Genomic DNA, 50,910 nt, shown 5'->3' with positions numbered 1-50,910 from the left:
GTATAGACGAGGTTCTCGACATTGGCACTGAGCGCATAACTCGCAATCGCTATCTCGACTGTGTCCGTTCCTCCATTCAGGTTCTCGATCACAATGTCGGTCGCGATATCGACCACATAGAGATCATCCCCCACCCCGCCCGACATCGTGTCTGACCCGGCGCCTCCAATCAGCGTGTCGTCGCCCGCACCGCCGTCAAGCGCGTCATTTCCGGCGTTACCCCAAAGGGTATTGCTCACCTCGTTGCCCACAATCGTGTCGTGGCCGGAGCCTGCTTGAACATTCTCGACCAGCGACGCTAGGTTGTTGTGATAAAGCAACGCGTTGAAAATGTTACCGCGGGCATAACCATTGTTCAGGCTACCGCCCAGATCGGCCAACTGGGCTTGGGAAAAGAAAGAGTAGCCGCCGGCTCTCAGGTCGATTCTAAGGCGGGTGGTATAGGCGCTCAGGTCATAGGTATCGACACCGCCGCCGTCCCAGATCGTTGCGAATATCCTGTTAGCATCGGGCGTGATGGCCGCGACGCCATTGACATAGGTAACGCCTTCATTCGGATTCCACTTGTAGGTGGTATCGTCACCGTTGGTCGTGTAGTCGGCGCCATACATTTCCTGCAAAGCGGCGATGTCGAGCATCATGAAGCTCTGTGGCGCACTATTCTGCTCGTATTCGTAGCCGTTCGGAACGTCTCCGATATACGTGCGATAGGTCATGATCGTATATTCGAGAGAATCGTAATTGCTCGGTACGATTGCCGGATTGTTATCCGGTTCATGAGCATGTTTCAGGCCAAGAGCGTGACCCAGTTCATGCGCCAACGTATGTCCCGCATAGTTGCCGAACTCCGGAAACCGATAGTCATCTACGGTGCCAGCATATTCCGTCCCGAACCAGATATCGCCGCCGACGCTGTCGGTATCAGGATAATAGGCCCATGCCGTCGAAAGATCCGGGTGGGATGACTGAGCAAATCGCACCGTTGCAGTGTTTACGTCTCCGGCCACAAACTCGGCGTTGGTAAATCCCTCTACGGAAAAACCGTCATTCGCCGTGTTTCCGTAGGATTGTTCCATGAGGATCAAGGCCGCAGCCTGCTGCTGCGAGGAAATCGAGGAGAATCCGAAATTTTTCTCGTCATTATACGAGTACGAGGTCGAACTGGTGGGAAACGCATAGGTTATCGTGCCATCCCACGCGTAGCCGCTGATAAGCCCGTCGACTCTCTTATCTCCGGTCAAGTGCACGTTCTTTGTGGAAGTGATAATGCCCGTCATGAAACCCCTGCCTGCTCTTTCGTGGCAAAGTGTGTTCTCAGATCGAAATTCCGGTCCGGTACCGACGGAGCTAGAGACGCACGCGGTTCATCGTTCATGCATCGCCTCCTCCGCGACCTCGACCAAAGGCGAAAACACATACTCGAGTATCCGGCGCTCTCCCGTCCGAACCTCCGCAGTCGCCGACATGCCCGAACTGAGCTTGACGTCACGTCCATCCGCCGAAACCCGGTCGACGTCCAGACTCAACGTCACCGGAAACACTAGGTTCTGCATTCTTTCGGCGCCGCCGAAGACGTTCCCCGCCTGCCTTGCTGCGGCATCCCCTTCGCGGCGCGCGGCGTCGGGTTCCGGAATGGCATCCGACGCAATCTTCGTGACATGGGCCGGGATCGTGCCATAGCGGGTAAACGGAAAGGCTTCGAGCTTGACGACCGCCTCCTGGCCAAGCTTGATGAAGCCGATGTCCTTGTTCAAGACGTAGACCTCGAGTTCCAGCGCACTGCCCTCGGGCACGACGCGCATGACGTCCTGACCGACGCTCACCACTTGCCCTACACTGGTGATCGAGGATGCCTGTACCGTGCCGGCGATCGGGCTGCGCAACGTCATCTGCTCCCGCGAATTTCTTGCCTTCGTCAGGCGCTGCTCAAGCTCTTCGACCCGACGCTCCGCGTCGCCGAGGCGCGCGAGGTGGTCGCTCAGAAACACCCGCGTTACCCTGTCCTTCTCCCTCGCAAAGACCTCGATGCTTGCCACAGCGTCGGCAAGCCGGCCCTCCTGCATTGCAAGCTGCGTCGCCTGCTCCTTCAGCGTTTCCGTCGCGTCGATGACGCTTGCCATCGTCCCCGCATCCTTTGACGCGAGTGCGCTGCGCATCGTCACGCGCTCGTTCAGCGTTTCGACCAGAGAGTTCTGAGCCGCAAGCGTCACGGTTAGGCGATCGCGTTCCACTTCCTTCTGGTACTTCTGAGCCGCAAGCGAGGCGACTGCGGCCTGGTGTTGTTCAAGATCGCCCCGGAGAATGCCATCCTCCCTTCGGCGCAGCTCATCGGGTACATCCGCGTCCCATGCAATCGTTGGTAACGGCGCATTCGGCACGCGCGAATGGACATGATCCACGATCGCTTTGCGGCGCCGGACCTCGGCACGCATGGATGCCAGGCCCTTTGCCGCATCCGTCTCATCGGCAAGGGCATCGGTCGGATCGAGTACAAGGAGGATATCGCCTTTTTCGACATGGGTCCCGTTTGGCGGCGGAAGCGCCGCCACCTTGCCGGTCAGCAGCGGCTGGACGACCTTGACGCGCCCGGTCGGCTGGAGTTTGCCCTGGGCGGCAGCGATAATGTCGATGCGGCCGACATAGGACCAGATCAAGGCGGTTGCGGTGAAGGCGCAAATGATCAGGATCAGCGCCATGCGCACCGGCGAGGGTGGTGTCTCCAGGACTTCCAGAGCGGGCGCCAGGAACTCGTGATCGGAGCGCTTTGCCGGCCTCGGCGGAAGGCCGGTATATCGGGCGGCCTTGGCGGGCGCGCTCCTCATGCCGCGCCCCTGTCGTTCTGCAGGGCCCAAAGCCGCGCATAGAGCCCGTCCGGACGCTTGAGCAGTTCCTCATGACTGCCCATTTCTTCGATCCGCCCATCCGCCATGCCGATGATTCTGCTGCACGGCCTGACAGCGGCAAGCCGGTGCGCAATGATGATGACCGTCCTGCCCCGGGCGATCTGGTGCATGTTCGTCTGGACGACCCGTTCGCTCTCGTAATCGAGGGCACTGGTCGCCTCGTCGAAGATCAGGATCGTCGGGTTCGTCGCAAGCGCACGGGCAATCGCGATGCGTTGCCTCTGGCCGCCGGAAAGGTTGGCGCCGCGTTCCTCGATCATCGTGTCATAGCCCTGCGGCAGCCGCGCGATGAATTCGTCTGCGCCTGCGAGCTTGGCAACGGCGATCACCTGGGCACGGTGCATCGCAGGATTTGAGAAGGCGATATTGTCGTGAATCGTCCGATTGAAGAGAAGGTTCTCCTGCAGGACGACGCCGATGTGGCTGCGCAGCCAGGCCGGGTCGAGCTGCGACAGGTCGGCGCCGTCGAGCAGCACCTGTCCCTCTTCCGGAATATAGAGGCGCTGGACGAGCTTGGTGAGCGTCGATTTGCCGGAACCGGAGGCGCCCACAATGCCGATGACCTCGCCGGAATGAATGTCGAGAGAGATGTTCTTTAAAACCTCGGGCAAGCCCGGCCGGTAGCGGAACGTGACATTTCGAAGCTGGATCACCCCCTTGGGCGGCGGAAGCGCCACGCGGGCGCCGGGGTGCCGTTCCATCGGCGTGTTCAGGATGTCGCCAAGGCGGTCGACTGAGATCTGCACCTGCTGAAAATCCTGCCAGAGCTGCGACAACCTCAAAACCGGCTGCGTCACCTGCCCGGCGATCATATTGAAGGCGACAAGCGAGCCGACCGAAAGTTCACCGTCGATGACCGCCTTGGCCCCGAAAAGCAGCAGGGCCGCGGTCGAAAGCTTGCTCACATACTGGATGGCGTTCTGGCCGCCGGCGCTGAGCAGCGTGGTGTCGAAAGCCGTCCGCACATAGGCCGCAAGCTTTTCTTCCCATTGCGCCTGCATGATCGGCTCTACCGCCGAAGCCTTGACGGTGTGGACGCCGACGATCGCTTCGACGAGGAACTGCTGGCTGGCGGCGCCGCGATTGAACTTCTCCTTGACCAACTCCCGCAAAGGCGGACGCACGACCATGCCGATCAGGATATAGATCGGGATCGCGGCAACCACGATTAGCGTCAACTTCCAGGAATAGGCGAAAAGCACCGCGATGAAGACAAAGGTGAAAAGAAGGTCGATCGCCGAAAACAGCCCCTGCCCGGTCAGGAAAGCGCGGATGGTCTCGAGCTCGCGGACACGTGCCACCGTCTGGCCGGCAGAACGGGTCTCGAAATAACCAAGCGGCAGCCGCAATAGATGGTGGAACAGCCGCTGACCGAGCTCGACGTCAATCCTGTTGGTCGTATGGGCCAGCGCGTAAGTCCGCAGATATTGAAGCACGACATCGAAGAGGCCGATGATGGCGATGCCGGCCACCAGCACGAACAAGGTCGAGTAGCCCTTGTGCGTCAGGACCTTGTCGACGACGATCTGGAAAAACAGCGGGGTCACCAATGCGAATATCTGCACGAAAAGCGAGGCGAGCAGAACATGCGCCAGCGGCTTTCGATAGCGCCAGATGGACGGCACAAACCATTTGAGACCGAACTCCCGCGGATCCGAGCCCTCGCCGCCCAAGCGTCGCCCGACGAGTAGGACACTCCCTCCGATCTCCGATGCGATGTCCTCTGGCTCGATTTCCCGATCGACCCGCGTAACGGGATCGATCAGCCGGTACTTTCCGGAGGGATTGAGGCCGCCAAGCACCTGGAAGGCACCGCCTTTCACCCGCACGATTGCCGGCACCGGAATTGTGCGCAGGCGACGTTCGCTAACCTTTTCGATCGGGCGGGCTTTGAGGCCAATCAGCCTGGCGGCGCGCTGCAGATCAAGCGCCTGCGAGGGCCGGCCCTTCAGGGCGAGATCATGTTGCAGTTGCTGAGGGTCGGCTGCGATCCGATAGAAAGCCGCAATGCCGCACAGCGCACGGAGACCCGAGTCGAGCTGCTGCGAAACGACGCCATCCATGCCGCGAAACAATCCCCTGAGCGTTTTCGTTGCTGGTGCCAGGCACCCTTCCCCGCAGCCGTTGCCGACGGTTTGCGCCTGCAGATGTAGGCGGATTCACGTCTACAATCTATGGGAATATTGCACTCCCGAGATTTCGGGATGGCGTGTGACCTATTACCCACGAGTCACAACCATGGCACGACGCTTGCTGCTCCATGATTACCGATGCCGACACCCTGCGCCCTTTTCTCATTGTCTCGATAAACTGGTATAGTCGGGGCCTTCGACCACCCGCAGCCATATCGGGATGGCGCCCGCTTTTCAGTCGTTCAGCCTTAACTTGGCAGCCCCGATAGCGGCCGTCCACTTTAACCCAATTTGGGTATTTACCTCAGCGCCAATCAGGTAACCGGTCGCCTCGCCATAGTTCATGACCCAGGTGGCATTTTCGTGGATGTCCATCTTGTGTTCGATCGCACCGCAAACTACTGGATCTGCTGCTTGCCCCGGAGGATATCGTCGTCCTGGAATTCCGGTCACCGATCGCCGTGGAAACCGAAGAGGTGGCGGAGCGCAACGAACGGCACCGCGTCGCGAGCCTCTATCCGATCTTCCGCTACAGCACCGCCTTCCACGCGGCGATCACCGCGGCCGGCTACAACACGTTCCACGAAAACGTCATCGGCGGTGTGCCGACGCTGTTCGTTCCGAACGAGGCGGACGAAATGGACCTGCAGCTGAACCGGGCGCGCTGGGCCGAACTCAGTGGCTCGGCCTCACCCTGCGGCGCGATTTCGACCTGCCGATTGCGGGAGAGCTGGTCGAGCGGCTGCTCGACACCGGCGAGAACGAGGCGATGCGGCGCCGCTCGCAGGCGCTCCGCTGGATCGACGGCGCAGACCAGATCGCCCGTTATGTGGAGGACCACGCGCGGCAGATCCGGTCGGACTTCCATCCTGCGCTGCCGCCGCGCTGAAGGCGATCAGCGATATTTGGCGGCGGTGATGAACTGGCCGAAGGATTCGCACCAGACGACCACCGTGTTGAACTTGCCGACATCGGTGCCCTGCGGAATGTCGATGATGAAATTCTCGAAGGTCTTGATGTCGCCGATCCTCGTCATCTGCGATTTCAGCCGCTTGAAATCCGTCTCGGTCTCGACGAATTCCGGTGACAGATAGAGCTTGTAGTCCGGTCCGGGCGACAGCTTGCCCATCAGGCTGATATTGGACGGGTTGACCGAGACCTTGCCCTCGCCCCAGTGCAGGAAGTCGCTGTCCTTCAGGTCACGGCGGAATTCGCCGGTGAACTGCGCCGTAACGGCAGCGGTCGTCACCTCCGCCACGGTGGGCGCCGGTGGCGCAGTCAGGATCGGCAGGGCGTAGATACCGCCGGCAAAGCCGAGAGCCGCAAATACAAGATGTGTGACGGTCAGCATCAAGAATTTCCGCATACCATCCTCGCCCCTATCATCTCCTGAAAGCAGAAGTTACTGGCAATATGGAATAGTTCAAATACCGGCTCGATCCTAAGATGATATACCCTTGCCAGCCGCGGGGCCGGTGGCCCGCCCTGGGCCGCCTATTCTGGTTTTTCCAGTTTCGCGACCGCCTTTTCGAGCCGCGCGCCGCGGATTTCCGGGGTCATAGCCTTGAGGAGCGGCAGGACGACCGCATACTGGCCGGTCTTGTCGAGCTTATCGAAGGCAGCGCCGGCGGCGGTATTTTTAGCGAGCGCCGCCATCAGGTCGTCCGGCAGGCCGGCCTCGCGCTGTGGCGCATAGGCGACCGCCCAGCGTCCGTCGGCCTTGGCCACCTCGACCGCCGCCAGCCCCGCCGGCTGCATCCGCCCGGCTTGCGTGAGCGCTGCCACCCGATCGACATTGAGCTTCGACCACGGGCTTTTGGCGCGGCGCGGGGATTAACGCTGCAGATAGGAGGTGGCGTCGAAGCCCTTGCGCTGGCTGTCGATCCACCCATGGCAGAGCGCCACATCCAGCGCCTCGTCGATGGTGATCAGGGTTCGCTTCGGGTTCTTCTTGCCGATCTTCAGCCAGACGCCGGACGAGGTGGCATGGTGGGCGGAAAGCCAGGAGGCCCAATCCGCGGGAACGGTGAAGGCGAGGGCTTCGGCGGCAAGGTCCATGGGCGGCTCCCGGTTGGCGGCTGCCGATCCAGATGGCAGCTCTTGCTCGTTGCGTTGCCAGCGATCTGCGGGGTGGCGGCCGGATGACAAGCGCCGGCGCCTGGCGCGATCAGTGGTAGCCGAGCGACTTCAAGGTCATGTCCATCCAGAAGAAACCCGTGACCGCAGCCACGGCGATGATCGCAAACAAGTTCCACCCCGCCGTCGTCAAGGTGCTGCGCTCGACATCGCGATAGGGATAGCGGTTGCCGGTGAAGAGCAAATAGAGGCCGAAAACCGCGCACACCGCCAGCAGAACGACGATGCGCGGCATCCACGTGACGGTGTCTGCGCCCAAATCCGCCTGCTGAAGCGGCTGCCATATGGCCGACCAGCCCACGGCCGCGCCGATAACCAGGACCAGCACGCCACCCAATCGATATTTTACCGCTCCCAACATGCCCCTCCGGCAACCTGAGCTTGATGGCACGGAAGATAGAAGGAAAAACGGGGTTGGGGAAGCAGGGGGCGGGGAGCTGAAATGCCGGAACTTGTCTTGGCCAAGCCGCCGCCGGAACGTGGCAGCCTGAACAGGCCTTTTCGATGGCGGGACTGCCTTCATAGCGCAGATGCAGGAGTTCCTTCCTGCTTTGCTTCCTCCTGCCTTGAATCCAGCGTATATTATGGCAATATACATCGATGATCGATTGGGAACGGATTGTCGGATTCGAGTGGGACGAAGGAAATGCCCGTAAGAGTGCCGACAAACACGACGTCAGCCAGAGCGAAGCTGAGCAGGTGTTTTTTAACGAACCGCTGCTGATGGTGCCCGATCTGAGGCATAGTTTTTCAGAGCAGCGCATTCATGCGCTTGGTCGCACCGATGACGGAAGGTTGCTCCATATTACCTTCACGCTTCGAGCAAACGAAACGACAATCCGGGTGATTTCCGCCCGGGATATGAGCCGGAAGGAGCGGAGCTATTATGAGCAGGAGGCCTGATCCCGTGCCGCACTTCAGTACGGAAGCCGAAGAGCGGACCTATTGGGAACACCATGATTCCGCCGATCATGTCGACTGGAGCAAGGCAGCCAAAGTGCGATTGCCGAACCTGAAGCCGTCGTCCACGTCAATTTCGTTACGTCTGCCCAACTCGCTTCTGGAACAGATCAAGGTCGCCGCTGGCAAACGTGATGTCCCATACCAGTCGCTGATCAAGATCTGGCTTGCCGAGAAAATCGATACATCTGGAGCAAAGCGATAATCTTTCCTCAACCGGCGTGGAGCACGGCAATGAGGGATCCCGGTCGGCCAGGACATGGCCGCCGGAAGCCTCTACCGTGAGTACGATTCTGCCTCCTGTCGGTACGAAAGGCGCACGGGTCGCTCTTCGCCCAAAAGTACGCCTGATATATCCGCGCAGCCGTCAACGACGACGAGCATTGGGGGCGTGGTTCCTCAGAACTGCCGCCGCCTTACGCCGCCTCCCCCACCTTCGCATAGGGGTCAAACCGCCCGTAAAACGTCTCGCTCTTCGCCGCCATGTCCTTCAGGAGCGGCGTCGGCTTGAAATGCGGGCCGTAGCTTGCGGCCAGTTTTTCGCAGAGCGCGACAAAGTTCTTCACGCCCATGCCGTCGATGTAGGAGAGCGTGCCGCCGGTATAGGGGGCGAAGCCGAAGCCGAGGATGGAGCCGACATCGGCTTCGCGCGGATCGGTGACGATGCCTTCCTCGACGGTGCGGGCGGCTTCGAGCGCGATCGTCACCAGCAGGCGCTGTTTCAGGACGGTGACATCCACCTCGTCGGCCCGTTTCTGCGGATAGAGGGTCTTCAGCTCGGGCCAGAGGAACTTCTTGGCGGGCTTGGCCGGATATTCGTAGAAGCCTTTCAAATTCTTGCGGCCGCGGCGGTCGAACACGTCGACCAGCTGGTCGACCAGCGCCATGTGCTCCGCCTTGACGGCATTGGGGCCGAGGTCGGCGATCGACGCCTTCATGATCTTCTGGGACAGATCGACGGCGACCTCGTCGTTGAGCGACAGCGGGCCGACCGGCATGCCGGCCATCTTGGCGGCATTTTCGATCATCGCCGCCGGCACGCCTTCGATCAGCATGTCATAGGCTTCGTTGATATAACGGAAGACGCAGCGGTTGACATAAAAGCCGCGGGTGTCGTTGACGACGATCGGGGTCTTCTTGATCGCGGCGACGAAATCGAGCGCCACGGCCAGCGCCTTGTCACCCGATTTTTCGCCGAGGATGACCTCGGTCAGCATCATCTTTTCGACCGGCGAGAAGAAATGCACGCCGATGAACTGATCGGCGCGCTTGGAATTCTCCGCAAGGCCGGTGATCGGCAGGGTCGAGGTGTTGGACGCGAAGATGGTGGTTTCCGGGATGACCGCTTCGACGGCCTCGATGACCGTCTTCTTGACGGCGCGATCCTCGAACACCGCCTCGACAACCAGGCTTGCATCGGACAGCGCCTGGTAATCCGGGGTGGGGGTGATCAGCGAGAGCAGCTTTTCGCCCTCTTCCTTGGTCATCCGGCCCTTGCCGACCTGATCGGCCACCAGCTTTTCGGAATGGGCCTTGCCCTTATTCGCGGCTTCCTGGTCGCGGTCGATGAGGGTGACGGGAATTCCGGCGGCGGCCGTCACATAGGCGATCGAGGCGCCCATGAAGCCGGCACCGACCACGCCGATCTTGGAGAATTCCGTCTTCGGGATACCGGCCGGGCGGCGGGCGCCCTTGCCGAGTTCCTGCATCGAGACGAACAGCGAGCGGATCATCGAAAACGCTTCGGTGGTGCGCAGGATTTCGGTGAAATACCGCTGCTCGACCTTGAGGCCGGTATCGAAGGGAAGCTGCAGGCCTTCATAGACGCATTTCAGGATGGCGAGCGCGCCCGGATAATTGCCGGCGCTTTCGCGGCGCAGGATGGCGGGGGCGGCCGGCCAGAGCTGGGCGGCAGCCGGCGTCCAGATGCCGCCGCCGGGGACCTTGAAACCCTTCTCGTCCCAGGGGGCGACGGGCTTGAGGCCGTCCTTGATCATCTGCTTGGCGGCGTTGATCAGCTCGGCGGGCTCGACGACCTGGTGCACGAGGCCCATGGCCTTGGCGCGCTGGGCGGTCAGGGACGAGCCGGTCGTCATCATCTGCAGGGCATCCTGGGCGTTGGCCAGACGCGGCACGCGCTGGGTGCCGCCGGCGCCCGGGAAGATGCCGACCTTGACTTCCGGCAGGGCGATCTTGACCGACTTGGAATTGGCGGCGACGCGGCCGTGGCAGGCGAGCGACAGTTCGAACGCACCGCCCATGCAGGTGCCGTTGATCGCCGAGACCCAGGGTTTGCCGTTGGTCTCGACCTTGCGCCACAGCCACGACATGCGCCCGGCGGCATCGAACAGTTTTTGAGCGGCCGTGGCCGGGTCCTTGGCCTGTTCCTCGGCGAGCATCGAGAACATCGACTTGATCATGGTGAGATCGGCGCCGCCCGAGAAGGACGACTTGCCGGAGGTGAAGACGACGCCCCTGACGGCACTGTCCGCGACAGTCGCGTCGACGATAGCCTCGATCTCGTCCATCACCTCCATGGTGAAGACGTTCATCGACTTGTCGGGCATGTCCCAGGTGACGAGAGCAATGCCGTCCGCGTCGGTTTCGACGGTGAAGTTCTTGTAGGTGCTCATGATGGGATTCCTCTTCCCTTGAATTCTTTGTGCCGCTTGTCTGGCCTTCTTGCCTCTCCGTCATCCTCGGGCTTGACCCGAGGATCCTTTCCCCGGGGCCGTGGATGGTCGAGGCAAGCCCGACCATGACGGAAGAGAGGGCATCAGACCCGTTCGATGATCGTCGCGGTGCCCATGCCGGCACCAATGCAGAGCGTGACCAGCGCGGTGTTGAGATCGCGGCGTTCCAACTCGTCGAGCACGGTGCCCAGGATCATTGCGCCGGTGGCGCCGAGCGGGTGGCCCATGGCGATGGCGCCGCCGTTGACGTTGATCTTGTCGTGGGAAATGTCGAAAGCCTGCATGTAGCGCAGAACCACGGCGGCGAAGGCTTCGTTGAGCTCGAAGAGGTCGATGTCGGAAATCTTCATGCCGGAGCGGGCGAGCAGCTTTTCGGTGACGTCGACGGGGCCGGTCAGCATCAGCGCCGGGTCGGAGCCGATATTGGCAAAGTGGCGGATGCGGGCGCGGGGTTTCAGGTTCATGGCTTCACCGCCAGCCCTGGAGCCGATCAGCACGGCGGCGGCGCCATCGACGATGCCCGACGAATTGCCGGCGTGGTGGACGTAGTTGATACGCTCGATTTCCGGATGGGCCTGGATGCCGACGGCTTCGAAACCGCCCATCTCGCCCGGCATCTGGAAGGACGGGTTGAGGGACGCGAGCGACTGCATGTCGGTGGTCGGGCGCATGTGTTCGTCGCGGTCGAGGATGGTAAGGCCGTTCTGGTCCTTGACCGGGATGACGGAGTTCTTGAAGTAGCCGGCCTCCCAGGCCTTGCCCGCGCGCCTCTGGCTCTCGACGGCATAGGCGTCGACGTCGTCGCGGGAAAAACCGTACTTGGTGGCGATCAGGTCGGCCGAGACGCCCTGTGGCATGAAATAGGCCGGGAAGTTGACGGACGGGTCCATGTACCAGGAGCCGCCGGACATGCCCATGCCGACACGCGACATCGATTCGACGCCGCCGGCAATCACGATGTCGTCGGAACCGGCCGCAACCTTGCCGGCCGCGAAGTTGACCGCATCGAGGCCCGAGGCGCAGAAGCGGGAGATCTGCATGCCGGGGGCCTTGGTGGAATAACCGGCCTCGAAGGCGGCAGCCTTGGGGATGACGGCGCCGGCATCCATGACCGGATCGACGCAGCCCATGATGATGTCGTCGACCCTGGACGTGTCGAGGCCGTTGCGGTCGCGGATCGCCTCCAGCGTCTTGGCGGCGAGGCGCACGGACGGCACTTCGTGCAGCGCCCCATCCTTCTTGCCGCGGCCGCGCGGCGTGCGGACGTGGTCGTAAATGAAGACTTCGGTCATGGTGTCATCTCCCTGGGTGGCAATTTATATTGCCTCAAATCTCGGTGCGGGAGAGAAGACCCCTCCCCAGCCCTCCCCGCAAGGGGGAGGGAGCGTCGGCGCAAAATCAGAACGCGTCAGCGGCCAGTTCCATCACGCTGTCGGCGCCGGCTTCGATGCGGACCTTCCGCATCGCGGTTTCCGGCATGATCTTTTCCATGAAGAATTTCGCCGTGACCAGCTTGTTCTTCAGGTAGTCGGCGCGGGCGTCGCCGGCGGCAAGCCGGTCTTGCGCTGCCTTGGCGATCTTGGCCCACATGTAGCCGAGCGTCACCAGGCCGAAGAGGTGCATGTAGTCGCTCGAGCCGGCGCCGGCATTGTCGGGTTTCGCCATGGCGTTCTGCATGAACCACATGGTGGAGGCCTGCAGATCGTTCAAGCCCTTCTTGAGGCCCTTGGTGAAGGGCGCCATATTCTCGTCGGCGCGGTTCTCCTCGCAGAAATCGCCGATCTCCTTGAACATGGCCATGACCGCGCGGCCGCCATTCAGCGCCAGCTTGCGGCCGACGAGGTCGAGCGCCTGGATGCCGTTGGCGCCTTCGTAGATCATGGTGATGCGGGCATCGCGGACATACTGGCTCATGCCGTGTTCCTCGATATAGCCGTGGCCGCCGAACACCTGCTGGGCCATCACCGCATGTTCGAAACCCTTGTCGGTCATGACGCCCTTGAGGATCGGCGTCGCGAGCCCGAGAAGGTCGTCGGCGTTCTGGCGCTCGGCCGCATCCGGGGAGCGATGGGCGATGTCGGATTTCAGCGCGGTCCACAGCAGGAAGGCGCGGCCGGCCTCGTTGAAGGCGCGGATGGTCATCAGCGAGCGGCGGATGTCCGGATGGACGATGATCGGATCGGCCTTTTTGTCCGGCGCCTTGGGGCCGGAGAGCGAACGGCCCTGGATGCGCTCGCGGGCATACATGACAGCGTTCTGGTAGGCCGTCTCGGCGATCGACAGGCCCTGCAGGCCAACGCCGAGGCGGGCCTCGTTCATCATCACGAACATGGCCGCGAGGCCCTTGTTCTCAGGCCCGATCAGGTAACCGGTCGCCTCGTCATAGTTCATGACGCAGGTGGAATTGCCGTGAATGCCCATCTTGTGTTCGATCGCGCCGCAGGTCACGCCGTTGCGCTTGCCGAGAGAGCCATCGGCATTGACCATGAACTTCGGCACGATGAAGAGCGAGATGCCCTTGGTGCCCTCCGGCGCGCCTTCGATGCGGGCGAGCACCAGGTGGACGATGTTGTCGGTCATGCCGTGTTCGCCGGCGGAGATGAAGATCTTCTGGCCGGAAATCTTGTAGGAGCCGTCCGCCTGCGGGGCGGCCTTTGAACGCAGGAGGCCGAGATCGGTGCCGCAATGGGGTTCGGTGAGGTTCATGGTGCCCGACCAGGTGCCGGCGACCATGTTCGGCAGGTAGGTCTTCTTCTGCTCGTCGGACCCGTGCACGAGGATTGCGGCGATCGCGCCCTGGGTGAGGCCCGGATACATCATCAGCGACATGTTGGCAGACGACATGTATTCGCCGACGGCGGCATGCAGCGTATAGGGCAGGCCCTGGCCGCCGAATTCCTCCGGCACGGCAAGACCAATCCAGCCGGCCTGGCAATACTGGTCATAGGCCTGCTTGAACCCCTTCGGGACCGAGACCGTGCCATCGTCGTGACGGGTGCAGCCTTCCTGATCCCCGGAAAGGTTCAGCGGAAAGAGCACGTCCTCGGCCACCTTGGCGGCCTCGCCGATGATCGCTTCCAGCATGTCCGGAGTGGCATCGGCAAAGCCCGGCAGATTGCCGTAGCGCTCAAGGCTGAGCACATCGTTGAGAATGAAAAGCGTGTCGTTTACCGGGGCCTTGTACACTGGCATGTCGAGCTTCCTCCAAATCCTCGTCGGTAGATCACCCCGGTGCCTTCGGCTCTCGGAAAGATCCGCATTCTTTCTCCCACAATTAATTGACGTTCGCGTAAACGTCAATTGCATGCAACGGGAACTTTACCGATCTTTACCACCGTCGCCCCCGTCGCGCAGGTTTTAACGGGCCGGGCAGTTGCGAGGCTGGATGGAAAGGCGTGAAGACAGAGCCGGCAGGGGAGAACGTCATCACCGCAAAGCACCCCGAGCGTGCCGAAAAGGTTAAAATTTTCGTCACGGTTAACGACTTGTTTACTACGTTTAAGGAAATAGTGGGCTCTATGGCGACGCAGTACATTTACCTCAAGACGTACCGCATCCGCTGAAATGGCAATTCCTGCGTAAGGCATCTCTAATCTATGGCCGATTGGTGGGAGTTCGCTATCCCTGAACAAGGCCGTTGACGAGAGCCCGCAGGGACAACGTCGAAACGAGCGAGCACATGAACGGATCACGATCGACCCCTTCCCGTCCCGGCGACCGCTCTTCCCTGGATGCGTTGAACCGCACCATCGAAGGGCTCGAGGCGCGTATCGAGGGGTTGATGTCGGGCACGGCGCGGGATGCCCGCACGCCGAAGGCGACCGATCCGCGCGAGCAGCGCCGGCCGGCTCCGGCTGCCGCCTATCGCGAACCGCAAGTCGCCAGCGATCCGCTTGCCGAGATCCGCGAGCGCCAGCGCATGCTCGACGCCAGCCGTGACCGTGGCGCCAGGCCCGAGCGTCCGCGGGCTCCCGAGCTGCGCCGCGAAGAACCCCGCTATGCCGAACCCCGCCGTAGCGAGCTGCGCCCGCCGGAAGCCTATCGCCCGCCGGTGCGCCAGGCTCCCGTCCGGGCGGAAACGCCCCGCTACGCCGAACAGCGCCCGATCGCGCCCGCACCGCGCCGCGACGAACCCCGCCGCCCGGCCGTACAGCCGCGCATGCCGGCACAGCAGCCGCAACAGCCAGCCGACAACGGCATGCGGGACATCGCCCAGGCGCTGGTCAGCCTGCGCCAGGAGCTGAAACAGGATATTTCCGAAAGCGTCGGCCGCGAGATGACCGCGCTGCGCTCCGAAATCCGCTCGATCAGATCCATTGCCGAAGACCAGAATTTTACCGAGGACCTGCGCGGCGACCTTGCCCGGCTCGCCGAAGGCATCAACCAGCTCGGTCACCAGGCAATGCCGGAGGCCGTCGGCCTGCGCAGCGAATTCGAGGAACTGCGGGCCGTCATGGGCGGCCTTGCCCGCGAAGATTCCGTGCGTCGGATGGAAACCCGCTGGCAGGGTCTCGAAGATCGCATCCACGGTCTCGACTCCGAAGCGCTGCGCGAAGAGCTCGTCTCGCTCGCCTACCGCATCGACGACATCAAGAGCCAGCTCGGCGAAATGAGCGACAGCCCGGTGATCCGCGCGCTCGAACAGAAGCTGATCACGGTGGCGAGCGCCATGGAACAGCTCGGCTCGCGCATGCAGCCGAACGATTCGGTCATCGCCGAACAGTTCGCGACATTGGACGAGCGGCTGGACGAGATCAGCCGTGCGATTGCCGCCGGCAGCCGCGCCTCGGCCTCGGCCTCGATCGACCAATCCTTCCTGCAGCGGCTGGACGCCCGGATCAGCGCGCTCGCCGACCAGATCGATGCGATAGGCCAGGCGACCCATGCCCAGTCCGATCCGACCGAAGCGCTGTCTGCCCGCATCGAGGCCTTGACCGGCCGCATCGAGGAACTCACCGACGAACAGGCCGCGATGCGCCTGGAGGAACGGCTCGAACAGCTTTCGCTGATCCTGGAACAGGCCCAGAAACCTTCCCAGGACCCGGAGCTTTCCGCCTATCTCGCCGATATTTCCCGCAAGATCGACGGCCTGGAACAGGGTAGCGTCAGTGACGTGCTCGCCGAACGGCTCGACCATCTGGCCCGCCGGATCGAGGAAATCGCCTATCAGCCGCAGGCCCAGTCGGCGATGGACGAAAACGCCTTCGGGCGGATCGAAGACCGGCTCACCGACATTGCCGCCCGGCTTGACGAGGCAACGGCGTCGCCGCGCGGCGACGATGGCGCGCTTCGCAGTCTCGAAGACCAGATCGCCCATCTTTCGGTGCTGATCAGCCAGCCGCAGCAAGGTGCCGGCGCCCCTCCTGCCGAATTCGAAAACCGCATGACGGCGCTCGAAAGCTATATGGCGACCAATGACGAATACATCATCGAGGCCGCCCGCCAGGCGGCCGAGACGGTGGTGGAAGCCTATTCGCGCAACGGCATGGCGGGCACACCGGGCGCCGCCGCCGACATGGCGGCACTTTCGGCGCTTGCCGAGGACCTCCGTCACCTCGAAGACCTGACGCGTCATTCGGACGACCGCACCCACCAGACCTTCGAAGCGCTGCACGGCACGCTGGTGCAGATCGCCGACCGCCTGGACGGCATGGAAGAACGGCTGGTCGCCTCCGCTCACGCGGAGCGGGATCGCCATCATGAGGAACCGGCGCGTTACGAAACCCGCCCTGCCCCGGCCATGCCGGCGGCCGCGCAGCTTTCCGTCGCGACAGCCGAAGAGCTGATGCGCTACGAGCTGGCGGAGGCCGAGGCGGACGAACAGCCGGCCGCGATCTTCGGTCACCGTGCAAAGGCCCCGGAAGAAACGCCCTCCGACGAAACGGTCCTTCGCGCCGACTACGCCGACACGAAAACCGCCACGAAGGACAACTCCACCAGGGACAAGGCAGCCAGGACCAGCCTGCTGACCGAGCTTTCCCGCCGCTTCCTGCCCGGCGGCAAGGCCGAGGCGCCGAAGGGTGGCCGCACCGTCATCGAGCCGACGCCGCCACTTGACCCCTCCGACGTGCTGCCGGCGGATCGCGAAAACGACCTTCTTGAGCCCGGCTCGGGCGCACCCGACGTCAAGAAGATCCTCGAGCGGGTTCGCGCCAGCCAGGTCGCCGGTGAATTCGATACAGACCGGACGAGCGCCGCAGAACGCGCCGACTATATCGCGGCCGCCCGCCGCGCCGCCAAGGCCGCTGCCCAGGAAACCGATCCTTCGCAGGGCGGCTCGCCCTCCAAGGACCTGCGCAAAGCCGCCAAGGCTTCCGCCAACAAGGGTTTCGGCGCCATGCTTTCGCAGCATCGCCGTCCGATCCTGATGGCCGTCGGCGCCGTGCTTCTGGTGCTGATGGCGATGCCGCTCGCCAAGACGCTGACAAGCGGCACGAAGGCTCCCGCAGCACCGGCACCGACGATCGAGGCTCCGGTGCGGCCGGCCGCACCGGCCAATATGAGCGGCAGCAACGGGATCCCGACCGTCGAGGACCAGGCTGCGACCGACGGCGCCGAAAGCGACGCGGATATCGCAGCCGCGCCGACGCGACCCGTCGAACAGGCGCCGGCCCCGGCAGTGGCGAACCATCTGACCGATCCGCGCCCGACGACGGGCCAGCCCTCCGTGATGGAGCCGGCCGGCAACCCGCTTCCGGCCCAGAATAGCTTCGCGGCCGCTCCCAAGGCCGCGGTCCCGGCTGCGATCGTGGTGCCCGTCGGCATCGAGCCGAAGTCGCTTGCCGACGCGGCCGCTGCCGGCGACCCGAACGCGCTTTTCGAGATCGGCGCCCGCTTCACCGACGGAAAGGGCGTCAAGAGCGATCTCTCGGAGGCCGCCAACTGGTATAAACTTGCCGCCGACCGCGGACTGGCGCCGGCGCAATACCGGCTCGCCAACCTCTTCGAAAAGGGCACGGGCGTTTCCCGCGACCTTTCGAAGGCGATGACCTATTACAAGCAGGCCGCCGACGCCGGCAATGCCAGCGCCATGCACAATCTGGCCGTGCTCTATGCTTCGGGCGCCGCCGGCCAGCCGGACTATGCGGCCGCCGTCTCCTGGTTTTCCAAGGCCGCCGACTTCGGCGTCGCCGACAGCCAGTTCAACCTCGCCATCCTGCTTGCCCGCGGCAACGGCGTGAAGCAGGATCTCGAGGAATCCTACAAGTGGTTCGCGGTCGCGGCCAAGGAAGGCGACAAGGACGCCGCCCAGAAGCGCGACGAAGTGGGCAACGCCATGCGCAAGGAACAGCTCGAAAGCGCCCGCGCCAAGGTCGACCAGTGGAAGGTGAAGCCGCTCGATCCGAAGGCCAATTCCGTCAACCTGCCGGACGAATGGGCTTCCGGCAAGCCGCTCACCACCGCTTCGGTGGACATGGAAAAGGCGATCCGCAACATCCAGGCGATCCTCAACAAGAGCGGTTTCGACGCCGGCACGGCGGACGGCAAGATGGGCGCCAAGACCGTGACCGCGATCAAGGCCTTCCAGACTTCGGTCGGCCAGGAGCCGAACGGCAAGATCACCGACGCGCTGGTCAAGGAACTGCTGGCCAAAAACAAGTAAGTCGACTTACCCGACCGGGATCAGGGAGTTGCGGGATATTAATCACGCCCGCACAAAAACGGTAAAATTGCCGCATTATCCGGCACTTGCGAATTGACTTGGCGGCATTCCCGGGCGCATGACGGACGGGGTCCTTCATGCCCTGTTCACATGGCATGTGAGATCACGTTTCCTTCGCCGCACCGGGCGGACAACCACATCGCGAACCGCCCGCGAGGGCGTCGCTTTTTGCCGTGTCGAGGTTCTGCCGTGACTGTCTACCTGCCGATCGCAGAGCTGTCGGTGAACATCTTCATCATTCTGGGCATGGGCGCGGCCGTGGGCTTTCTCTCGGGCATGTTCGGCGTGGGCGGCGGCTTCCTGATCACGCCGCTCCTGATCTTCTACAACATCCCGCCCGTCGTGGCGGTCGCGACCGGCGCCAACCAGGTCGTCGCCTCGTCGATTTCGGGTGCGATCACCCATTTCAGGCGCGGCACGCTCGACATGAAGCTCGGTTCGGTGCTGCTGGTGGGCGGTCTTGCGGGGGCGACGGCGGGTGTCTGGGTCTTCTCCTGGCTGCGACGTATCGGACAGCTCGATCTGTTCATCTCGTTGCTCTACGTCGTGCTGCTGAGCTCGATCGGCGCGCTGATGCTGCAGGAAAGCGTGCGGGCGATGCGCCGGGCGAAGAACAACAATCCATTGCCGATCAAGCGCCCCGGCCAGCACAACTGGGTGCACCGGCTGCCGCTGAAGATGCGGTTCAAGAAATCGAAGATCTACCTTTCCGCCATTCCGATCGTCGGGCTTGGCTTCGGCATCGGCGTGCTGACCTCGATCATGGGTGTGGGCGGCGGCTTCATCATGGTGCCGGCGATGATCTATCTGTTGCGCATCCCGACCAATGTGGTCGTCGGCACCTCGCTGTTCCAGATCATTTTCGTGACCGCCTACACGACCATGGTACAGGCGGCGACCAACTATTCGGTCGACATCGTGCTGGCGACGATCCTGATGGTGGCGGGCGTGATCGGCGCCCAATACGGGGTTCGCGTCGGCCAGAAGCTGCGCGGCGAACAGCTGCGCGCGCTCCTGGCGCTGCTTGTGCTTGCCGTCGGCATCCGCCTGGCGGTCGGACTGATCGTCACGCCGAACGACGTCTATTCGGTCGCGGTCGGAGGGATGTCCTACTGATGCGCCGGTTTCTCCGCACCGCCCTCCTCCTGCCGCTTATGGCGCTCGCCTTCCCGGTCGAAGCGCAGGTGCCGTTCGGCCAGGCATCGGGCGTCAAGGAGGGGCTGGAGATCGGCAGTTCGACCAGCGAAATCGCCATCGCTTCGGATTTCCGCGGCGCCGACCTGACGATCTTCGGGGCGCTCACCAATGCCGACGAACTGTTCCTGGCAATCGGCCAGTACGACGTGGTGGTGACGCTCGAAGGTCCGAAGGACTATGCGACGGTGCGCAAGAAGGAGCGCGTCTTCGGGATCTGGATGAACACCGAGGGGATGACCTTCGAACAGGTGCCGGAAAGCTACTCGCTCGCCAGCACCCGGATGATCGACAGCATCGACGAGGCGCCGAGCCTCAACAATATCGGGGTCGGCATCGACCACCTGGCGCTGAACCCGGTCGGCTACATCCCCGATTCCGGCATCATCGGCGAGTTCCGCGACGCCTATCGGCGCCTGAAGCTGTCGAACGGACTTTATCAGCGCGACACCAGCGGCGTGCGCTTCGTCTCGTCGAGCCTGTTCCGCGCCTCGCTGAAACTGCCGGCCAACATTCCGGACGGGATGCACATGGTGCGCGCCTACCTGTTCAAGAGCGGCCAGCTGATCAACCAGCGGGAAATGCCGCTGCGGGTCGTCAAGACCGGCATCGAGCAGGCGATCACCGACGCCGCCCACGACCGCCCGCTCGCCTACGGTTTTCTCTGCGTGCTGATCGCCATCATCACCGGCTGGGGCGCCAGTATCGTCTTCCGCAAGGACTGATCATTCCGCGGCATCGGGCGCCGCCGCGTTGCGGGCGACGACTTCGAGATAGGCGGCGCGCAGGCGGTCGAAGACGGAAGGCTTGCCCGGATCGCGCGGCGCATGCAGATGCAGGACGCGCAGCTCGGCCATGAAATCCTCCCAGAGGGGCCGGCCGCCTTCCTCCAGCAGCTGCGCGCGGATCGAGAGCTCTTCGGACACCGGCATGAAACGGCGGCCCCAGGCGCCCATTTCCGCAAAGATCGGCACCAGGCGGATCGACATTTCCGTGAGGCTGTAGATCCCCTTCTGCTTGTGGCTCGGGTCGTCCTCGCGGGAAAGCAGGCCTCGCTCGACCAGCCGCTTCAGCCGGTCAGCGAGGATGTTGGAAGCGATGCCCTCCTCGGAATTCTGCAGCAGTTCGCGGAAGTGGCGGCGATTGCCGAACATGATGTCGCGGATGACGATCAGGCTCCAGCGGTCTCCGAGAACCTCCAGCGTCAGATTGATCGGGCAACCCGACCGATAGGCTTCGTTCATTTTTTTCTCCAATACCGCTTGCATTCTAAAATCAGTTTGGCTAGCTTTCAACTGCTTGCTTTTTGCAACTAGTTTAAACGCGATGGAGGATGGCATGAGAAAGCTGGTGGTCTGGAACCTGATGAGCCTCGATGGCTATTTCGAGGGGGAGAAGCCGTGGGACCTCGCCTTCCACAACTATGCCTGGGGTCCGGAGCTGGAAAAGCTCTCCGAACAGTTCGGCGAGGAAGGCGACCTCCTGGTGTTCGGCCGCAGGACCTACGAGGGCATGGCTGCCTACTGGCCGACCGCCGAGGAAGGCGCCAAGGTCAAGCACTACATGAACAATATCGCCAAGATCGCCGTGTCGAAGACGATAGAGGACGCGTCCTGGAACAATACCCGGGTCGTCAGCGATCCCGTTGCTGAACTCAGGAGGCTGAAGGGCGAGGACGGCAAGACGATCTTCATCTTCGGCAGCGCCGAACTGGTGGCCTCGCTGATGAAGGAAGGCCTCGTCGACGAATACCGGCTGTGCATCGCGCCGGTGCTTCTCGGTTCCGGCAACCCGCTCTTCAAGAAGGCCGAGCAGCAGACCGAGCTCAAGCTGCTGAGCTCGAATGTGGCGGCCAACGGCGCCGTGATCCTGACCTATGCAGTGGGCAAGGCGGCCTGACGCCGCAGGCGAACGACCGGCCGCGCTGCGCGGCCGGATCTCCACACCTCAGCCGCCTTCTCCCTTCGGCTAATTGCGCCTCGCCAAGCGCGATATATGGTCACCGTTCCCAGGGAGAAGGACGATGACCGATACGGAATGCGACGCGCCTGCGGAGCGGGAAAATGAGGGGGACGCCCGTCCGTCGCGGCCCGCCGGCGAACCTGTCGGCTTGGCCTGCCGGGACGGGATCGCTCTCCATGGACACCTCTGGCGGGCACGCTCCCCGGCCATCGGCAGCGTCGTCGTCAATCCGGCAACCGGGGTGCTTGCCCGTTATTATCACTATTATGCCGACTTCCTGGCCGGCGAAGGTTTCGACGTCCTGACCTACGACTATCGCGGCATCGGCCTTTCCCGGCCCGACAGCCTGAAGGGATGCGGCTATCGCTGGCGGGAATGGGGCGAGCAGGATTTCGACGCGGCGCTGAGGTTCATGGACGCGGCCCGGCCGGGACAACCGCTTTACGTCGTCGGTCACAGTATCGGCGGTTATCTGCCGGGGCTTTCACCGATGGCCAAACGCATCGACCGGATGCTGACCATGGGGGCGCAATATGCCTACTGGCCGGACTATGCCAGCGGCCATCGCCTGCGGCTGTTTCTGAAATGGCATCTGGTGATGCCGGCCCTGACTGCCGCCTTCGGCTATTTTCCCGGAAGGCGTCTCGGATGGCTGGAGGACCTGCCGGCGGGCGTGGCGAACGAATGGAGTTTTCGCCGGGCACGGATGGAGTGGACCCATCCGGTTGCGGAACGAGGCGATGTGCTGCGGCGCTTCGAAGCGGTAACGGCGCCGATCCTGGCGGTGACGATGTCGGACGACGACATCGGGACGGTGGCGGCAATCCGGCGCACACTCTGTTATTATCGCAATGCCCGGGTGACGCAGGTGCTGCTGAAGCCGGAGGATTACGGCCTGGCCGCCATCGGACATTTCAGCCTGTTCCACTCCCGGCATCGGGAAGGTTTCTGGCAGGATAGCCTTGGCTGGCTGCGGGATGGCATCAATCCCTGGTCCGGGCATGTGATTGCGTCGTGACGCCCGGGCCCGCGGCTTGCGCTGGATCAACGCATGATCCCGGGCATCTGCGATGATGTCACCAGATCAAAGGAGGCACAGATGTTCAAACATGTTCTGATCCCGACCGACGGCTCTCCGCTTTCGACCAGCGCGCTGGAAAAAGCGCTCGACTTCGCACGCGAGATCGGCGCGGAAGCCACCGTTCTGGTGGTAATGGAACCGCTGCAGGTCCTGACGCTCAATCCGACCGGCATGGAAGTCGCCTATGCGGAATACGACCGCCAGAACAACGCGGCGGCCGACGGCATTCTCGCCGACGCGAAGGAAGCGGCGAAACAACGGCTGGTCGCCTGCGAAACGGTAAAGCTTGGCAGCCTCGATCCGGCGAGTACCATCGTCGAGACCGCCGTCAACCACCATTGCGACGTCATCGCCATGGCCTCGCATGGCCGCTCCGGCTTCAAGGCCTTCATGCTCGGCAGCGTGACGATGAAAGTGCTGGCGCATTCCAAGGCGCCGGTACTGGTCTATCGGTAAGATCTGGTCTACGCCGGCGCTGGCTGCGGATGTTCGTTCAAAACCGGCCGGTCAGGCGGTGCTTTACACTTTCGATATTGCGGCGCACAATGCTCCCTTGGCCCGGGGGACAGCGAATGATGACCGTATTTGAAGGCCTAAAAGGGGAACTCGCCGCCGGCACGACAGTCTTGGCGCTTGTCGACTACAATGTCACCGAATTTCGTGACGGCGACATTTGCCGTTATGTCGGACATGTTCGCACCAAGCCCTCCATTCTGCGAACTGCACTGAACTCTCCGACCCTCCGGCTCGGCGGTCACCGCATAACCCTCAATGCGGTCGAGCATGAAGATTGGGTATCGTTTCATCTGGACAGGTTTCCCTGAGCGCAACGCTGGTTGTTGGATCTGATGAGACCGCAATCCTTGTCAGTACAGGCTGTTCGGCGTCGTCAGGGCTGTCGATGATGGATGGCATCCGCGTCCGCGCATGTGGTAGGACGCTTGGTCAACCGATCAGGTTGCCGTAGCGAACCGAATAGATGCGGTCGCGGCCGAGCAGATGCGCGACCAGAGCCTCGCGGTCGAACAGGCCGTGCATGGCCCGGTGGCGCAGGTCGAGGCCGCCGGCGAGCACGCCGAAAGCCGGCATGAGGAGGCGGGCGCCGTCGCTTGCAAAACACGGGCGGCGGACGGATTTTTCGCGTCGGCGCACGGTGGCCGACGGATGAAGATGGCCGGCAATCTCCCCCTTGCCCGAGATCAGGCTCGGCTCGTGGCGGAAGACGAGGCCGCCATAAAAGAGTTCGTCGGTGCAGGTTCCCGGAAGATCCACCGTGCCGTCGGGATCATGATTGCCGTTGATCCAGATCCAGTCGCGGCCGCGCGCCATCGCCGTGATCAGCGAGCGCAGGTCGGCCGGCAGGTGCTCCGAGCCCTTGCGGTCATGGAAATTGTCACCGAGCGAGACCACGACCTTCGGGTCGTAGCGGGTGATGACGGCCGACAGGATGTTGAGCGTGGCGATCGTATCGTAGGGCGGCAGCATCATGCCGCGGCGGGCGAAGGCAGCACCCTTTTCCAGATGCAGGTCTGAGACGACGAGCGTGCCGGTTTCCGGCAGATAGAGGCCCCCGAGCGGATCGCAGATGGCGAGAACACCGTTCACGACGATCTCTTCCGCGCCTGTTGCGGCCATTCCCCCTGAAATCGTTCGCGCCAATGCGAGGCGATGCATCAATTCAACGTCTTCCAGTCCAGCGTATCGCATCAGCCGAGAGCCTCCGCGATCAGTTCGTCGGCGGCTTCCTGCAGCACCGCGTCATGCGCCTCGCCCGGAACGCTCTCCTTGCCGATTTCGAGCATGATCGGAACGGCAAGCGGCGAAACGCGGTCGAGATCGCGATGGGTGATGTGCCCCCTGATTCGCGCCAGCATATCGCCTAATCGGGCAAGATCCAAAAGACCGGATGCCGCATCCCGCCGCGTCGCTTCCAAAAGCACGTGGTCCGGTTCGTGGCTGCGCAGCACGTCGTAGATGAGATCGGTCGAGACGGTGACCTGGCGACCGGTCTTTTCCTTGCCCGGATGGCGCCGCTCGATCAGGCCCGAAATCACGGCGCAATTGCGGAAAGTGCGCTTGAGCATATACGACTCGTCGAGCCAGGCTTCCAGGTCGTCGCCGAGCATGTCCTCGTCGAAAAGGTCGGAGAGGTTGAGGCGACCGGATTTGATCATCGCACCGATGTCGTTGAGGCCCCAGATGGCCAGCGAATAGTCGGTGGCGACGAAACCGAGCGGACGGGCACCGGCACGTTCCAGCCGGCGGGTGAGCAGCATGCCGAGCGTCTGGTGGGCGAGCCGCCCCTCGAAACAATAGGCGATCATGAAGAAGCGCTTTCCGCGCGGAAAGGTCTCGATCAGCAGTTCGTCCCGGGCAGGCAGCATCGAGCGTTCGCGCTGGATGTTCAGCCAGTCGCGGACCTGATCCGGCAGGGCGCCCCAGCGATCGGGGTCGGCCAGCATGCCGCGCACCTGATCGGCGAGATAGGTGGAGAGCGGAAACTTGCCGCCGGCATAGGCGGGGATTTTCGGATCGAGCGAGAAGGCGTTGGAGACCAGGCATTCGTTCTCCCGGATGCCCTCGAAGCGCAGCACCTTGCCGGCGAACAGGAAGGTATCACCCTGCACGAGTTGTTCGAGGAAATATTCCTCGACCTTGCCGAGCGACATGCCGCCGCGGCCCACCGTACCCTTTGCCAGCCCCTGGGCAGTGCGCTTCACCAGTCGGACATTGAGCTCGGTCGCCTCGACGATCGTGCCGAGGTTGAGGCGGTACTGCTGGGCGACGGCCGGGTTGGAGACACGCCAGCGGCCGTCGTTGGTCTTGCGGATCTTGGCGTAACGTTCGTAGGAGCGCAGCGCATAACCGCCGGTCGCCACGAAATCGACGATGCGCTCGAACATTTCCCAGGAGAGATCGGCATAGGGCGAGGCGGAGGTGATCTCGTCGTAGAGCGCGACCGGGTCGAAGGGTTCGGCGCAGGCCATGCCCAGCACATGCTGGGCGAGCACGTCGAGTGCACCCTCGCCGACCGGCGGCGTATCCTGGGCGCCGAGGTAATTGGCATCGAGCGCCGCCTGGCATTCCATCACCTCGAAACGGTTGGCCGGCACCAGGATCGCTTTCGACGGTTCGTCCATGCGGTGGTTGGAACGTCCGATGCGCTGGGCAAGACGCGAGGCACCCTTCGGGGCGCCGACATGCACCACGAGATCGACATCGCCCCAGTCCATGCCGAGATCGAGCGTGGAGGTCGCGACGACGGCGCGCAACTTGTTGGCGGCCATGGCGGCCTCGACCTTGCGGCGCTGGCCGGCATCGAGCGAGCCGTGATGCAGGGCGATCGGAAGATTGTCCTCGTTGATCGTCCACAGCGTCTGGAACAGCAGTTCCGCCTGGAAGCGGGTGTTGACGAAGATCAGCGTCGTCTTGTGGCGCTTGATCTCCTCGTAGACCTCAGGGATCGCATAGGTCGAGACATGGCCGGACCAGGGGATACGGTCCTCGGTGCGCATGATGGTGATATCAGGCGCCGCGCCGCCGGTCACATGCACGAGGCCTGCGGGCGGGCCCGGGTTTTCGCCTTCCGGAGCGTTCTGCGGAACCAGCCAGCGCTGCAGGTCCATGGGGTCGGAGACGGTGGCCGAGAGGCCGATGGTGCGCATGTGGGGCGCGTGACGGCGGATGCGGGCAAGGCCGAGCGACAGGAGGTGGCCGCGCTTGGAGGTGACCAGTGAATGAAGCTCGTCGAGAACCACGTATTTCAGGTCCTTGAAGAAACGTTCGGCCTCCTTGTTGGCCAGCAGCAAGGCGACCTGTTCCGGAGTGGTCAGGAGGATGTCCGGCGGATTGAGCTTCTGGCGCTGGCGTTTGGCCTGCGGCGTGTCGCCGGTGCGGTTTTCGATCGAGATCTCAAGGCCCATTTCGAAGACGGGCTTCATCAGGTTGCGCTCGATATCGACCGCGAGCGCCTTCAGGGGCGAGATGTAGAGCGTGTGGATGCCGGTGAAGGCGGAGCCGGGCGGGATCTTGCCGCGGCGCGTCAGATCGGTGAGCGACGGCAGGAAACCGGCGAGCGTCTTGCCGGCGCCGGTCGGCGCGATCAGCAGCATGTTTTCGCCCGAGGTGGAGCGGGCCAGCAGTTCCAGCTGATGGGCGCGCGGCTGCCAGCCCTTTTCCGCGAACCATTTCTGGAACGGCCGGGGCAGAAGCGCGGCGTCACGGCCGGAGGAATGGGTTTCGACGATATCCACGCCGTTAAGTTAAGAGAAAGCGGACGAAAAAGAAGGGGCTTGACGATGACGCGATAATCGTGGATAAATTTTATCCACGATATGGAGATGAGCGATGAAACTCGGCGACGGTGTCGAACAGGCGATCCACAGCATCAGCATGATGTCCAGCCTTACCGAAGGCGGGGTCCTGTCGGCCGCGGCGCTGGCGGAATTCCACGGGGTTTCGACCAGCTACCTGCTGAAACATCTCCAGGCGCTTTCGGGTGCCAGGCTGGTGGAAACGGTGCCGGGGCCGAAGGGCGGATACCGGCTCGCGAAGAAGCCGGAGGAGATCACGCTTCTCGATATCGTGCTCGCCGTCGAAGGACCGGCACCGGCCTTCCGCTGCGCCGAAATCCGCCAACGGGGGCCGAACCCGCTGCCGGGCCGCTATTTCACCAAACCCTGCGGCATCAACGCCGCGATGCTCAAGGCCGAAAAGGCCTATCGCGCCGAACTCGCCAAGGTGACGATCGCCGACATCCTGGCGGACCTCAGCGCAACCGACGACGGCGGGATCGCCGCCCGAGGCTGCGCCTTTTTGGAAATCAACGAACGCAGAACCGCCCGCTAAAGGGCCATGGGCACGCCGAAGGCGGCCATAAAACAAGGAGAAGACCATGCACCCCCGCATCAATATCTTCAAAGCTGCTCCGGATGCCCTGAAGGCAGTAATGGAGCTGGAAAACTATGTGCAGGCATCGGGACTCGACCGCCGCTTCATCCACCTCATCAAGCTGCGCGCGTCGATCATCAACGGCTGCGCCTTCTGCGTGGATATGCATGTCAAGGAATCGCGGCATGACGGGCTGAGCGAACAGTGGATCAACCTGATGAGCGTCTGGTGGGAGTCACCGGTCTACGACGACAAGGAACGCGCGCTGCTGGGCTGGGTCGATGCGGTGACCCGCATCGCCGATACCGGCATTCCGGACAGCGCGTTTGAAGCGCTGAAGGCACATTTCTCCGATGAGGAAATGATGAAGATCACCGTTGCGCTCGGCGCGATCAACACCTGGAACCGGCTAGCCGTCGGCTTCCGCAACCAGCATCCGGTCGACAAGCCGGTCAACAAGGCCGCCTGATCCACCTTTCGCCCTCGATCACCGCGCGACGATATACCGGTCGGAGCGGTGATTGATGGCGAGAACGAGATTGAGCACGACGGCGCCCAGCACCGACCACGCGACGGTGACGGGCGAAACCACCGCGAAGGCGCAGAGCATGACGCAAAGGTCGAAGGCGAGCTGGATGAGGCCCGCCTGGATGCCGAAGCGCTCCTGGATATAGATCGCCAGGATGCCGACCCCGCCGAGCGAGGCGCGGTGGCGGTAAAGCCCGAGCAGGCCGTAACCGAGCACCAGGCCGCCAAGCAGGGCGGCCCAGAACGGGTGCAGGTATTGGATCAGGAAGAAATGGCTTTCCAGTTCGGTGATGACCGAGACCAGCGCGATGGCGATGAAGGTCTTCAGCGAGAAGGCGAGGCCGAGGCGCCTGAACGACAGGTAATAGAACGGCAGGTTGACGATGAAGAACAAGAGGCCGAACGAGATCCCGAACGCATAATGCAGCAGGAAGGCGACGCCCGCGGTGCCGCCGGTCAGAAGGCCGACCTCGTTTAAAAAATAGAAGCCGAGCGCCGACACCATGGCGCCGATGAACAGGCCCTGCCCATCTTCGAGCAGCGTGTGTTGTGCCGGATCGGCGCTGTAAAATCCGAGACCGCGCCTCTGCTGCTCAGCCAATTTGAACCCCTCAGGTTTTCGGTGATATTGCACTGCAATAAAACCAGCGGCAAGGGTCTTCAAGCGGTCATCGGCGGGCAGGGAAAAAAGCAAGAAACGGCAGGTTCAGTCCGGCTTTCGCGACAGAAACAGAATGCCGTGGACGGGTTTTCCGGCATCCATGCGAATGACGGTGTTTTCGACCTTGAGGAGATCGAGGTCGAAGCGTGAAAGCAGTGTGCGGATATAGGCCTCTGAATGGGCGTAACGCAGGGAATCCCGCAGCACGAAGCCCTCCCTCTCGCCCGCATCCTCGACCGAGAACGCGAAGAGGCCAGCCGGCGACAGCAGCTCCAGGACCAGCGGGAAGACGGTTTCGAGCGAGCCCAGATACATCAGCACATCGGCCGCCGAGACGAGATCGGCGCGTTGGGCGGGGAGATCGCCGAACAGGCCGGATTCATTCGATGCGAGACTGAGGTCGGACTGGCCGAGATGGTCGTAGAGGCCCTTGGCCTGCGCCTTGGCCAGCATGTTGAGCGAAAGATCGAAACCTTCGAGGCGCTCGGTCCTGCCACGGATTTCGGCACCGAACAGGCCGGTGCCGCAACCCAGATCGACCGTAATGCGGAAAGGTCCGTGCGGCGTGACCAGCCCCGCCAGCTTGCCGGGCACGGAATAGCCGAGCTTTTCGACCAAAGCTGTGTCGAACCGGTCGGCATAATCGTCGAACAGGCCTTCGACATAACGGCTCGGCGGCCGGTCTGGCGTCTGCTCGGCGCCAATCAAGGCGAGCTTCAGGCGGGCGCCGAAAACGTCGTCCGGCCGCAGGGCCAAGGTCTTGCGGTAGGCGTCCGCGGCCGTGCCGAGACCGGTCTTGTCGCGATATTCGCCGAGCCGGAACCAGCCGGCGGCCCAGTCGGGCGTCAGTTCGAGCGCCTGTTCGATCAGCTCCGCCGCGGCCGCAAAATCTCCGCCCTCCGCCAGCATGCGGGCGTAATCGGCGCGGCGATCGGCGGTGGCATCGCCCGAGGAGAATTGGCTGGAAAACGGGCTGGGCGGCATGGATGATCCTCGAAGGTGGAGGTTCTTTGCCGAAGCCACAAAAAAACTCAAGTTCTATCTGAGGGGAAACGCTTGCGGTGGCAACGGCTGCCGACTATCTCTCATGGGAAATTCGGAGAAGGACAAGGATGGCGGACGGGGTCAACAAGTTCCTGGGCGATACGCTGGGCCGCACGATCGTCAAGCTGATCGTGGTGTGCCTGCTGGTGGGTTTCGTGCTGGCATTCTTCGGCTTCACGCCGGACAATATCGTCGACACGATCCGCTACTGGTTCCTGGACCTCTGGTATAACGGCTTCAGGGCACTCGGCCGGGTCGGCAATTATCTCGTGCTCGGCGCGATCATCGTCATTCCGATCTTCGTCATCCTGCGCCTGATGAGCTACCGCCGCTGACATGACTTCGCTGATCAAACCCTCGCGGCGGGACCTTCTCGTCTTTTCCGGCATGGCGCTGGTGCTTGCCGGCTGCTCCACCACGGCCGTCCTGACGCCGACTGCCGGCGCCGAGGACGAGACCCAGGCAGCCCTTCCAATGGTCAACAAGCTGCGTCAAAGCCGCGGCCTGTCTGCGCTGACGCTCGACATGCCGGCGCGCAAGGCCGCCGCCCGGCAGGCGGTTCGCATGGCGAAAGCCAACGAGATGAAGCACCTGATCGGTTTCGGCGACAGTTTCGGCGCCCGGATGAAGAGCAGTGACGTGGCCCTGCCGGCAGCCGAAAACATCGCCAGCGGGCAGGATACGGTCGCAGCCGCCGTTCAGGCCTGGATCGATTCGCCGAAACATCTCGAAAACATGCTCGGCTCCTACCGGGGGCTCGGAGTTGCCATGGCGCGGACCTCCGTTGGCGCCCGGCCCTATTGGGCCATGGTCCTTTCCGGCTGACCCATGGAGAACGGGGGGCGTAACCACGAGACCGGAGCTGCCAGGCCGTTCGACGTGACGCACCGGCTGGTGCTCGGCATCGCCATCCCTATGACGCTCGGGTTTCTGACGACGCCGCTGCTCGGGCTTACCGATACCGCGGTGGTCGGGCAACTCGGTCAGGCGGAAGCGTTGGCAGGTCTGGCGATCGGCGCCATCCTCTTCGACCTCATCTATGGCAGCCTCAGCTTTTTCCGCACCTCGACCACCGGGCTGGTGGCGCAGGCCTTCGGCCGAGGCGACCGCCGAGAACAGCAGGCGGTGTTCTGGCGGGCTTTTCTGAGCGCGCTCGGCCTCGGGGTGATCATGCTGGCCTTCTCGCCGCTGATCCTTCGATATGCGCCGGACCTGATGACCAGCGATCCGGCCGTGGCCGACGTGACGCGGCACTATTTCGGCATCCGGGTGCTGACAAGCCCGGCAACCTTCGCCAATTTCGCCATTCTCGGCTTCGTGCTCGGGCAGGGTCAGGGCATGCTCGGGCTCGCGCTGCAGATCATCCTCAACGGTACCAATATCGTGCTCGCCATCCTGTTCGGCCTGGTGTTCGGCTGGGGCGTGGCGGGCGTCGCCTGGGCGACCGCGGCGGCGGAAGTCACCGCCGTGGTGATCGGCCTCGTCATCCTCAGCCGGCAGTTTTCCGCCTCCCATCGGCCGACGCGCGCGGACATTTTCGACGCCACCAAGCTGCGTCAGCTCTTCCAGCTCAATGCCGACATCCTGATCCGCTCGCTGATATTGAACGGCGCGTTTGCGGTGCTGACCCGCGTCGGGTCGAGCTTCGGGGCGGTGACGCTGGCCGCGAATGCGGTGCTGATGAACATCTTCATGCTGTCGGCCTTCTTCCTCGACGGGCTCGCGGGTGCCGCCGAACAGCTCGCCGGCCGGGCGGTGGGCGCAAAGTACCGACCGTCCTTCGACCGGGCGCTGAAGCTGACCGGCCTCTGGTCCTTCCTGATGGCAGGCGTGGTCGGGCTGTTCTTCTTGGTCTTCGGCCAGCCGATCATCGAACTTCTGACCACTTCGGAAGACGTGCGACGGGAGGCCTATGTCTATCTCGGCTGGGCGGCAGTGACCGGCTTGTCCGGTGTGCTCGCCTTCCAGATGGACGGCGTGTTCATCGGCGCCACCTGGTCGCGCGAGATGCGCAACATGATGCTGGTCTCATTTGCGGGCTATTGCGTCAGCCTCGCCGTGCTCGTGCCGACGATGGGCAATCACGGGCTCTGGCTGTCGCTCAACCTGTTCCTCTTGATGCGCGGCTTCTTCCTGGCGGCCATGCTGCCGCGCAAGGCGCGTCAGAGTTTTATCCCTGCCCATTGATCGAGGCGGGTATCCCGCAGTTTTCGGATCGAAGTGACCTTCTCGCGGTCGAGAAGGCCCGAGAGCCCCTTGACGATCGTTGCCGGCAGGCCGGGCCCTTCGTAGACCATGCAGGAATAGAGCTGCACGAGATCGGCGCCGGCGCGGATCTTCTCGAGCGCATCTGCCGCACTTGAAACGCCGCCGACGCCGATGAGGGCAAGGTCCGGGCCGATGCGTTTGCGCACTTTTGCAAGGACTGCCGTCGAGCGCTGGAAGAGCGGGGCGCCGGAAAGGCCGCCCGCCTCCTTCGCCTGGGCCTGGTCCTTCAGTCCATCTCGGGCGAGCGTCGTGTTGGAGACGATCAGCCCGTCGAGCGGATGGGATGTGGCCTCGGCCGCGATATCGTCCAGGCCCTCCTCGGTCAGATCGGGGGCGATCTTCAGGAAGACCGGAACGGTCCGGCCATGGCGCAGCGCCTCTTCGGCGCGGGTGGCCAGCACGGCGTCAAGCAGCGCCTTCAGGCTGTCGCGCGCCTGCAGGTCCCGCAGGCCGGGCGTATTGGGCGAGGAGATGTTGACGGTGAAATATGTGGCGAGCGCATAGAATCTTCGGATTCCGGCGACGTAGTCGGCGACCCGGTCGGCCGCATCCTTGTTGGCGCCGATATTGACGCCGACGATGCCTGGCGCGTTGCGCCGCGCGGTCAGGCGCGTGAACGCCGCCTCATGGCCCTCGTTGTTGAAGCCGAGCCGATTGATGACGCCGCGGTCCTCCACCAGGCGGAAGATGCGCGGCTTGTCGTTGCCGGCCTGCGGTTTTGGCGTCACGGTGCCGATCTCGGTAAAGCCGAAGCCGAGCTTCAGCATCGCATCCGGCACCTCGGCATTCTTGTCATAACCGGCCGCAAGCCCGATCGGATTTGCAAAGCGAATCCCGGCGACGGTCTGGGCAAGCCGCGGATCGAGGGCCAGGCGGCAGGCGGGCACGAGGCCGGTTTTGAGGGCGGCGATCGACAGGCCGTGCGCAGTTTCCGGATCGAAAACGAAAAGGCTGCGCGAGGCAAGCCCGGCAAAGGGGCCGATCATGGCATTTTCTCCGGAAAGGCATGGAGGCCGTCGACGCCGATCAGCAGCGGCATTTCCCAAAGGACGGCCGAAACAGGCAGGGTGCCGTAAAGATGCGGGAAAAGATCGCCGCCCCGCGAGGCTTCGTATTTCAGCGCCTCGCCGAGACCAGGCGCATTGACCGCGACCAGCATCAGGCCGGCGACGCCGGCAAAGTGCAGCCTTGCGGTCTCCTTCGCCTGCGTACCGGTCGAGAAATGGATGTAGCCGTCCCTGAGGTCGATTTCGGCGCCCTCGAAGACACCTTTTTGCTTTGCCTGGCGCCAAAGCGTTTCCGGCACGATCTTGTACACTATATCCGTCATCATGAACTCTCGGGGACCTGCTATTCTCCGACCGTTTGCCGCAAAGCCCGGCGCTTGTCCACCGTTACAACAGGAGGACCACAACATGAAAACGCTCGCATTGATGACTTGCATACTGCTCTTGCCGCTTTCCGCCTCGGCGCAACAAGCGCAGACGAACCGTTTCCAGCTTCAGCGTACAGAGACCGGCATCGTCCGGCTCGATACCGAAACCGGCGCAATGACGCTCTGCCGCGACGAGAACGGCACGCTCGCCTGCCGCATGCAGCCCGACGAGAGGGCAGCCTACGAACAGGAGCTCGACCGGCTGGCCAAACGCGTCACCGCGCTCGAGGAGCGGCTCAGCAACATTCCGCCGGACGCCTTGTCGAAGGCGCTTCCGAGCGATGCGGAAGTCGACCGCTCGTTGTCGATCATGGAGAAGTTCATGCGGCGCTTCATGGCGATCGTCGGCGAGTTCGCGAATGAGCGGGAAGCCGATAAACCACAACCCAATCGTACGTGATTTCCCGCACTTGTTTCGGGTCTGCGAGAGGTTTACAACTTTCTAAGATTCATTGGCACGACTATGCTCTTGGGAGGGGGCGTGGAGATGCAGACACTCACGATCATCATAGCAGACGACCACCCGCTGTTTCGCGGCGCGCTCAGCCATTCGGTGCGGGGCATCGCCGAAGAACTCGTGATCATCGAGGCCGGCGATTTCGAGGCGGCGCGGCGGGCGGCCGAAAACAATCCCGATGCCGACCTGATGCTGCTCGACCTCGCCATGCCGGGTGTCAGCGGCTTTTCCGGACTGATGTCGCTGCGCGCCGAATTTTCCGGCCTGCCGATCGTCATCGTCTCGGCCAGCGACGATTGCGCCACCATCCGCAGGGCGCTTGAACTCGGCGCCTCCGGCTTCATCTCGAAATCCTCCGGGCTCGACGATATCCGCACCGGCATCCAGACGGTGCTGGAGGGCGACATATGGGCGCCGAAGGACTATCTCGCCGGACCGGAAGAAGATGCGGGCCTTACCGAGATCATCGAACGGCTGAAGACGCTGACGCCGCAGCAGAACCGGGTGCTCTCCATGCTCGGCGAAGGACTGCTCAACAAGCAGATCGCCTATGAACTCGGCGTCTCCGAGGCGACCATCAAGGCGCATGTCTCGGCAATCCTCCTCAAGCTCAATGTCGACAGCCGCACCCAGGCGGTGATCAAGCTCGGCAAGATCAATATGGCGCTCGTGGCCTGACACGAGCCATGGCTGGAACAGGATTTTATTCCTCTCATCCCTTTACGCGAGGCTGAGGTTCCGTTAAAATTCGGGGTGCGCGCGAGCCGGCAGCCCGCTGGAACGAGGCGTTCAAGAGTCCGGTCGACAAAAGTCTGATCGGTAGGGTTCTGATCGAGAGGTTCGCAGAGCGCTGGATTGTCCGGCTTTGTCTCGCGCACCGGTCACGGGTACGGACGACGATGCTGTCACATGAGACGATCTGGAGCGCGATCGATACGCTCGCCCAACGCCACCAGCTGACGCCTTCCGGGCTGGCGCGACGCGCCGGCCTCGATCCCACCTCGTTCAACAAGTCGAAACGGCTCGGTCCGGACGGACGGCTGCGCTGGCCGTCGACGGAATCGATCGCCAAGGTGCTCGAGGCGACGGGCGCCACAATCGACCAGTTCATGAGCTACCTGCCCGCCGTTCCCGGCCGCTCCTCGATCCCGGAAGGCAATTTCCCGCCGCAGAACGGCTCCATCCCGCTGCTCGGGTTTGCCCAGGCCGGCGCCGGCGGCTTTTTCGACGATGGCGGGTTTCCGGCCGGCCAGGGCTGGGACGTGGTGGAATTTCCAGTCGATCCCTCCCGCAAGGTGGGCGTCTATGCGCTGGAAGTCCAGGGCGAATCGATGATGCCGCTCTATCGCGACGGCGACGTGCTGATCGTCGAGCCCGGCGCGCAGGTGCGCCGCGGCGACCGCGTGGTCCTCAAGACCAAGGAGGGCGAGGTGATGGCAAAAGTGCTCGCCCGCCAGAGCGCCCGGACTGTGGAGCTGCTCTCCCTCAATCCGGAACATCCGAACCGCACCTTCGACCTTTCCGACGTGGAATGGATAGCCCGCATCATCTGGGCGAGCCAATAAGCCAGTAAGTAAGTAGGAAACTGCTCCTACCCAGCCATCAATAAAGCCCGTTCGGGAAATAGCGCAGGTAGATATCCTGCAGCCGGCCGTTGCGCGACAGAACGCTGAGCGCCTGGTCGAAGGCGGCTGTCAGGAGCGGATCGTTCTTGCGGAGCATGATCGACAGGCCTTCGCCGAGAAATTTCTCCGACAGATAGGGGCCGTCGAAGAGGGCGCAGCATTTTGCCGAACCTTCGCCCGCCACCCAGAAGGGCAGTCTCAGGCCATCGGAAAAGGCGGCATCCACCTTGCCCGCCTTCAGGGCCTCCAGCATCGTCTCGTAACTGTCGAACGGTACGGCGGCGATCTTCGGAAAGAACGCCTTCAGCATCAGCTCATGGGCGTTCCCCCTGACGACGCCGACGGGCCTGCCGGAAAGCGCTGCCGCCGTATTCCCGTCGATCCGGGCCTTCAGGTTGCGGGCGAAACGCGCCGGCACGCCGAGATAAGGCCGCGAGAAGGCAAACCGCTGCCGCCGCTCCGGCGTCACGGCCATGCCGGCCAACACCGCTTCGCCGGCGCCGCCCTCCAGGGCCTTTTCCAGCTCGTCGAAAGGCAGCGCCTGGATCTGGCACTTCGCCTCGATCTTCAGCTCGGCGCAGATTTCGCGGGCAAGATCGACATTGAAGCCGGCAAGCCTGCCTGTCTGGTCGGCGAAATTGAACGGCGGAAAATCGACGCTCGTCAGGATGCGGACCCGGATCACGGTGGAAAGATCGGGGCGGGCGAGCCGCTCCTTGGCATCGAACATCAGGGGCAGCGGACTGCTGCCTTCGGCAGCCCGAGCGGGGACAGCGGCGGCCACAATTCCACCGGTTAGAAGGCAAAGCCGCAGAAGACTGAAGAACCCCTTGATTTTCGGGGATGCAGTCATGGGGTGCATCTCTATGATCCAGATCGGGACAGTTGGGGCGCTCGCTTGCGGGCGGTGTAGCAGAGACATGCGCTTGAGGGAATATCCGCCAGCAGCGCTGCCAGTGCAAGATGATGCGCGTAACAATTCGATGTCGTCCGCAAACCCGTCGGGCGACACCGGCAGACGACGGTCAAAAGAAGCTGATCCCTCAGCCGTGCGTGGCATGCCGGAACATTTCTGCTCCCCGGGCGTCAGGTAGAAGGCTCTGGCAATGGAGGAACCATGCCCACCTACTACCGTTATCACGGCGGGACGCCCGAGCCCGGCGCCCTTGTCATCAAGTTCTATCATTCCGGCGACGAGATCCGCGGCTTTATCCGCAAGATTGCCGAACCCTCCGAAGACGATGCTATTTTTCCAGGAGAGGAAATGGAACCGGAAGCCGCCTTCCGGATGGCCGAGAACAGGAACCGCGGACCGGACAAGCTGCCGATCTTCGTCGAGCTTTCGGAAGGAGTTCAATGGGACACTGCCTGGGGCAGGTTGATGTGATGGAGGCTCGAGACCGCGGCGTTGCCTTCCGCGCGCAGATCGGGCCTGCACGCTTCGCACCTCTTGGTAGCAGCAAACAACCAGCCAAGCTATTGATCCAGGGTTCGCAGTGAAGTGCGGATACTTCGAAGTGGACTATTCACAATGACGGACCTTCCGTCGTATCTACCCGCCCAGAAGAAGCCGCCCGGTGCATGGCTGAGCCCAGTTGTCACCCTCGTGCTGCGCGGCGGTAAGAAAGACATACGTGGAAAATAAGCAGTCAACTATCAGGGCGGCGGCATGGATGATGACATCCATCGCCTTGCTCCTGCTCATGGCCGTCTCGGGCCGTGCAGTAACCCGCGAGATCGACGTCTTTCAGGTGATGGAAATGCGCTCGGTCATCGCCTTCTTCATGCTGCTGCCGCTTGTCCATCGCGAAGGCGGCATCAAGGCAATGCGATCGCGCATTCTGCCGAGCCATATAGGCCGCAACGTTGCGCACTATGTCGGCCAGTTCGCCTGGCTGATGGGCCTCACACTGATCCCCCTGGCGCAAGTCATCGCGATTGAGTTCACCGCCCCCATCTGGGCCGCTCTGATGGCCGCGGCGTTTCTCGGGGAACGGCTGACATGGCGTAAAAGCGTGGCGATCCTGTTTGGTCTGGCCGGCGTGGCGCTGATCGTACGCCCGGGCGCGTCGGCGCTCAACCCGGGCCATCTCATCGTGCTCGGAGCTGCCTTTGTGTTCGCCATATCCTTCATCACCACAAAGGCCCTGACCCGTTCCGACAGCGCAACGAAGATCATCTTCTGGATGCTTGTCATTCAATCGATCATCGGAATAGTACCGGCACTGAACGTTTGGGTCTGGCCGTCCGCAGCAACATGGCCGTGGATCTTCCTGATCGCGTTTACAGGTACATTCGCTCATTACTGCATGGCGAAAGCATTGTTCCATGCCGACGCAACGGTGGTGATGCCGATGGACTATCTGCGCGTGCCGTTGTCCGCCCTCCTTGGTTACCTCCTGTATGCCGAGGCTGTCGACAGCCTTACAGCGATTGGCGCAGGATTGATCCTCGCCGGCAATCTCTTCAACCTGCGCCGACCCAATGCCAACCGGATACAAGCCACTCCGTCCTGATGGCCTTCACGGAAAGCCGCCAGAGACCCAAGGATTGGGAGCGGTTTCATCCGCCTATCGCGCAGATAACCGCACACCCTGTCGACATGAAAAACGAGCCGATCCAGCATCGCAGTGGTGCCACGTGTTTGCCTCACGCTCAGCCCGCGAGGCGACGACCGGGAACTCCTGTCCGCGCAAGGGCCATCAGCATCGGACCGACAGCGAACTCACCTCTTTCGGTACGGCGGGTAAGATCGCGCAGATAACCGCCGGCCGAATTGATGTGCCCTCCCCTCTCGAGAATGCAGGCAATGACGGTCGCTGCATTTTCTCTTCCCATCGTCATGCATGCTTGCTCATAGGCTGATGAACTGACCCCCAGCATGGTGCGGACAACCACTGCCGCGGCCACCAGATCGCGCCAGTTGTCGATCCTCCCGCCTGGCCCGTAGTCTGCGATCTGGGGGCAGGCCTGGAGCACGAGCCCGAGCGGGAAGGACTGCAACGATCTTGGCGCCAGGCCGCCCTTGTGGGGCGCTCTTTCCTCGCTCTGTCTGCCTCCGGCGGATTCACTCCGCGGTTGGAGATCGTCCGGCAAGGGTGCGACACGCATGTTCTCAAGGCGAGGTTCAGATTCAAAATCGTATTTAAGATTAGAATTCTGTTTGTGGCGCTCAATCTGAGACTCTCTGGCGTCGATTTTTTGCGTTTTTACTCGGATTTCCAACAGGTTGATAATTTCCGAGCGCAGCATTTCCATTTCCTCGAGAAGGGGAGAGATGGTTTTGAGGGTGGCGACACGCGGAATCCGCCCCACCAGCGTTCGGAACATGTCGAGGATCGACCCCCAATCCCCGGAAACGCCTTCGTCGAAGGCTGCGGCAATCAGCTTGGCGACGTCACGCCTGCAGACGGTGAGCCTGTCGCGGGTAATCCGCAGCAGTTCGCGATCGGCAACCACCTGAGCGGCCACGCTTTCGATCTCGGCAGCTCGCGCCAGAAGCGGGGCGAGGCTGAAGCCGAACGCCTCGTTGATCTCTCCAGCCCTGCTGCGACGGGCGTAACGTTTCCCGTTTGGGCTATCCTTGCGCAGGATCAGACCGGCATCGATGAGAACGGCGAGATGTCGTCTGAGGGTCGCAGCCGTCATGCCACGGGCGCGCAGGGAGAGCTGGGCGTTCGACGGGAAGACGACGAGACCCCTCGCCTCGGAAATTTCGTCATCCGGGTAGAAGGTCAAGAGCGCGTCAAGCACCGTCAGGGCGCGATCGGTCACGCCCAGCGACGGCCGTGCCTCACAGACGGCCCTGAACAGTTTCCATTTGTTTCGGGTAATTCCGGGTTCAATCGTCTCGGCGAGTTGCTGATTTACCAACATTCCAAGCGACATCGCCCGCCGCCCAAAGGGCGTCGTCACATACCTACTCTCCATCTGCCTTCACTTTCGCTAAGGCAAAAGAAATCCGCACGCCCAAACGGCGCCTAAACTCTTGACAGTGATTCGAGGAAATGCGATTCTGGATTTGCTAAGATCTGAGAAGGGCTTCCACGACCATGTCGCTTGGGGGCCTTTTTCTTTTGCGGTTTACGCTCCTTTGTTCTGTTGGAATTCTGCAAAGAGGCCTTCGAGCCTCTCCTGCACGAACTGATCGAACCCAGGCGCGGCCCTGTTGTCGAAAACAAAGGTCGCGCTCGATGCGTTCTTCTTGAATTGGACCGGTACGCCGGAAATTTGCGAATTGGCGGCAGGAGCCTTGGTAACGACCGGTCTTCTCGACGCCAGCGCCAGTGCCCGATGAAACCGCTCGTCGCTTGATAGCGGCCGGGAGTTGTCCGCGGACAACTCCGCCAGAACCAGATCAGGTTCTGCATTCTCAAGGCGTTCCCCCAATTCCAGCCAGCGTCTGCGGCCGATTTCCGGTGCCGCGCCAATGGCGGTGATCAAGGTGATCGGCACCTGCCGCGTCACGATCAGCATCTTGGAGAGCGCTGCCTTGTCCACGCCCAGCGCTGCCATGATGATATCGCGGGTAAAACCCCGTTGCTCGAGCCGCAAAGCAAAAAGCGCCCGCTCGATATAGGACAGGTTGGTGCGGGCGCTGTTTTCCTGCCCTTGGCTGACCACCAGCTGGTCATCGGTGAGTTCGCGGACAACTGCCCGGACACGAATGCCAAGCCTCTTGACCGCAGCGAGCCGGCGATGGCCGTAGGCGACCTGATAGCGGCCTTTCGTCTGCGGGTGCGGCCTCACCAGAATAGGCACCTGCTGGCCGTGTTCGCGGATCTGCTCCACCAGTTCGCCCAGTTGAGCGGCATCGATCTCCAGTCGGTCTTCGACGAAGGACGCGTCGATGAGGCCAGGATCGATCTCGACGACGATCTGGCCTTGGGCGAGCTGCCGTTCAAGATCGTTCGCCCGTTCGACCTTTTCGGTGATGTTGCCGAGCGTCTTGGTGATCCCGCCCACAGGGGCCGGATTGCGGGACTGTGGCACAAAGCCGGCGATGGGGCGATTGTCTCTCGGCGCGACCGGTTCCGGGCGGGCCGAGGTGGACGAGGATATCTCGATGAGGTTCTTTCGTGCCATCTAATTACTTCCTTCCCCACGTGGATCGGATATGGGCCTCGATCTCGGCATTGACGAGATTGAGCGACTCCCAGGCCCGATCGTAGGTGCCGCGGACAAACAGCGACCTTTCGACTTCATAGAGCGTTTGCTTCGTCACGCCGGCATCGGCGATCGCCGTCGATTTCAGCATCGCGTTCTGAAGCATGCGGTTGCCGAAGATCGCGCGCATGAAGCCCGTCATCTGGCTTTGCGGGCCGTCATTGGGTTCAAATCTGGTGACGAGGTAGCGCATCCAGTCGTAACTCGTCCGGCCCCCTGCCCTTTCGACCACGGACATGAGCTCGCTCGTCATGGTGAGGAACTGCGACATCGACATGACGTCGAGCATTTGCGGATGTACGGTGATCAAGACCGACGTGGCCGCGCAGAGTGCCGACATCGTCAGAAATCCGAGTTGCGGCGGGCAATCGACGACCACGACATCGTAGAGGCTTTCGATCTCGGTCAACGCCTCGCCTATCCGCGCGAAGAACATTGTCTCCGCGGTTCCGGATGCCATCGCCTTCGGCGTCTCGTGCTCGAATTCCATGAGTTCGAGATTGCCGGGAATCAGGTGGAGATGGGGAGTGTAGGTCGCGCGCACGATATCGGCGATCGGCCGCGGATCTTCATAGCGGATCGCGCCGTAGAGCGTCTCAGCCTCTCCCACGTCCAGTTCCGGCTGGTGGCCGAACAGGGCGGAAAGGGAAGCCTGGGGGTCGAGATCGACAGCCAGGACGCGGTAGCCTCTCAGGGCAAGATATTGCGCCAGATGCGCGGCGGTTGTCGTCTTGCCCGAGCCGCCCTTGAAGTTCATGACCGATACGATCTGAAGCTTGTCGGAGCCCTTGCGGGCCGGGACGTATTTCGGAGTTCCGTTGCGTTCGTCGAGAACCCGGCGGATGCGGTCCATATCTTCCGCACCATAAAGGCGCCGGCCATTTGCAAGCGGATCCGGGCCGTGCCCCTCGGCTGCGACCTGCCTGAGATAACCCTCGCCGATACCAATGAAGCCCGCAGCCTCGGCAGGGGAAAAGAGCCGCATCGTCTTTTGAGAGAGCGGTGGAAAGATTTTGGCCTGATGCTGCTGGAGCTGATAGGACAGCTCCTGCGCGTCTGTTGCCAGAAGGGAAGGAAGATGCTCTTGATCGTCCTGGAGAACGAGACTCGGCTGCATGTGGTGATTTCCCGTTTAACTGCGCAATTTTCACATAAAGCGCTTTAACTGCGCAGTTACATTATGCTCCGATTCGTTACCGATTTACAAACGCTTAACCAAACCCTCATTCTCGCTTGGTTTGCACGCGGATTTCACCCGCCGACATGTCCTCCGGGGTCCTCTTCTGATGGTGATATGCAGGTGAGTTTTGGGTCGTGACGGGAGTAGTCCGCGGACTACTCCCGTCACGACCCGATCGGGAAGAGGGCCATTTAGAGCCGGTCGTAGACTGATAAACGTGGGATGGTATCGGGTGGCGCGGTCAGTTCTATCCAATCGGGTGGCTGTCGGATAACCTGGCTCAATGGACGTTTTGGACTGGTTTGCGCGCTGGTACGAAGTGGGATGCGATCGAGATTGGGAACACGGCTTCGGTGCTTCGATCGACACTCTTGATAATCCCGGCTGGCTTCTAAAGATCGAACTCGCCGGCACGGACTGCGATGGCCGGACGCTCGATCGGATCAGCCACAATTTAGAGTCTGAGCTGCACTGGTGGACGTACTGGACGAAGGGCAACGTGTTTGGCGGCGCTGGTGGCCCCCTTCACCTCCGGTCGCTTCTTGAGGCGTTCGAGGCTGGGCAACGGGTGTCCGCTAGGATGCCTGCAGGCATTTTGACGTCAGGGCAAATTCTGACCTGTGCACCGAATGAGGCGATAAGATCTGGCCGACCTCGAGTGGCAAGCGACCGCTGCTTCAGCCGAACAAGCCCAACGGCGCTCGTCGCCTGATCGTTACGTGTTGAGCGGCACCTCTCGGTGCTTGCGCGATCCGGCACGGCGTGGCGTGGGCAAGTGTTCTTGGGCCACTCACCATTTGCTATAACTGCTTTGCAGATGAGGGAAGGCGGGCGGGTGTCTGGGACAGGAATGATGGTCGGCGTCATCCGCAAACTCTGACGACCGCATCCAGGTAGCCGACAGGTCTTCCATCCGCGCTCACCAGCAGGCTGCCCGGGCAAAGGGGATCGGGATCATTGCCTGGGTCGGTCCCGGGACGGGCTCGCAACCATGCGGTCGTTCGACCGATAAGCCTATTCGGCGAAACGTATCGGGACGTCTCTGTGCAACGAAGGCGCTTTGGTCAATATCCGCCCGAGACCCGTCGGTGCTGGAAATTCCGCTGCAGCACGGGGCTAAGCCGCGGGCGCAACCGAATCGAGCGCGTCTTCTCCAATTGAAGCACTTGCGCCGTGTCGCCACTTGCTCCCACAAGCTTGCCGAGAACGTCCTGGCGATGATCCAATTCGTCTCAATGCGACTGCGGACGGGCACTTGAGGTCAGGGGCTCGAAGGGCGCCATCCTTGCCACTGGTAGTCCGCGGACAACTGAGAAATTATCCCATGCTTTTGGATGTGCGACCAGCACAAGGCGCGCGGCTTCACGAGGCGGATCCAGGGAACCCCTCAAGACCCTGTTCGGCAACCGGAAGATCCCGTCGATAATCCGGGAGGAGGCGATGAGCGCTGATATGGGCGCAACGGCCTGGGGCTGAAAATGCCCCGTGGCAGGCCGGTGGTGGGGGTGACGTAGAGACCGCACGCCGTTATCTCTAGAGGAAATGCAGATCCGACATGAGGCCACGAACACGTCAGCGGCGCGCCGACGCGGTTCCACCGGCCCGTGGGCTCTTCGAGCGAATCGCCAAAGGGCGCCGGCCATTTGCCGGTTGGAGCGGGAGGGTTTTGGCGATGAGAGGGTCCGCGTCCGACAGCGATCGAGCGGCTATCGCTGGGCCGGGCCTGCTTTCCCGATGGCGCCATGGACGAGATGAGAAGGGGTGATTTCAAGCAGCGGGCCCGATCTGCAAACGGAGGTCAGAAAACACCATTTTGGTCGTCGAGGGACGGCTCTCTTTCCAAGGATGGCAGCCTTCACGGGCACGCGACCGCGTCGGTGCTCGCATGGGTGAAGCGCCGGAAGGAAACGTCGCCAAGTCTTTAAGTCCGCTATCGCCGCGTGCGGATTCCTGGATGCCGCAGGATTTTCCGGCTCATTTTTTACGGTGGCGGGCAGGGGAGGCGTGGTTAAACTCGCTTGCGACGATCAAGGTTGAGCTGCCACAAATCGTGATGACATCAGGGTAAGCGATAGTTCGACGAATCGAAATTTCATCCGCATAGTCCCTTTCCAGGATGAGATCGGATCCAAACGCATCGACGGCCTGCGGTCTCCCCTCGGCGGAGGCGGCGGAGCCTCCCAAAACCCTAATTTTTCAGTCGACACATCGTGCGGTTTGTCCCGTTTATCTCGCCCAAAACCGCACTCTTGCGGTCTTCCGACCTGAACCGGTGCTGACCAGCACTACTGGCAATCAGGCGGATCGTTCGGCGCTCAGGACCAGGCGCAACCTTCAAACGCGCCGATGGGCAGCTTCAGGTATCGCATGCCGTTGGCTTCCGGCTTCGGGAGCCGGCCGCCATTGATGTTGATCTGCAGCGCGTGCAGGATCAGTTTCGGCATCGGCAGGGTGCGATCGCGCTTTTCGCGAAGGGCGACGAACTCGTCCCTGCCGGGAGACTGCCTGAGATGGATGTTTTCCGTTCTCTGACGCTCCACGGTGCTTTGCCACTGCGGCTGCCGGCCGCCCGGCTGGTAGTCGTGTCCGACAAAAACCCGGGTATCCCCGGGCAGCGCCAGGATAGCCTGAATGCTCGACCACAGAGCGCTTGCGCTGCCGCCAGGGAAATCGGCGCGGGCCGTTCCGCTGTCCGGCATGAACAGCGTGTCATGTACAAATGCGGCGTCTCCGGCGACATAGGTGATCGAGGCAAGCGTATGGCCGGGCGAATGGATGACGTCGACCTTGATGTCGCCGATGAAGAACGTTTCTCCATCGGCGAACAGGCGGTCCCATTGGCTGCCATCGACAGGCAGGTCCGGCCAGTTGTAGATCTGCGCCCAGATTTTCTGGACGTCGATCACGTGAGCGCCGATCGCGATCGGCGCGCCGGTCACGCCTTTCAGGTAGGCGGCCGCCGAGAAGTGGTCGGCATGGGGATGAGTGTCGAGGATCCATTGCAGGCGCAGGTCGTGCTGGCGGATATGCTCCAGCAGGGCATCCGCGTTATGGGTCGCCGTCGAACCCGACTTCTCATCGAAGTCGAGGACCGGATCAATGATGGCGCACGCCTTGGTTTGCGGGTCGCTCACCACGTACTGGATCGAAAAGGTACGCGGATCGAAGAATGCAGCGACGTCAGGTCTATGCATAACTGGCCTCCCGAAAGTTCGGTGCACGCGGAGAAAAGATCGCCCGTGCGGGATCGAATGTATAGAACTCGGTATAGGAAGCTGCATCCTGCGCCAGTTGAGCCACAGATTGAAGGATGAACTGGACGGTCTCGTCCGAAAGAAGAACGCTCAGATTGAGCCGCGTAAAGCCCGGTTTCTCGATCTCGTTGCCGTTCAGGATCGCCTGCCTGATCCGCTCCGACGTCTCGGGATCGATCGACAGCAGCCGGTGGACATACGGGCCTGCGCAGGCGCAGCCCCCGCGGGCCTGAATGCCGAACCGGTCGCTGAGCATGCGGGTGACCAATTGCTGATGAACGTAGCCACCCTTGCCGTCTCTGATGCGAAACGAGAATATCGGCAGGCGCGCCATCGAGGGGGAGCCCAGAAGCTCGATCTGCGGTACGTCCTGCCAGGCGGCGAGCGCCGTTTGCGTGAAGAGGTCGTTCAGCCGCCGGATTTCCTCCAGACCGATCGCATGTTTGACGAGGAAGACAAGTGCCGCACGAATGTCGCCGACGACATTGGGCGTTCCGGCTTCTTCACGGGCTTCCAGGCTGTCGCTGTAATCGTGGCAGGTAGGCGACACGAATTTGACGGTGCCGCCGCCCGGCCAGGACGGCTTGTTGGTGACGACGGCATCGTGCCGCACGATCAGCACGCCGGAGGCGCCAGGGCCGCCGAGGAACTTGTGCGGCGAAACCACGATCGCGTCGATCTCGGCGCCTTGCTCCGGCGTCATCGAGATCGGCATGTAAGGCCCGGCGCCGGCATAGTCCCAGACGATTTTTGCACCTGCCTGCTTTGCAAGCGTGGTGACGGCGGCGACGTCGGTCGAGATGCCGGTTATGTTCGACGCGGCCGAAAACGAGCAGATTGTCAGGTCGGCCCCGGTGCCCTGAAGAGCCTCGCCAAGAAGGACAAGATCCGGGCCGCCGCGGCTGCCTTCTGGGATCTCGACGATCTCTGCGCCGCTCTCGCGCCAGGGCAGGATGTTCGAGTGATGCTCGTAGGGTCCGACGATCACGCAAACCCGCCGGCCGGAAGCGATCGCATCGGTGACGCCCAGCAGGTTGACGAGCCGATTGAGGCCAGCAGTCGCGCCGGATCCCGCAAAAATGGCGGCATGCCGGCTGTCTGCTCCGCAGCATTCCTTGATGACCGACCGCGCTTCACGCCGCAGACGGGTCATCATGCCCCCGCAATAGGAAGCCTCCGTATGGCTGTTGGCGTAATAGGGCAGGACCTCATCGAGAACAAACTGTTCGACCTGCCTGAGCGCCCGCCCCGAGGCGACGTAGTCGGCATAAACGAGATCCTTCAATCCGAACGGCCCGTCGACTTTCGCCTTTGAACCGATCAATCCGTCTTTCAGCGTGGTGATCGGATCGGCGACTTCGAGGCTGGTTTTGAATTTGCCAAGAACGGTGACGAGTTCCTTTGATGGATTAAGATCGGCCTGTTCGCGCATCGTCAGTTCTCCAGACAGCAATTGACAGAGATTCTAATCTCGATCACGGTCTGAAAACTTCACCTATTTTTCAGACATCAAGCGGAAATGCGGGTCACATGATCGATAAAACTGTAAATATTGATCATATAGATCTAAAAATCCTGACCTGCCTTCAGCGCAACGCCGCACTCTCGCAACGTGATCTGGCCGAACAGGTGGGGCTTTCGCAAAATGCCTGCTGGCGCCGGCTCCAGCGGCTCCAGTCAAGCGGCGTGGTGGGCGCTTCACGCGCCGAGGTCGATCTCGAGATGCTGGGCTTTGATCTGACGGTCATCGTGATGATCCGGACCCGGCACCATTCCAAGGAATGGTCAGAGGATTTCCGCAAGCATGTCGACCGGCTGCCGGAAGTCATCGATTTTTATCGAATAGGGGGAGACTGGGATTATCTGATCAAGGTCGTCACCCGCGGAATTTCCGGCTACGACGCCTTCTATCAAAAGCTCATCACCAATTTCGACCTGGCGACCGTGACCGGATTTTTCGCCATGGAGGCCATCATTCGCAATCGGGCTGTGGACCTGAGCCGGCTGAGGTGAACGCGCGACGCCGGCGGCCGATCCCCTATCGGTCAGCTCAAGCCTTTCCTGCATCGACGTTAATCAGGCTATATTCACGTTGGTGAAGGTTCGCGACAATGGCAAGCCCGTTTCCGAAGCGGAATGGGACGTAGCCGATGCTGCCTTCTGCTTCGATTACTACGCCGATCTTGCCGAAGAGAACGCCGAGCGTCTGCCGGAACAGATCGATGTTGGCGACCCCCGTTTCCTGTCCAAGATCTCACGCGAGCCACTGGGCGTCGTCGGTGCTATCACGCCATGGAACTTCCCGCTGCTGATGGCGGCCTGGAAGGTGGCGCCGGCACGAGCCGCCGGATGCACCATCGTGCTGAAGCCGTCCGAGGTTTACTCGCTCTCCTGCGAGGCGCTGGCCGAGGTCATCCATGCAGCCGGGATCCCCCGCGGCGTCTTCAATCTCGCCACCGGAACCGGTCTCGAGGCAGGCCAGCCGCTAGCCGACCATCCTCTGGTCGATAAGGTGGCGTTCACGGGCTCCGTCGCGACCGGTCGCAAGATCATGCAGGCTGCCAGCGCCGGCATTCGTACAGTCTCCCTCGAACTTGGCGGCAAGTCGCCGTTCGTTATCTTCGACGACTGCGACATCGACAAGGCAGTCGAATGGATCCTGTTCGGCATCTTTTGGAATAAGGGCGAAGTCTGCTCAGCAACCTCGCGTGTCTTGGTACAGCGCAGGATCTTCGGCCCACTTCTCGAACGTCTGCGGATCGCTACGGAGTTGATAAAGATCGGTTCGGGCAAAGTGCCCGGCGTCAAGCTCGGCCCACTGGTTTCAAAAGACCAATACGATAAGGTGTGCAACGCTGCCCGTGCTCGACAATTTCTGGATGCCGTTTACGGCCAATCGCCAATTCAAGGCGTCTCCTAGGTTGTTGGCCGAAGCTTCGACCTGCCTTTCCCGGATGGAAGGACCATGTAAGAACCAGAGACAAGGCGAGGAAAAGCTGGAAATCACGGCCACTCGCAGGGTGTCGCAAAGCGTCGGAGGACGGCGAAAATCTTCGCCTGCTACGTTTTTGCCTTGGGTGAACCTGCCAGACCGAGAAAGACAAGAACCGCCTGATTGAGCCGCACGATATCCTCGTCGTCGAGCCGCCCAACCCTTATGCCGACCTTGGATTTTGGAACAGTCGTGATCTTGTCTACCATCAACCGGCACGGCAAATGCAGGCCATTGCGCTCGTTGGGCTCCACAGGAAGACGAAACAGCGGCGCGTCGGTCTCATCCGTGGTGAAGGCGCAGATGGTGATGGAATCCGTGGCGTCGAATGCCTCGTCCTGCACGACGACAACGGGGCGTGGCTTGCCCGCATAGTCCTTGCCACCGGAAACAGTCCAGATGTCACCGCGTCTCACGCGTCGTCGCCAATTTCGAAATTGATGTCGGACACCGCATCGATGAACGCCTGATCGCTAAGGGCATGATTACTGGTCGCCACGGCGAGCGACTGCCGATGCGCTTCCGTCTTGAATGACGGTGCACGAACGTCGGGCACCCAGATCTGGATTGGGCGCAGGCCTTGCGCACGCAGACGTGCACGATGCTCGCTCACCTTCACGCGGGACGGCTTGGGATTGGAAACAGAGGGCATGGCGGACTCCATCATGACGGGTTACATGTAACTTATCATGGACCGACGCTGATCGCGAGTCTTTCTATGGAGGGGAGCACCGGAAGCATCGGATTTCTGGTTAGGCTTAGCAATAGAATCGGGACTGTGCGGTCTCCCAAATAAACAGCCGGACAGGCTGCGGTGAACTTACAAGAGCCACGGACGATCAGACTTTGCGGTGTCACGGCAGACCAGCAAACGGCCCAGCCGCCGTCGCTCATGTCTTCTCGGGAAAGCCCTATTGGCTTCCGACCGGTTCGGAACTCGGACTCTTGGAGGCCGGCATTACCGTCAGCATCTGTCGCGTCCCGTTTCATTCCCAAGGGTGGGTCATCTGCTGCCTTTGACAGCCTGCCTGACGGAATTGAGGACAGTATTTTGCGATGCTTGGTGACCCAGGAGCAGCATGCAGGGTGTCAAGATCGGTGTCATTGCCGTCGCGAAGGCAAGACCTCCCGCCACCGTCGTTGATAGCTCAATCCAGTACTGTGTTGAGGGTGCGCCATATTGGATCTGCCGAGAGATCAGGTCGATGTTCAGTCCTAAGACCAGCGGGAGGAGGCCGAGAAGTGAAGTTTCGTTGCACCATGCGCGGAACGTGATGATGACGATGTGGCGCGTTGTTCGACATATACGGAAATCTCGAGAATCTGGCCGCCACAATATTTCTTCCTAATAGAAGAAATAGGGAGAGGGCAGAATGGCTACGTTCACAATCGGTTACCCGCCGCCGGCCAATTCGATGTGGGCTGCGGAAACTCCTAATGCCCTGGCGCAGTTCGCAACGGGGTCGCTGGTTCTAATCCCTTCAATGCGAAGGCGACTGGTTCGGCATGGATCGCATGTGTAGCAGACCTAAATTGTATATCCCATTGACATATCCCATCAAGAAGGCTATTTAGGTTACGTCGTAATCAATGCAACCCGGAGACGTGCAGATGGAGCAGGGTGCAGTATTCCAGAGCAATCGTAGCCAAGCGATCCGTTTGCCAAAGGCGGTTGCTTTGCCTGATGATGTAAAGCGTGTCGACATCGTTGCGGTGGGACGCACTCGTATCATTGCACCAGCTGGTGAGATCTGGGACAGCTGGTTTGAAGGAGCGGAGGCGACATCCGACTTCATGAGCGAGCGTGATCAACCTGCTTTGCAGGAGCGTGAGGCATTTTGATGCTGAAGTACATGCTCGACACCGATATCTGCATTTTTACGATCAAAAATCGACCGCAGCAGGTGCGAGACGCGTTCAATCGTTCCCATGATCAGTTGTGCATCAGCTCGGTCTGCCTAATGGAATTGATTTACGGAGCGGAAAAGTCAGCCAGTCCTGAAAAGAACCTTTCCGTTGTGGAGGGCTTCGTAGCGCGCCTCGAGGTATTGCCCTACGACGAAATGGCAGCAAGCCATAGCGGTCAACTGCGAGCTGAATTGGCGCGTAGCGGAACTCCGATTGCTCCATTTGATCAATTGATTGCAGGACATGCACGCTCGCGGGGACTGATTATGGTTACCAGTAATCGTCGGGAATTTGATCGCGTGCCCGGCTTACGAGTGGAAGATTGGACAACCTAGTTTTTGATAATCATCACATAGCCGGATCTCGCGGATTGCAGTAAGCATTTAACCACCGGGTGTCGGACCGAATTACATCAAGGCGGCATATCGAAAGAGACAGGATGTTCCTCGTGAATGACCGTCTTGAAGTTTGGCATCATTTTTCATATCTTGATATCAAAGCCATCATTTCCATGGAGGTGATATCAATGCCGGCAGTCACCATTCGAAACCTTTCTGACGAAACACATCGTGCTCTGCGGGTGCGAGCGGCTCATCATGGCCGGAGTACAGAGGCCGAGATCCGTGACATTATTGAAGCCGCTGTTCGTCCCCCTGAACGTATAAAGCTCGGTTCCTTGCTGACGGCCATTGGCCGAGACGCCGAGCTTTCCAACAGCGACGTTGAGGCCCTGCAGAAAAGTCGCGAAAGGACATCTGCTGAACCGATGACCTTCGAA

General features: G+C 61.9%; 48 protein-coding genes and 4 pseudogenes. 26 read left to right on the top strand and 26 right to left on the bottom strand.

All coding sequences use genetic code 11. The annotated features are described in order from the left end of the window. The 8 genes and pseudogenes from GQ59_RS25545 to GQ59_RS25515 all read right to left on the bottom strand — a co-directional run. Window positions 1-1,277: M10 family metallopeptidase (locus tag GQ59_RS25545; protein ID WP_037086666.1), on the bottom strand; the 1,277-nt coding region annotated here is incomplete at its 3' end. Between the two features lie 87 nt (window positions 1,278-1,364). Further along, a complete protein-coding gene (locus GQ59_RS25540; RefSeq protein WP_037086664.1) occupies window positions 1,365-2,822 on the bottom strand; it encodes an HlyD family type I secretion periplasmic adaptor subunit in 1,458 nt (485 codons plus the stop codon). Then, complete coding sequence (locus GQ59_RS25535) at window positions 2,819-4,966, bottom strand: type I secretion system permease/ATPase (RefSeq protein ID WP_037086662.1); 2,148 nt, start codon at window positions 4,964-4,966, stop codon at window positions 2,819-2,821. The genes GQ59_RS25540 and GQ59_RS25535 overlap by 4 nt, the downstream gene beginning before the upstream one ends. 637 nt (window positions 4,967-5,603) lie before the next feature. Further along, window positions 5,604-5,903 (bottom strand): hypothetical protein, encoded by a 300-nt coding sequence (locus GQ59_RS25530; protein ID WP_037086660.1) that lies wholly within the window; start codon window positions 5,901-5,903, stop codon window positions 5,604-5,606. Window positions 5,904-5,930: 27 nt separating this feature from the next. Continuing rightward, complete coding sequence (locus tag GQ59_RS25525) at window positions 5,931-6,386, bottom strand: DM13 domain-containing protein (protein ID WP_244448062.1); 456 nt, start codon at window positions 6,384-6,386, stop codon at window positions 5,931-5,933. A gap of 143 nt (window positions 6,387-6,529) precedes the next feature. Further along, window positions 6,530-6,793, bottom strand: coding sequence for a YdeI/OmpD-associated family protein (locus GQ59_RS33180; protein ID WP_490396647.1), 264 nt, complete (start codon window positions 6,791-6,793; stop codon window positions 6,530-6,532). Next, window positions 6,785-7,093: pseudogene (locus GQ59_RS33175) on the bottom strand (YdeI/OmpD-associated family protein); the annotation flags it as partial. The gene GQ59_RS33180 and the pseudogene GQ59_RS33175, both read right to left, overlap by 9 nt. Before the next feature lie 109 nt (window positions 7,094-7,202). Beyond that, the gene (locus GQ59_RS25515) at window positions 7,203-7,532 is read right to left on the bottom strand and encodes a hypothetical protein (RefSeq protein ID WP_037086657.1); all 330 of its coding nucleotides are present in this window, start codon (window positions 7,530-7,532) and stop codon (window positions 7,203-7,205) included. Window positions 7,533-7,771: 239 nt separating this feature from the next. Between GQ59_RS25515 and GQ59_RS25510 the strand changes: the two genes are divergently transcribed. Together GQ59_RS25510 and GQ59_RS25505 are read left to right on the top strand one after the other, a co-directional pair. After that, entirely contained in the window at window positions 7,772-8,074 is a 303-nt protein-coding gene (locus GQ59_RS25510) for a BrnT family toxin (RefSeq protein ID WP_037086655.1), read from the top strand. Further along, entirely contained in the window at window positions 8,058-8,336 is a 279-nt protein-coding gene (locus GQ59_RS25505; RefSeq protein ID WP_037086652.1) for a BrnA antitoxin family protein, read from the top strand. Before GQ59_RS25510 ends, GQ59_RS25505 begins: the two co-directional genes overlap by 17 nt. A gap of 211 nt (window positions 8,337-8,547) precedes the next feature. On the opposite strand, the gene GQ59_RS25500 is transcribed toward GQ59_RS25505, so the two are convergent. The 3 genes from GQ59_RS25500 to GQ59_RS25490 form a co-directional block, all read right to left on the bottom strand. Next, window positions 8,548-10,764, bottom strand: coding sequence for an FAD-dependent oxidoreductase (locus GQ59_RS25500; RefSeq protein WP_037086650.1), 2,217 nt, complete (start codon window positions 10,762-10,764; stop codon window positions 8,548-8,550). 143 nt (window positions 10,765-10,907) lie between these two features. After that, entirely contained in the window at window positions 10,908-12,116 is a 1,209-nt protein-coding gene (locus GQ59_RS25495) for an acetyl-CoA C-acetyltransferase (protein ID WP_037086647.1), read from the bottom strand. A gap of 106 nt (window positions 12,117-12,222) precedes the next feature. Then, window positions 12,223-14,016, bottom strand: a complete 1,794-nt coding sequence (locus tag GQ59_RS25490; protein WP_037086645.1) for an acyl-CoA dehydrogenase C-terminal domain-containing protein — start codon at window positions 14,014-14,016, stop codon at window positions 12,223-12,225. Between the two features lie 487 nt (window positions 14,017-14,503). Between GQ59_RS25490 and GQ59_RS25485 the strand changes: the two genes are divergently transcribed. The 3 genes from GQ59_RS25485 to GQ59_RS25475 all read left to right on the top strand — a co-directional run bounded on the left by GQ59_RS25485 (window position 14,504) and on the right by GQ59_RS25475 (window position 20,406). Then, window positions 14,504-18,427: a peptidoglycan-binding protein gene (locus tag GQ59_RS25485; protein WP_037086643.1), complete on the top strand. Its 3,924-nt coding sequence runs from the start codon at window positions 14,504-14,506 to the stop codon at window positions 18,425-18,427. A gap of 249 nt (window positions 18,428-18,676) precedes the next feature. Beyond that, window positions 18,677-19,603, top strand: a complete 927-nt coding sequence (locus GQ59_RS25480; RefSeq protein WP_037086641.1) for a sulfite exporter TauE/SafE family protein — start codon at window positions 18,677-18,679, stop codon at window positions 19,601-19,603. Then, on the top strand, window positions 19,603-20,406 hold the full coding sequence (locus tag GQ59_RS25475) for a TIGR02186 family protein (RefSeq protein WP_037086638.1): 804 nt from the start codon (window positions 19,603-19,605) through the stop codon (window positions 20,404-20,406). Before GQ59_RS25480 ends, GQ59_RS25475 begins: the two co-directional genes overlap by 1 nt. Here GQ59_RS25475 and GQ59_RS25470 read toward each other — a convergent pair whose 3' ends face one another. Next, entirely contained in the window at window positions 20,407-20,925 is a 519-nt protein-coding gene (locus GQ59_RS25470; protein WP_037086636.1) for a winged helix-turn-helix transcriptional regulator, read from the bottom strand. Window positions 20,926-21,019: 94 nt separating this feature from the next. On the opposite strand from GQ59_RS25470, the gene GQ59_RS25465 reads away from it, so the two are divergent. From GQ59_RS25465 to GQ59_RS32120, 4 genes are all read left to right on the top strand, one after another. After that, the gene (locus GQ59_RS25465; RefSeq protein ID WP_037086634.1) at window positions 21,020-21,580 is read left to right on the top strand and encodes a dihydrofolate reductase family protein; all 561 of its coding nucleotides are present in this window, start codon (window positions 21,020-21,022) and stop codon (window positions 21,578-21,580) included. A gap of 124 nt (window positions 21,581-21,704) precedes the next feature. Continuing rightward, on the top strand, window positions 21,705-22,661 hold the full coding sequence (locus tag GQ59_RS25460) for an alpha/beta hydrolase family protein (RefSeq protein WP_037086632.1): 957 nt from the start codon (window positions 21,705-21,707) through the stop codon (window positions 22,659-22,661). 81 nt (window positions 22,662-22,742) lie between these two features. Next, window positions 22,743-23,180 carry a universal stress protein gene (locus GQ59_RS25455; protein WP_037086679.1) on the top strand — a complete coding sequence of 146 codons (438 nt, stop codon included), beginning with the start codon at window positions 22,743-22,745 and terminating at the stop codon, window positions 23,178-23,180. A 116-nt stretch (window positions 23,181-23,296) separates the two neighbouring features. After that, window positions 23,297-23,548: a hypothetical protein gene (locus GQ59_RS32120; RefSeq protein WP_152564460.1), complete on the top strand. Its 252-nt coding sequence runs from the start codon at window positions 23,297-23,299 to the stop codon at window positions 23,546-23,548. A gap of 121 nt (window positions 23,549-23,669) precedes the next feature. On the opposite strand, the gene pdeM is transcribed toward GQ59_RS32120, so the two are convergent. Both pdeM and GQ59_RS25440 read right to left on the bottom strand, forming a co-directional pair. Continuing rightward, the gene (pdeM, locus tag GQ59_RS25445; protein WP_037086677.1) at window positions 23,670-24,398 is read right to left on the bottom strand and encodes a ligase-associated DNA damage response endonuclease PdeM; all 729 of its coding nucleotides are present in this window, start codon (window positions 24,396-24,398) and stop codon (window positions 23,670-23,672) included. A gap of 32 nt (window positions 24,399-24,430) precedes the next feature. Next, a complete protein-coding gene (locus tag GQ59_RS25440; RefSeq protein WP_051904208.1) occupies window positions 24,431-26,977 on the bottom strand; it encodes a ligase-associated DNA damage response DEXH box helicase in 2,547 nt (848 codons plus the stop codon). A 94-nt stretch (window positions 26,978-27,071) separates the two neighbouring features. Between GQ59_RS25440 and GQ59_RS25435 the strand changes: the two genes are divergently transcribed. Beyond that, a complete protein-coding gene (locus GQ59_RS25435) occupies window positions 27,072-27,572 on the top strand; it encodes an Rrf2 family transcriptional regulator (RefSeq protein ID WP_037086629.1) in 501 nt (166 codons plus the stop codon). A gap of 46 nt (window positions 27,573-27,618) precedes the next feature. Continuing rightward, window positions 27,619-28,083 (top strand): carboxymuconolactone decarboxylase family protein, encoded by a 465-nt coding sequence (locus tag GQ59_RS25430; RefSeq protein ID WP_037086627.1) that lies wholly within the window; start codon window positions 27,619-27,621, stop codon window positions 28,081-28,083. An 18-nt stretch (window positions 28,084-28,101) separates the two neighbouring features. Here the strand turns inward: GQ59_RS25430 and GQ59_RS25425 are convergent, their stop codons facing one another. Next, window positions 28,102-28,743, bottom strand: a complete 642-nt coding sequence (locus tag GQ59_RS25425; RefSeq protein WP_037086625.1) for a YitT family protein — start codon at window positions 28,741-28,743, stop codon at window positions 28,102-28,104. 105 nt (window positions 28,744-28,848) lie between these two features. Next, window positions 28,849-29,787: a class I SAM-dependent DNA methyltransferase gene (locus tag GQ59_RS25420; protein WP_037086623.1), complete on the bottom strand. Its 939-nt coding sequence runs from the start codon at window positions 29,785-29,787 to the stop codon at window positions 28,849-28,851. A 128-nt stretch (window positions 29,788-29,915) separates the two neighbouring features. On the opposite strand from GQ59_RS25420, the gene GQ59_RS25415 reads away from it, so the two are divergent. Genes GQ59_RS25415 through GQ59_RS25405 form a run of 3 tightly spaced genes read left to right on the top strand, consistent with a single transcriptional unit; the run spans window position 29,916 to window position 32,034 of the window. Further along, a complete protein-coding gene (locus tag GQ59_RS25415) occupies window positions 29,916-30,182 on the top strand; it encodes a DUF6460 domain-containing protein (protein ID WP_037086621.1) in 267 nt (88 codons plus the stop codon). A 1-nt stretch (window position 30,183) separates the two neighbouring features. Continuing rightward, window positions 30,184-30,672, top strand: coding sequence for a CAP domain-containing protein (locus GQ59_RS25410; protein WP_037086619.1), 489 nt, complete (start codon window positions 30,184-30,186; stop codon window positions 30,670-30,672). Window positions 30,673-30,675: 3 nt separating this feature from the next. After that, window positions 30,676-32,034, top strand: coding sequence for an MATE family efflux transporter (locus tag GQ59_RS25405; protein ID WP_037086617.1), 1,359 nt, complete (start codon window positions 30,676-30,678; stop codon window positions 32,032-32,034). Here GQ59_RS25405 and GQ59_RS25400 read toward each other — a convergent pair. Continuing rightward, window positions 32,010-33,101 (bottom strand): quinone-dependent dihydroorotate dehydrogenase, encoded by a 1,092-nt coding sequence (locus GQ59_RS25400; protein ID WP_037086615.1) that lies wholly within the window; start codon window positions 33,099-33,101, stop codon window positions 32,010-32,012. The genes GQ59_RS25405 and GQ59_RS25400 overlap by 25 nt on opposite strands. Continuing rightward, window positions 33,098-33,448, bottom strand: coding sequence for a DUF952 domain-containing protein (locus GQ59_RS25395; protein ID WP_037086613.1), 351 nt, complete (start codon window positions 33,446-33,448; stop codon window positions 33,098-33,100). Before GQ59_RS25395 ends, GQ59_RS25400 begins: the two co-directional genes overlap by 4 nt. Window positions 33,449-33,530: 82 nt before the next feature. Here GQ59_RS25395 and GQ59_RS25390 point away from each other — a divergent pair, with 82 nt between their 5' ends. The 3 genes from GQ59_RS25390 (at window position 33,531) to GQ59_RS25380 (ending at window position 35,572) form a co-directional block, all read left to right on the top strand. After that, the gene (locus GQ59_RS25390; protein ID WP_037086611.1) at window positions 33,531-33,950 is read left to right on the top strand and encodes a hypothetical protein; all 420 of its coding nucleotides are present in this window, start codon (window positions 33,531-33,533) and stop codon (window positions 33,948-33,950) included. 87 nt (window positions 33,951-34,037) lie between these two features. Further along, window positions 34,038-34,685, top strand: coding sequence for a response regulator (locus tag GQ59_RS25385; RefSeq protein WP_037086609.1), 648 nt, complete (start codon window positions 34,038-34,040; stop codon window positions 34,683-34,685). Window positions 34,686-34,906: 221 nt separating this feature from the next. Continuing rightward, window positions 34,907-35,572, top strand: coding sequence for a S24 family peptidase (locus tag GQ59_RS25380; protein ID WP_037086607.1), 666 nt, complete (start codon window positions 34,907-34,909; stop codon window positions 35,570-35,572). A gap of 37 nt (window positions 35,573-35,609) precedes the next feature. Here GQ59_RS25380 and GQ59_RS25375 read toward each other — a convergent pair whose 3' ends face one another. Further along, complete coding sequence (locus GQ59_RS25375; RefSeq protein ID WP_037086605.1) at window positions 35,610-36,494, bottom strand: transporter substrate-binding domain-containing protein; 885 nt, start codon at window positions 36,492-36,494, stop codon at window positions 35,610-35,612. Window positions 36,495-36,749: 255 nt separating this feature from the next. On the opposite strand from GQ59_RS25375, the gene GQ59_RS25370 reads away from it, so the two are divergent. After that, window positions 36,750-37,019, top strand: coding sequence for a hypothetical protein (locus GQ59_RS25370; RefSeq protein ID WP_037086603.1), 270 nt, complete (start codon window positions 36,750-36,752; stop codon window positions 37,017-37,019). 286 nt (window positions 37,020-37,305) lie between these two features. Beyond that, on the top strand, window positions 37,306-38,148 hold the full coding sequence (locus tag GQ59_RS25365) for a DMT family transporter (RefSeq protein WP_051904207.1): 843 nt from the start codon (window positions 37,306-37,308) through the stop codon (window positions 38,146-38,148). A gap of 139 nt (window positions 38,149-38,287) precedes the next feature. On the opposite strand, the gene repC is transcribed toward GQ59_RS25365, so the two are convergent. From repC to repA, 3 genes are all read right to left on the bottom strand, one after another. Continuing rightward, a complete protein-coding gene (gene repC / locus GQ59_RS25360) occupies window positions 38,288-39,562 on the bottom strand; it encodes a plasmid replication protein RepC (RefSeq protein WP_037086599.1) in 1,275 nt (424 codons plus the stop codon). A 153-nt stretch (window positions 39,563-39,715) separates the two neighbouring features. Continuing rightward, window positions 39,716-40,717 carry a plasmid partitioning protein RepB gene (repB, locus tag GQ59_RS25355; protein ID WP_037086597.1) on the bottom strand — a complete coding sequence of 334 codons (1,002 nt, stop codon included), beginning with the start codon at window positions 40,715-40,717 and terminating at the stop codon, window positions 39,716-39,718. 4 nt (window positions 40,718-40,721) lie between these two features. After that, window positions 40,722-41,915, bottom strand: coding sequence for a plasmid partitioning protein RepA (repA, locus tag GQ59_RS25350; RefSeq protein WP_037086595.1), 1,194 nt, complete (start codon window positions 41,913-41,915; stop codon window positions 40,722-40,724). 346 nt (window positions 41,916-42,261) lie between these two features. On the opposite strand from repA, the pseudogene GQ59_RS32115 reads away from it, so the two are divergent. Together GQ59_RS32115 and GQ59_RS32830 are read left to right on the top strand one after the other, a co-directional pair. Then, window positions 42,262-42,525, top strand: a pseudogene (locus tag GQ59_RS32115) (Imm53 family immunity protein); the annotation flags it as partial. Between the two features lie 97 nt (window positions 42,526-42,622). Beyond that, window positions 42,623-43,237, top strand: a pseudogene (locus GQ59_RS32830) (transposase family protein). A 1,056-nt stretch (window positions 43,238-44,293) separates the two neighbouring features. Here GQ59_RS32830 and GQ59_RS25340 read toward each other — a convergent pair. Then, the gene (locus GQ59_RS25340; RefSeq protein WP_037086592.1) at window positions 44,294-45,172 is read right to left on the bottom strand and encodes an MBL fold metallo-hydrolase; all 879 of its coding nucleotides are present in this window, start codon (window positions 45,170-45,172) and stop codon (window positions 44,294-44,296) included. Next, window positions 45,165-46,664 (bottom strand): aminotransferase class V-fold PLP-dependent enzyme, encoded by a 1,500-nt coding sequence (locus tag GQ59_RS25335; protein ID WP_037086590.1) that lies wholly within the window; start codon window positions 46,662-46,664, stop codon window positions 45,165-45,167. The genes GQ59_RS25340 and GQ59_RS25335 overlap by 8 nt, the downstream gene beginning before the upstream one ends. Before the next feature lie 98 nt (window positions 46,665-46,762). Between GQ59_RS25335 and GQ59_RS25330 the strand changes: the two genes are divergently transcribed. Next, complete coding sequence (locus tag GQ59_RS25330; RefSeq protein WP_037086588.1) at window positions 46,763-47,245, top strand: Lrp/AsnC family transcriptional regulator; 483 nt, start codon at window positions 46,763-46,765, stop codon at window positions 47,243-47,245. Window positions 47,246-47,297: 52 nt separating this feature from the next. Continuing rightward, window positions 47,298-48,104 (top strand): annotated as a pseudogene (locus GQ59_RS25325) (aldehyde dehydrogenase family protein); the annotation flags it as partial. Window positions 48,105-48,292: 188 nt separating this feature from the next. On the opposite strand, the gene GQ59_RS25320 reads toward GQ59_RS25325, so the two are convergent. After that, window positions 48,293-48,640 carry a type II toxin-antitoxin system PemK/MazF family toxin gene (locus GQ59_RS25320; RefSeq protein ID WP_037086587.1) on the bottom strand — a complete coding sequence of 116 codons (348 nt, stop codon included), beginning with the start codon at window positions 48,638-48,640 and terminating at the stop codon, window positions 48,293-48,295. After that, the gene (locus GQ59_RS25315; protein WP_037086585.1) at window positions 48,637-48,876 is read right to left on the bottom strand and encodes an antitoxin MazE family protein; all 240 of its coding nucleotides are present in this window, start codon (window positions 48,874-48,876) and stop codon (window positions 48,637-48,639) included. The genes GQ59_RS25320 and GQ59_RS25315 overlap by 4 nt, the downstream gene beginning before the upstream one ends. 959 nt (window positions 48,877-49,835) lie before the next feature. Here GQ59_RS25315 and vapB point away from each other — a divergent pair. From vapB to GQ59_RS25300, 3 genes are all read left to right on the top strand, one after another. Then, the gene (gene vapB / locus GQ59_RS25310; RefSeq protein ID WP_037086583.1) at window positions 49,836-50,066 is read left to right on the top strand and encodes a type II toxin-antitoxin system VapB family antitoxin; all 231 of its coding nucleotides are present in this window, start codon (window positions 49,836-49,838) and stop codon (window positions 50,064-50,066) included. Then, window positions 50,066-50,467 carry a type II toxin-antitoxin system tRNA(fMet)-specific endonuclease VapC gene (gene vapC / locus GQ59_RS25305; protein WP_037086581.1) on the top strand — a complete coding sequence of 134 codons (402 nt, stop codon included), beginning with the start codon at window positions 50,066-50,068 and terminating at the stop codon, window positions 50,465-50,467. The genes vapB and vapC overlap by 1 nt, the downstream gene beginning before the upstream one ends. Before the next feature lie 191 nt (window positions 50,468-50,658). Next, window positions 50,659-50,910: FitA-like ribbon-helix-helix domain-containing protein (locus tag GQ59_RS25300; RefSeq protein WP_037086668.1), on the top strand; the 252-nt coding region annotated here is incomplete at its 3' end.

The sequence above is a fragment of the Neorhizobium vignae genome, from assembly GCF_000732195.1.
In the GTDB taxonomy this organism is placed as follows: domain Bacteria; phylum Pseudomonadota; class Alphaproteobacteria; order Rhizobiales; family Rhizobiaceae; genus Neorhizobium; species Neorhizobium vignae.
The sequence above is the reverse complement of the archived record's forward strand: the minus strand, read 5'-3'. Positions and strand labels throughout refer to the sequence as shown.

Coding starts and splice junctions, on each gene's coding strand:
- GQ59_RS25535 (WP_037086662.1), bottom strand. CDS start 4,966: ATGGATGGCGTCGTTTCGCAGCAGCTCGACTCGGGTCTCCGTGCGCTG.
- GQ59_RS25395 (WP_037086613.1), bottom strand. CDS start 33,448: ATGATGACGGATATAGTGTACAAGATCGTGCCGGAAACGCTTTGGCGC.
- GQ59_RS25540 (WP_037086664.1), bottom strand. CDS start 2,822: ATGAGGAGCGCGCCCGCCAAGGCCGCCCGATATACCGGCCTTCCGCCG.
- GQ59_RS25340 (WP_037086592.1), bottom strand. CDS start 45,172: ATGCATAGACCTGACGTCGCTGCATTCTTCGATCCGCGTACCTTTTCG.
- repA (WP_037086595.1), bottom strand. CDS start 41,915: ATGCAGCCGAGTCTCGTTCTCCAGGACGATCAAGAGCATCTTCCTTCC.
- GQ59_RS25470 (WP_037086636.1), bottom strand. CDS start 20,925: ATGAACGAAGCCTATCGGTCGGGTTGCCCGATCAATCTGACGCTGGAG.
- GQ59_RS25385 (WP_037086609.1), top strand. CDS start 34,038: ATGCAGACACTCACGATCATCATAGCAGACGACCACCCGCTGTTTCGC.
- GQ59_RS25330 (WP_037086588.1), top strand. CDS start 46,763: ATGATCGATAAAACTGTAAATATTGATCATATAGATCTAAAAATCCTG.
- GQ59_RS25430 (WP_037086627.1), top strand. CDS start 27,619: ATGCACCCCCGCATCAATATCTTCAAAGCTGCTCCGGATGCCCTGAAG.
- repB (WP_037086597.1), bottom strand. CDS start 40,717: ATGGCACGAAAGAACCTCATCGAGATATCCTCGTCCACCTCGGCCCGC.
- vapC (WP_037086581.1), top strand. CDS start 50,066: ATGCTGAAGTACATGCTCGACACCGATATCTGCATTTTTACGATCAAA.
- GQ59_RS25370 (WP_037086603.1), top strand. CDS start 36,750: ATGCCCACCTACTACCGTTATCACGGCGGGACGCCCGAGCCCGGCGCC.
- GQ59_RS25390 (WP_037086611.1), top strand. CDS start 33,531: ATGAAAACGCTCGCATTGATGACTTGCATACTGCTCTTGCCGCTTTCC.
- GQ59_RS25465 (WP_037086634.1), top strand. CDS start 21,020: ATGAGAAAGCTGGTGGTCTGGAACCTGATGAGCCTCGATGGCTATTTC.
- GQ59_RS25380 (WP_037086607.1), top strand. CDS start 34,907: ATGCTGTCACATGAGACGATCTGGAGCGCGATCGATACGCTCGCCCAA.
- GQ59_RS25485 (WP_037086643.1), top strand. CDS start 14,504: ATGAACGGATCACGATCGACCCCTTCCCGTCCCGGCGACCGCTCTTCC.
- GQ59_RS25375 (WP_037086605.1), bottom strand. CDS start 36,494: ATGCACCCCATGACTGCATCCCCGAAAATCAAGGGGTTCTTCAGTCTT.
- GQ59_RS25475 (WP_037086638.1), top strand. CDS start 19,603: ATGCGCCGGTTTCTCCGCACCGCCCTCCTCCTGCCGCTTATGGCGCTC.
- GQ59_RS25420 (WP_037086623.1), bottom strand. CDS start 29,787: ATGCCGCCCAGCCCGTTTTCCAGCCAATTCTCCTCGGGCGATGCCACC.
- GQ59_RS25525 (WP_244448062.1), bottom strand. CDS start 6,386: ATGCTGACCGTCACACATCTTGTATTTGCGGCTCTCGGCTTTGCCGGC.
- GQ59_RS25405 (WP_037086617.1), top strand. CDS start 30,676: ATGGAGAACGGGGGGCGTAACCACGAGACCGGAGCTGCCAGGCCGTTC.
- GQ59_RS25335 (WP_037086590.1), bottom strand. CDS start 46,664: ATGCGCGAACAGGCCGATCTTAATCCATCAAAGGAACTCGTCACCGTT.
- GQ59_RS25455 (WP_037086679.1), top strand. CDS start 22,743: ATGTTCAAACATGTTCTGATCCCGACCGACGGCTCTCCGCTTTCGACC.
- GQ59_RS25510 (WP_037086655.1), top strand. CDS start 7,772: ATGATCGATTGGGAACGGATTGTCGGATTCGAGTGGGACGAAGGAAAT.
- GQ59_RS25365 (WP_051904207.1), top strand. CDS start 37,306: ATGATGACATCCATCGCCTTGCTCCTGCTCATGGCCGTCTCGGGCCGT.
- GQ59_RS32120 (WP_152564460.1), top strand. CDS start 23,297: ATGATGACCGTATTTGAAGGCCTAAAAGGGGAACTCGCCGCCGGCACG.
- pdeM (WP_037086677.1), bottom strand. CDS start 24,398: ATGCATCGCCTCGCATTGGCGCGAACGATTTCAGGGGGAATGGCCGCA.
- GQ59_RS25500 (WP_037086650.1), bottom strand. CDS start 10,764: ATGAGCACCTACAAGAACTTCACCGTCGAAACCGACGCGGACGGCATT.
- repC (WP_037086599.1), bottom strand. CDS start 39,562: ATGGAGAGTAGGTATGTGACGACGCCCTTTGGGCGGCGGGCGATGTCG.
- GQ59_RS25530 (WP_037086660.1), bottom strand. CDS start 5,903: ATGGAAGTCCGACCGGATCTGCCGCGCGTGGTCCTCCACATAACGGGC.
- GQ59_RS25505 (WP_037086652.1), top strand. CDS start 8,058: ATGAGCAGGAGGCCTGATCCCGTGCCGCACTTCAGTACGGAAGCCGAA.
- GQ59_RS25460 (WP_037086632.1), top strand. CDS start 21,705: ATGACCGATACGGAATGCGACGCGCCTGCGGAGCGGGAAAATGAGGGG.
- GQ59_RS25490 (WP_037086645.1), bottom strand. CDS start 14,016: ATGCCAGTGTACAAGGCCCCGGTAAACGACACGCTTTTCATTCTCAAC.
- GQ59_RS33180 (WP_490396647.1), bottom strand. CDS start 6,793: ATGCAGCCGGCGGGGCTGGCGGCGGTCGAGGTGGCCAAGGCCGACGGA.
- GQ59_RS25495 (WP_037086647.1), bottom strand. CDS start 12,116: ATGACCGAAGTCTTCATTTACGACCACGTCCGCACGCCGCGCGGCCGC.
- GQ59_RS25435 (WP_037086629.1), top strand. CDS start 27,072: ATGAAACTCGGCGACGGTGTCGAACAGGCGATCCACAGCATCAGCATG.
- GQ59_RS25410 (WP_037086619.1), top strand. CDS start 30,184: ATGACTTCGCTGATCAAACCCTCGCGGCGGGACCTTCTCGTCTTTTCC.
- GQ59_RS25400 (WP_037086615.1), bottom strand. CDS start 33,101: ATGATCGGCCCCTTTGCCGGGCTTGCCTCGCGCAGCCTTTTCGTTTTC.
- vapB (WP_037086583.1), top strand. CDS start 49,836: ATGGAGCAGGGTGCAGTATTCCAGAGCAATCGTAGCCAAGCGATCCGT.
- GQ59_RS25315 (WP_037086585.1), bottom strand. CDS start 48,876: ATGCCCTCTGTTTCCAATCCCAAGCCGTCCCGCGTGAAGGTGAGCGAG.
- GQ59_RS25515 (WP_037086657.1), bottom strand. CDS start 7,532: ATGTTGGGAGCGGTAAAATATCGATTGGGTGGCGTGCTGGTCCTGGTT.
- GQ59_RS25415 (WP_037086621.1), top strand. CDS start 29,916: ATGGCGGACGGGGTCAACAAGTTCCTGGGCGATACGCTGGGCCGCACG.